Source organism: Nitrobacter sp. (genome assembly GCF_051535235.1).
In the GTDB taxonomy this organism is placed as follows: Bacteria; Pseudomonadota; Alphaproteobacteria; order Rhizobiales; family Xanthobacteraceae; genus Nitrobacter.
This window is the reverse complement of the sequence record NZ_JBPPLZ010000004.1, coordinates 111,558-167,538: the sequence shown is the minus strand read 5'-3', so window position 1 is coordinate 167,538 and position 55,981 is coordinate 111,558. Positions and strand designations below refer to the sequence as shown.

The following is a 55,981-nucleotide window of genomic DNA, read 5'->3' as shown; positions in this document are numbered from 1 at the left end:
AAAACGCGCGAACGATCTTGCCCGTTTTGGGGTCTGTTTCGATCGTCACCCGCTCGCGACGATAGTCCATGGTCACGCCCTGGCCGGGTGAGATCTGGCGCACGATGGTTGCGCCAGTCATTTTCTTGGCTTGCCTGTCGGTCAACCGAGCCATACCCGTCAACGCCTTGGCAGCGTCAGGCCGGCATATGCCTCGACTGGCGCTGCCCGCTCCACCCGCGCCAGCCTGCCATGCGACGGTCGAGACAGCGAGCACGAGTGTCGCCGTAGAAATCAGTTTCGTTTTCATGACCCATCGTTCCTTTTGTCTGTTGTCCCTACAGCATGGCCACGATTTTCCTGGCCGTGGCTTTGGCCGAGAACGGATTCTGCCCGGTCACGAGACGTCCATCCGCTATGGCATACGGCAGGAACGGCAGAAGCGCCTTTTCGTATCGCGCGCCGCGTCGTTTCATTTCGGCTTCGGCGTTGTAGGGCACCCTGCCGGCGACGCCTGCCAGAATCTCTTCCGACCACGCAAAGCCCGTGACGCGCTTGCCGGCCACCAGCATCGCTCCGTCGCTGAGAGCGACGTTGAGAAGGCCGCAATAGCCATGGCAGACCGATGACACGATGCCGCCCCGCTCCCAGATTCCGCGTGCCAGTTGCTGCAATCCGGCATTGTCCGGGAAATCCCACATCACCGCATGGCCGCCGGTGAAATAGATCACGTCGAACTGGTTCGCGTCGATTTCGTCCGGCCGCGCCGTCTCCGACAGAAGCGTCATGCGCGCAGGGCTGTTCAGCCACGCCATCGCCGACGCATCAAGCAGCGGCCATTTGAGCGCGCGCGGTTCGAGCGGCGACTTCCCTCCCCTGGGGCTGACAATGCGTTGCTCGTATCCCTCGTCCGCGAAAATATCGTAGGCGTGCGTCAGTTCAGACAACCACAGACCTGTCGGCTCACCCGGATCGGCATAATGGGACACGTTCGTGACCACATGGAGAATGCGTCTGGTCAAGTGAAGGTTCTCCTTTCGGCAGTCACGACAGGCGTTCCGACCGCCACAGGCCGTCCTTGTCTCGGGCGAGCCGCCAGATCCGCGCTGTCACGAGCGTGCCCTTTGCGGTGCGATAGTCGGGGACGGAAAGGCGGACGCCATCGCCATTGGCTTGCCATTCCGCGATGACGGTGACGCCATCGCCAAACTCGACCAGGCATTCCGGCCCTGCCTTGCCGTCGTCATCGACAGTGAGGCGACCTCTCCGGAAGGCATGACTGTGAGGGAACACAAAACGCATTTGTCGGCACCGCTTCTCTTATTGTTTCGACAATCGCGCCATCGCCTTGGTTACGTAGGTCCGGCTGCAGATTATGTAAGGTATTCCCACTTTCCGATCCCAGGCGAAGCGGCGCGTTACGCGCGAAGGAGGAGGGCTGGATGCAAACAATTCTCGGCGCCTCCGGACAGATCGGGCACGAATTGGCCATCTATCTCAAGCGCGACTTCGCCAACGACATCCGGCTGGTGAGCCGGAATCCGAAGCAGGTGAACGGCAGCAACCAGCTTCACAGGGCGGACCTGCCTGGCCTCCATCCGGGACGGGTATCTCGTCCCGGACAAGGTTTAGGCGGGCAAGTGAGGGCGGGACCGTCGGCGCACAGGCTCCCGCAGACAGTGCAGCCAGCGCGGCCGCGCGGGTGAACCACGGAGTCTCGGCAGTCGAGCCGTTAAGCGCCCGCAAGACCGGTTGCTCTTGCGCGTACTGGCCGACCGGCAAGCCCGGTCGGGAAGCGGAAGGCCCTGCTCTGCCGCTGGCTCATGCGGGTTTCGCCAAATTGTCCTGATGGTCAGGACTTCGGATCGACCGGTCCGGTCCGCGTGCTGTTTGCCACCTTCGCTGTCGCCAGCAGCCAGCAGGTGTTGCCCGGAATCATCAGCACGGAAGGGAGTCGGAGGCGTATTTAGAATCCTTTTGACTGTGCAACGCGATTTGATTTTGCTGGCAGTCGCTGGGTAACAGGATGAGTACGATGCTGGAAATGATTACCGCCGTCTTTGGAATAATGAGCGTCAGCATTTTCCTGGCCCACGCGATCGATGGATATTGGTCGCGACCCTAACCGACGTGCCCGCCACTGTTCGGACCCCGCCCTGCTCCGTTCGTCCGTTACGTCTCCGCCAGATCGAAATCCTGACGTAACCGCGCAGCCATGTCCCGGACGCGTCCACGCCACAGGGCTGGATCGGCGATCGGGCCGGCCTCCGGTTTGATGGTCAGCATCGCGTTCCACGGGTTTGCACCGTAGACGGTCACCACGAACCCGCTGGCCGGCGCGCCGTCGAGCGTTCGCAGCGCCTTCAGGATGATATCGGCCAGTTCGTCCGCGGTTTTACGGCGGTCGTGGCTCTCCGCTGGTTGATCCGACGGCATGGCGGCGTCGGCGGCCGGGTCACCCGCTTCCGCCGGCTCCGGAATTTCGGCCTCGGGCGATTCGGGCGTGGCGTGCGGATCGTCGTCGGGCTGAGGCGGCGCGTTGTGGCGGGCACCCAAAACGTTCTGGATCAGGGCCAGCAGTCCCTTGTCCAAGCCGCTGCTGTTACCCACGTCGGTCGCTCCGGTCGATCGAGGCGGCGGGACAACGGTCTTACGCCCCTGGATCAGAATGATCTGGATCGAATCGATCCAGATCATGACCGTGATTTATTCCATATTCTAGAACGGGATGCAGGCGGGAAGCCGCACCCCACATTATCCTCATCCGCTTTATCCGGCCCGTGAAATATCTTGAGGGGCGCTTCAGCTTAGCGCCACCCCGATCAGAACCGTGACGAGCACGCCCAAGCCGGCGAACGCGATATTGAGGAAATTCCGGGCCAATCCAGGTTCGGTGGTCAGCATGATGTTTCTCCCGGTACGCAAAACAAGTTTTCGTAGAATGAGCGCAGAAACTTAATCAAAACTTTCAGAATCACCCTGACGGCGAAGCTGAAGGAGAGATCGCACAGAATCAGAAATGGCTATGTGATCCGGATCACGCCGCGGCCGCGCGCGGGTCGTTACACCCGTTCGGGAGATTTGCGGGAAACCCTTCCCGCCGCACCGACGGGAGACCGACATGACCCAACCGATCACAGGCATCCGCAACCTGACGACCGACGAGATCAATCTCGTCAGCGGCGGACTCACCTGGGCCTATGAGATCCGCTCCCCCGACGGCAACGTTCTGGACGTCGGCGTGAAGCTCGACAGGACCACCGGCCGGGAAGTCCCCTACGCGATCTGGACCCACGCGCAGTAGCTCTGTCTTCGGCAAACTTGGAACGTTTCATTTGTTCTCGGCCGGATCAGACTGAACCTTCCGCACGGTGGAACGACTCATAGTGGGCTGGGGGATTGCACTGCCCAGTCTAGGCACAACGTCACCTGGCGATCATATTCCGCTCAGGTGGCGTTGTTGTTTCGGCGATATTCACGGAAACCCCGAAGCGCAAAAGCGCTCGATTCTAATTTCAACTGGGTTGATCGGATTCTGATCTATGCTTCTGATAGAGCATGATCTTATCCGAAAACTTCCATGTTTTGACGGATGACGCCGGAGCACGGATTGATTCAGCGTAATCAAGAAGTGCGTTAGTTCGCCGTACCGCCTGCAGCCCCTAACTTTGGCTTGGCCTTGTTTTTGGCGCTGGCTTTGGGCTGACCCTCGTTACGCACGCCGCCCCAGGGATCGTTGGACACTGCGGCATCGGGGATCTTCCGCAACGTATCCTTGTATGCTTTTTCGATAGCCTGTTGTTTCTCGATTTCTTCCTGTGTCTTGCCGGGCCCGTCGGTGAGCATATTGATATGCGGCGACTGGGCAAAAGCCGGTCCCGACAGCAGTGCCGTCATCAGCATGGATGCGCGTAGAACCCTCATCGAAACTCCTCCCTGCCGGTATCCGCGGAAACACCGCTACTTCGGCTTCTTTTCTGCGGATGAAACGCCGAGACTCCCCCAGGGGTCAAATTTCTCCTTGGAATCGGGGATCGTCTTGAGCGCCTCGTTGTAGGCCCTCTCGTCCACCTTAGGTTTCTTGGCCGGCGACTTCTGATCGCCGCTATCGCCGCGCCGATGATGGCCGCCGCCCATCTGGGCATCGGCCGGTGTCACAGACACCACGGCCGTGGTCATCGCAACCCCGACCGTGAACGCAAATGCGGCCAGCTTCATGGCCTTCCCCTCAATTGCCATTGTCGCGGTGCGATGGCCGTTGCTCAGTGTGGACACTCTGAAAAGACGCCGGGCTGGCTGCGATATTAAGGCAACTCCGGATCGCAAACCATTGAGCGAACCAAAAATAATTTGATCGTGGGACGCCTGCTTTGACGTGCTCCACCACGATTGGACCATGCCATCGCGTTGGCGGGAATGCTCCCGCTTTTCGGAGACAGCAGAGTGGGACGCGAGCCCCCCGCAAACGATCGTGCCGCCCCGTCGCCCGCCCGCCGGGTCCCGGCTACGGTAAATGCCCGGTAAATACGGAGGCGTATATTAGGCGTCGGCGCCAAGGTTATCTTCGAATGTTTCCCATAACGTCTGCCGGAAGCAAGGTCACGGCGCTGCCGCGCGTGACCTCGCAATCCGTCGTACGTTGGGATTGGGGACATATGGCCGATATCGTCAATTGGGCTCCTGTGCGCCGCTCGTCGACGCGAGGGTTCGCGGTGCGCCCGGCCCGAACCGCATCACGCTGCGATACCGCAGCACTCGCATCGATCAACATCGACCAATGGCGAAGCCTTGCCGACCGCGCGGTCGAGCCGAACGCCTACAATCTCGCCGACTGGGAGTTGCCTCTCGACGCAACGGCGCGTGACCGCACCAATGCATCCGCGCTGACGGCGCGCGCTGAGGTGTCCGCCGACCCCGACGCCGGCGCGCTCATCGGCCTGATTCCGGTCATCTCCGCCTGGAGAGCCTACCGGATTCCGCTCGCCGTTCTGGTCAGCGCCGATCCCTATGGAACGCTGAGCACTCCGCTGCTCGATCGTGACGTTGCAAATGAAGCCGCGGCCACGCTGCTGCACAAGGCTCGCGCCATGGGCCGGCACGCGCTGATCCTGCGCAACGTCGCGCTCGACGGCGCCGCCATGAAAGCGCTCACTGTGGCGCTGGACCACGACGGCATCAGGCCGCATATACTGGAGACCCATGTGCGAGCCTGCCTCGACGCGACGCAGGACGCCGACGACCTGCTGCGCGACGCGCTCGGCGTCAAGAAGCTGAAGGAGTTGCGCCGGCAGCGCAATCGCCTTGCGGAGCAAGGCGAGGTCTCGTTTCAGGTCGCGCGTGCGCCCGACGATGTCGTGCCGGCGCTCGAAACGTTCCTTGAACTGGAAGCCAGCGGCTGGAAAGGGAAACGGGGCACCGCGTTGCTCCAGCACGACGGGGACGCGGCCTTCATCCGCCGCGCAAGCCCGGCGCTGGCCGAGCGCGAACAGTGTGAGATCGTGACGCTGCGCGCGGGCACGACGCCGGTGGCCGCAGCCATCGTGTTGCGCCATCAGGATCGCGCGTTCTATTTCAAGCTGGGCGTCGACGAAAAATTCGCGAAGTTTTCACCCGGCGTGCAGTTGACGCTCGACCTCACCCGTCATCTCTGCGCCGACCCGGCGATCGCGCTGGCGGATTCCACGGCGCATCCGGGTCATCCGATGATCGATCCGATCTGGCGCGGCCGGCTTGCGATCGGCGATGTGCTGCTCCCGCTGCGCCGCCGCAGCTACGTCGTTCCGCTCGCAAAGGCGGCGATAGCGCTGCGCGGACAGATGCGCTCGTCCGCGCGCCGCGCCCTCCATGTCATCCGGAAGCGTCAGGAAAGAAACACATGAGCGTCTCCGAACCGGCGCCGGTCATCACTGCGGCCAACGATGCGCTGCAACGCGACTTCCCGCTCAAGCCGTTCGCGATCCGGCACGCTCTTGCGGGACATCGGCTGCTGACGCTGCCGCGCATCGCGCAACTGGCTGCCGAGCTGCCGCGCGACCTGATCGAGTACAATTCCGGCAAGGTGGCGATCAGCCAGGACCCCGATGCGATTCCCGCGATCGACCTCGATCCGATCGAGGTGGTGAAGCGGATCGAGACCGCCGGCGCCTGGATGGTGTTGAAGCGCGTGGAGAACTCGCCGGAGTATCGCCGCCTGATCGAGGATGCGCTGCTTTCGGTCGCACGCGCCCGCGGCTTCGACAGCCTGCGCGACGCCGGATTCGAGCAGATCGAGGGTTTCCTATTTGTCTCCTCGCCGAATTCGACCACGCCATTCCATCTCGACAGCGAAGACAATTTTTTCGTTCAGATCCACGGTGAAAAATTCTTCACGATCTACGACAACAGCGACCGCAGTCTCGTCTCGGAACGCGAGATCGAGCATTCGATGACGAAACATCGCAATCTGAAATTCGACGCGAGCTTCGCGCCGCGCGGCATCGAATTCCACATGTTCGGCGGCGACGGCTGCTTCGTGCCTTACCAGTGGCCGCATTGGGTGCGCACCGCCGGGTCGCACTCGATCTCGATGGCCATCACCTGGAAGACGCGCGAGGTGCGCCGCCTCAACGACTTGCATTTTTTCAATTCGATGCTGCGCGGTCTCGGCTGGCCACAGAAGTCTCCGGGCATGCAGCCCGCGTTCGATGCGGCCAAGCTGGCGTTCTATCGCGCGGGCACGGCGGCGGTCAGGCCGTTGCGCGGCTCGATGACGATGCGGCGAATCCTGCGCCGCATCGCGCTCGGCAAACGCGCCAACTACTATCTGAAAGATGCATAGTGGGTAAGCCAGACGGCATGCGATCATGTTTCCTTCCCGAAGTCGGGCTGACGAATGTGCGGGACAGGCTTTCGCGAGCCCGAAAGGACTGTTCCCGCAGGCCTCGCCGCGCGCTAACCCTCTGTCATCGCCGCGGCGACCTATGGTATGGGTCGTATCCGTCGAACCGCACGAGGCCGCCGATTGTCGGGCATTTCACTCTACACGCTGTCGGTCTGGGTGCTGCCGCTCGTCATCGCGATCACCTTTCACGAAGCCGCGCACGGATTTGTCGCGCACCGGCTGGGGGACAACACCGCCTGGCAGCTCGGCCGCGTCAGCTTCAATCCGCTGAAACATATCGATCCCTTCGGCACCGTAATGTTGCCGGGAATCCTGCTGCTGTCGCACGCGCCGTTCCTGTTCGGCTACGCAAAGCCGGTACCGGTGAATTTCCGCAACCTGAGCCATCCCCGCATCGACATGGTCTGGGTGGCGCTCGCCGGCCCCGCCACCAACATCCTGCTGGCGCTGGCCGCGGCATTGGCATTTCACGGGCTCGGCCTGGTCCCGGCCAACGGCGCCCAGTGGGTCGCCGACAACCTGCAGAACGCGCTTATCATCAATGTCATTCTCGCGGTGTTCAACATGCTGCCGATCCCGCCGCTGGATGGCGGACGGGTCGCGGTTGGTCTGTTGCCGAACGTCCTGGCAGCCCCCCTCGCCCGGCTGGAACCTTATGGGCTGCTGATCCTGATCGGGGTCCTCCTCCTGCTTCCGATGCTCGGCAGCCAGCTCGGACTCAATCTTGACGTGATCTCCACCATCGTGAGAACAGTCACCGGATATGTGATACAGTTTCTTCTGCTGGTCACGGGCAATACATAAAGCCGTTGCGAGGGGCGTAGTCAGTTGATCAAAGCACAGGACAAAATGATTGCGAGGCGCGCCGACACCAAGGCACGCGCCGACTTCGCGACCTGGAAAATGATGACGAAACTGAACGGCACGTCATCGCTGCCCGCCGAGGCCCTGGCATTCCTTTCCAGTTACAGGGATTTCCTCGAAACGATGCCGGAGACGGAGGCGAGCGAGGCCGCCATCGGTATGATCTACAAAGCCTACTATGCGGAGATGGGCGGCACCGGCACGCCGCCGGACATCAAGTCGGTGCCGAAAGACCCGATCGTGGAACTCGATAATGTCACCGCCTTCAAGCGTCCCGCACCGCAACAGACGCCGGGCAAAAATTCCGGAACGAGTCCACGCCAGCGCCTGCCGGTCGCACTGATCTTCGTCCTGCTCGCCGCAATCTACGTCGGCATCCGGTTCTATTTTTTCCGATAACGCGCAGCCTCACGGCGGCCGGGACAACGTCAGCGGCAAAGACGACGTCAGCCCTTGTTCTTGACCCGGAACACCACCGGCAGGGTGAAGCTCAATCCCTCGTCCGCGATCAGCGGCGGCGGCGGCGGCACCGGATCGGACCGGTGCAACATGGCCAGCGCGGCCTGATCGAAGACCGCATCGCCCGATCCCTTCACGATCGACGCCGAAACGATATGGCCGAGGCGATCGAGCACGAAGTTGACGAGAATTTCCGCGCTCTTCTGTGAGCGTTCAGACGGATAGCGCTTGTGCTTGTCAAGGTGCGCGACCAGTTCCTTCTGCCATGTGGCGCGGATGCGGCGGGCGCTCGCGCCGGTGCCTTGCTGCGGCGCGACCGAACGCTCCGACTCCGGCGCATGTTCGACGCTCGGCATCGCGGTCGCCTCTGCGGCTACCGATTCCTGCGAGGCCGACGTCTGCACCGCCGCCTTCTCCGGATCGTCATCCACCGGCTTCTTCGACTCGTTTTCGGTAACGATCCGATCCGGGTCCTCGGCCTCCGTCGGCGTGTCCTTGGGCAGATCGGTCTCCTTCACGACCGCCTTCTGCTCGGCAAGCGCGGGTGAAGCGACGGACGCGTCGGTGTCGGGTCCGGGCGGAAGGTCGGTCGCCTCGCGGTGCGGCGAAGCCAGATCGAGTCCGATCTCGATCGCCGGCGCGCCGAGATCGTCTTCGGCCTCGTCGGACTGCATGTGAGCCATCGCCAGCGCCACGCAACCGATGTGGATCGCAAGTGCTGCGACCGCGGAGAAAACCCAAAGACGGCGGGACGGCGGAGGCTCTGCGATGATCTCAGGCATGGTTCAAGGCTTTGCGGTGGCGGTGGCCGCGGCCGGAACGGACTGGGCGTCCGGAACGCCCTCGAGCGCCACCAGCTTGATTTTCGTAAAGCCGCCGGCGCGCAGTATCTCCAGCACGTCCATCAGGTCGCCATAAGGCACCGCGCGATCCGCGCGCAGGAAGATGAAACTGTCCTTGGTCATGTTCGGCGTGCTGTCGAGCGTCCGGACCAGATCGACCCGCTTGACCAGCGTTTCGCCGATCGCAACCGCAAGATCGGCCTTGATGCTCACATAGGTCGGCTTGTCCGGCTTCTTCTGCGGGGTCGCACTCGACGTCGGAAGGTTGACCGGAAGATCGACGGTCGACAGCGGCGCGGCCACCATGAAGATGATCAGCAAAACCAGGATGACGTCGATGAACGGCGTGACGTTGATCTCGTGCGCTTCGGCGTAGTCCTCGTCGTCGTCAAAGCCGCCTTCTGCAATCGATGCGCCCATCGTCTACTCCGCCGCACGCGAATGCGCTGCGCCGAGGGACCCGCCATGGGTCCGGTCCAGGTCGCGCGACAGCAATCGTCCGGAGGACCCGGACGCGCGGCTGACCAGTTCGATATAGCCCCGCGTCACGCGCGCGAAGTAGTTGTAGATGATGACCGCCGGGATCGCCGCGACGAGGCCGAGCGCGGTCGCGAGCAGCGCTTCGGCGATGCCGGGCGCGACCACGGCGAGGTTGGTGGTCTGCGACTTGGAAATTCCGATGAAGCTGTTCATGATGCCCCAGACGGTGCCGAACAGGCCGACGAACGGCGATGTCGCGCCGATGGTCGCAAGCAGGCCCATTCCGAGCCGGATACGTCGCGATTCCGCGCGGACGATTTCGGCGAAACTCGAAGCCGCCCGTTCCTTGATGCCGGCGTCGCTGGAGATACCGGCCGACAGCCGCGCCTCGCGCATCGCCGCCGCCAGCAAGGACGCCAGCACGCTGTTTTTGTCGCCGAGCGCCATCTGCGCTTCCGCCAGCGAGCGCGACTCGCTGATCTGTGTCAGCGCCGCACCGAGGTTGCGCCGCGCCAGCGACAACTCGATCATTTTCGCAATGAAGATCGTCCAGGTCACCAGCGAGGCAAACGCAAGACCGATCATCACGAACTTGACCAGGACGTCAGCCGACAGAAACATCGACCACGGCGACAGTTCGTGAGGCGTCGTCTCCGCCTTCAGCGGGTTGATGGCCGTCGCACTCGAAGCGGGTGCGGCATCGGCAACAGGCGGCGGCGATATGCTGGGCGTCGGGGGTGCGGTCGTCTGAACCGGCGACTGAATCTGGGCTGCTTGCGGTGGCGCGGCGATCTTGTTCTGCTGTGCGGCCACGGGTGACGCCAGCGACGCAAACGTCAATGCGACCGCCATCGGCAGAACTCTTAGAACCATTCTAAACATTGCGGCTACTCATACCTCCGCCCAATAGCGGATGAGATTGTGATAGATGCCCGTCAATTTGACCGTTTCAGGATCATCGCGTCCCAGCCGTTCAACAAGATTTTGAATCGCCGTGTCCAGGTCGAAGATCAGGCTGCGCGCGTGATCATCCCGTACCATGCTCTGCAGCCAGAAAAAAGACGCAACCCGCGCACCACGGGTCACCGGCGTCACCAAATGCAGGCTGGACGCGGGATAAAGAACCAGATCGCCGGCCGGCAGCTTGATTTCATGCGAACCGTAGTTGTCTTCGACCACCAGTTCGCCGCCGTCGTAATCCTCCGGTTCCGATAAAAACAACGTGACCGACAGGTCGGTGCGAATTCGCAAGCCGGTCAAACGGTCGCCGCGCACGGCGTTGTCGACGTGAACGCCGAAATGATGCCCGTCGGATGCGACGTAGCGGTTGAACAAAGGTGGAAAAATCTGCAGCGGAATCGCCGCCGAGATGAACCGCGGATTCCCCGTCAGCGCCGAAATGATCCGGTTGCCGAGCGTCCGGGCCACCTCGCTGTCCGGCGGCAACTGCTCGTTTTTCTTGACCAGCGCCGACTGCGCGCCCGCCGTGGAGCGGCCATCCTCCCATTCGGCGGCGTCCATGACGCGGCGGAAATCCGCCACGTCATCCTTGGTCAATACTTCGGGGACGCAGATCAGCATGTGTCCGCATCCCCGAAAGTGGATCGATCAGTAACGGGCCGACAGTGTCAGATAGGCGACACGGCCCGGCGCGACGAACACGAACGGCGTGGCGCTCTGATACAAGGCGTCATAGATGAGCTGATTGGTGATGTTGTTGACGGCGAGCTTCACCTTCCAGTTCGGATTGATCTTCACTTCGGTGAAGGCGTCGAAGCGCCAGTAGTCAGGCAGTGACGTCCCCTGGTTCGCAGCGAGCAACGTGCCGCCGTAGATCTTCGAGCGATAGGTCGCCTGCGCGCCAATCTCCCAGATGTCCGTCACCTGGTACTTGGTGAGGAGGTTGAAGGACTGATGCGCGATGTTGGCGAGTGGCAGGCCGACATTGCTCGCGTAAAGCAGCGGTTGCGCCGAGGGGGCGAGCGACTTCGTCACTTCCGACTGCATCAGCACGACGCCGCCGAACACGCTCCATTTGTCGGTGATCTTGCCGGCGGCTTCGATGTCGATACCGCGAATCCAATAGGCCGCGCCCGCGGTAATGCAGGACACTGAACCGGTGGTCGCGGTATAGGGACAGGTCGGCGTCGCTGCCGCCGCGGTCGTGATGTTCTGCGACTCGCGCGCGTTGTCCTTCCAAGTCTGGAATAGCGAAGCTTGGAGCAAAAGATGACGATCGAACAGTTCCCACTTGGTGCCGACTTCGGCGGCGCGGTTTTTCTCGGGTCCGAAGATCTGGTTCGAATTGCCGTTCAGAATGGGGGCAAGTCCACCATACGTCGCGCTGGTGCCGTCGAACTCGGCGCCGACCGGATTGGCGGACGTCGCATAGGCGGCATAAAGGCTGACATAGGGCAACGGCTTCACCACCGCGCCGAAATTGTAGTTGGTCAGCCCGGAGTCGAGCGATTGGGTGCCAAACGTGTTCGCAACGCCGTTCACCGTGCCGTAGCCGCTGGTGCCGATGTGATAGTCGTCGTAACGGATGCCGGCGTTCAGAATAATGAAGTCGTTATAGTTGGCTGTATCGAGCAGGTAGACGCTCTTGGTATCGATATTGATCTTGGTTGGCAGCCCCGCGAGCGTCGGCTCGGTGCCGAACGGCGTGTTCGTGTATTGCGGATTGAAGATGTTGACGCCTGCCACCGAGCCCGAGCCGCTCAAGCCGCCCGGTAGCGCCTCGGAACTCAAGCCCGCATACTTGTCGATGCTGGATCTCTCGGCCGAGATTTCCACGCCGGCGACCGCGGTATGGCGCCACGCGCCGGTGCCGAACTTGTAGGCCGCCTCGGTCTGGTTGGCGAAGACGTCGGTCGGCTGAAAGCGGCTCTGCGGATTGGCGCTGAGCGTCCAGAGCGCGGGGTTCGCAGCAGTCACCACCGGACGTTCAGGCAACGTGCCGATATAGTCCAGGATCGAGTGCTGCACGCGCGTCTTGTTGGTGACCATGAGGTCGGGCGTGATGTGCGCTTCCAGGTTCAGCGTGCCGATGTCCTGTCTGTAGGACTGGTAGTCGCGATTGAGGAAGCCGTACCAGGTGTTGCGGTTGACGCCATATTGCGGGAACGGTCCGCCGGCGGTCGAGGTATAGTACGTTCCTGTAAACGCGCTCGCCGGCCGGTAATACGGCACGCCGAAATCCGGCAAGCCATGCAGGTCGGTGTGGATGTAGTTGGCCTGCACCTTGATCGCATCGATCGGCGTCCATGTCACCGCCAGGAAACCACCGCCGCGATCGTCGGTGACGTATTTGCGGCCCGCGACATCGGCGTCCTGAAACAGCCCTCCCGCGCGGACGGCCAATGTCGGGTTGATGACCTGGTTGACGTCGAGCACCACCCGCTTGGTCTGGTCGGTGCCGAAGATCGTGTCCATGTTGTAGAAGTTGCCTTGGGTATTGGCCTGCTTGGTCACGATGTTGATCGCGCCGCCTGTGGTGCCGCGGCCCGCGAACGACGAGCCCGGCCCGCGCAGGATTTCCACCTGCTCGGTGAAGAAGTTCTCGCGAACGCTGACGCCCGGATCGCGAACGCCGTCGATGAACACGTCGTTGCGCGCATCGAAGCCGCGGATGAAAAAGCGGTCGCCGAAAGCGTTGCCGCCCTCGCCCGTCCCGAGCGTGACGCCCGCGGTGGTGCGCGCCACATCCTTGAGCAAGGTGGCGCTCTTGTCCGCGAGCACTTCCTTGCTGAGAACCGTGACCGTCTTCGGCGTATTCAGCAGCGGCTCGGGAAATTTGCCGGACGCCTGCAGGTGATCGACCTTATAGGGCGCGGCCGCATCGGCGTAGGGATTGCGGTCCGCAGCCAGGTTGCCCGCATTGGGGAACGGCACCGGCGCGACCTGCGCGGGTTGGGTGCGCCGCGCCGCGCGGCGTAACGCCGTGCGCGCCCGGACGTGGTCCGCCGTGGGCTTCGGCGCAGCATGATGCGGACGGGCGACCGGGGCATCGATCGTCACCGGCGGGAGGCTGGATTGCTGCGCTTCGGCGGGCGAGAAGGAGGCGGCCGCGATGAGACCCGCAACGGCGGATACCTTGCCGACGGAGTTGACATCCGGCGACTTGTCGGTCGGGTCGGTGGCTACGACCGTCCGCAACGACCTCGGCATCCTTGCATTGCTCATGAAACGTCCCCCAATTGGTAACAGGTCAATGCGCGTGATTGACGCTGCGCTCATTTACCGCATGAGGAGCACTATCGATCAGGATTTTGAGGGTCAACGCGTTTCGGCGAACGGCGCTGCTTTCATTCTTTGAATCTATCTAAATCATAGCGATTCTAAATTGCTTGACCAATCCGTCGCAGTCCTATGCGTTCAATTCCCTTGACTGCGCTGTATTTGAAACAATTCTAATTGCCGGAGCGCGGCAATCCTCAGCCGGCGCTCGGCGGCTTCATCAGCGACAGCATTTCATCGACGGTCTTTTGTGCGACGCTGCGTATGCGATCCGTGTCGTCCGTCCCAGCGATATTGACCTGCCGCACCACGGCTTTGATCTCGTCGCGGAAATCGGTCAGGAAACGGAGCGGGTCGGGAGAATTGTTGGCCACGCGTGCGATCAAACCGGTAATCATGATCTGGCAGGCCATCATCCGGCCGTTCAACTCGTCCATCCGTCGGCTCCTTCCTTTTCGTGCATTCCGGCTTCGCCCGGATTTGCAGTGGGCTGATATGGAAGAAGCGATGTCCGCTTGACAACCCGATCGTCAGGACCGTCGCGCAAGCCACAACATTTCGACGGACGGCCTACAGCTGTTATTTGCCCGCGGCGTCGCCGGGATTTTCAGGACTCTTGTCGTCGGAGACGCACTTGATACGGTGCTTGATCGCCCGGAGGGCTTCGAGACTGGTTTCGATCGTGTCCGCCGGAATTCCCTGCAAGACATCGGCGGCGATCGAGTCGCGCAGGCTGTCCAGATCGTCGACGAGCCGACGCCCTGCCCCGGTCAGAAACAAACGATTGGCCCGCCGATCCCGCGGATCCGGCCGGCGCTCCAGGAGGCCGTGATCGACCAGCCGGTCGAGCAGCCGCACCAGGGAAATCGGCTGCAGTTCCAGGACTTCGGCCAGATCGACTTGCGACAGACCTTCCTTCTGACGGAGTTGGAACAGCACGATCCACTGTGCCCGCGTAGTCCCGCAGCCCTTGGCGCGCAGGTCGATATAGTTGCGCACCAGGCGCGAGCTTTCGATCAATTGCGCGACGAACTGGCGTTTGCGATCGAGGGACATCGGCAGCGCGCTGGTCCTAAAGGTTTCCGATTGTTTAGAATTATCAAAGGATGGTGTGTTTACACATTATATGCATGCATCTATCTACGGCTAACCGGACAGTTTTTGAAGTCCGGATTTTTCAGCGCGAGCCCCCATGTCACGGTCGCGAATCCTCGGTTGGACCTCCCTCGTCGCGGTGATCGCCCTGGCGGGCGGCTACGCGCTGTGGCAGCACGGCGCGGGAAAGCATAACGGTGCCGATCATGCCGGCGCCGCGAAGGCCCGCGCGATTCCGGTCAAGATCGCAACGGTGCGGAAGGGCGACTTCCCGGTCTACCTGACCGGGCTCGGGACCGTTCAGGGTTTCAATACCGTCGTGGTCCGCACCCGGGTCGACGGTCAGATCGACCGGATCGCCTTCAAGGAGGGTCAACTGGTCCAGAAGGGCGATTTGCTCGCCCATATCGATCCGCGGCCATTCCAGGCGGCGCTCGATCAGGCCAGGGCCAAGAAGGCGCAGGATGAAGCCAACCGCGCCAATGCCAATCTCGACTTGCAGCGTTATACCAAGCTCGGCGAATTCGCGACCCGGCAGCAGACCGACACCCAGCGATCCACCGTGCAGCAGCTCACCGCGCAGATCGAGGCGGACGACGCCGCGATCGCCAACGCGCAAACCCAGCTCGACTACACCAACATCCGCGCCCCGATCGCAGGAGTCACCGGCTTCCGTCAGGTGGATCAGGGCAACATCGTCAACGCCTCGACGCAGACCGGCATCGTCACCATCGCCCAGATCGAGCCGATCGCCGTGATCTTCACCGCGCCGGAAGAGCAGCTCCCGCAGATCCAGGACGCCCTCGCCGCCGGATCGCCGAAGACGATCGCCTATTCCACTGACGGCAAGCGGGTTCTTTCCGAAGGTACGCTGATGCTGATCAACAATCAGGTCGACACCACCAGCGGAACTATTCGCCTCAAGGCGGTTTTCGAGAACAAGGATCACGTCCTGTGGCCCGGGCAGTCGGTCTCGACCCGCCTGTTGGTGTCCACGGTAAAAGACGCAGTCGTGGTTCCCGACGACGCCGTCAAGCACGGAACCGACGGGCTTTATGCCTACGCCGTCAACCAGGACAACAAGGCCGAGTTTCGCAAGATCAAGGTCGGCCAGTCGATCGACGGCAAAACCGTCATCGAGAGCGGCCTGACCCCCGGAGAACGTGTTATAGTTGCTGGACAATATCGGGTTGAGCCGGGATCGGCCGTGACCACGACAGTCGCGGAGTCCGAGCCGTCTGACGGCAAAGCCCATTAGTCCGGAAGCTCGCGTCGTGGTTGCTGCAAGACATGCGAACTCCGGGATCAGGACGCTAGAATGAACGGCAGCATTTCCGCACCGTTTATCAGATACCCCATCGCAACCTCGTTGCTGATGGCAGGCATTCTGTTTGTCGGACTGGTGGCGTTCCCGCTGCTGCCGGTCGCGCCGCTGCCGCAGGTCGATTTCCCCACCATCCAGGTCCAGGCGAACCTGCCCGGCGCAAGCCCCGAAACCATGGCGTCGTCGGTGGCGCAGCCGCTCGAGCGGCAAATGGCGCAGATTCCCGGCATCGCGCAGATGACCTCGACCAGTTCGATCGGATCGACCTCGATCACGATCCAGTTCGATCTCAACCGCAACATCGACGGCGCGGCCAACGACGTTCAGGGCGCCATCAATGCCGCCGGCGGCCAGTTGCCGAAAAACCTTCCGAGCCCACCGACCTACCGCAAGGTCAATCCGGCCGACTCGCCCATCATGCTGCTGTCGGCGACATCCGACACCCTGCCCCTGACCACGGTGAGCGACGACACCGACGCGCAGATGGCGCAGCAGATCAGCCAGATTTCCGGCGTCGCGCAGGTGTTCGTCGGCGGCCAGCAGAAACCCGCGATTCGTATCCAGATCGATCCGGCGAAGCTCGTGGCCAAGGGATTGTCGCTGGAGGACATCCGCAGCCAGATCACCATGACGACGGTCGACAGCCCGAAAGGCAGCATCGACGGCGGAACGCGCAGCTACACCATCTACGCCAACGACCAGTTGACCGCGTCGAAGGACTGGAATGACGTCATCATCGCCTACCGCAACGGCGGGCCGCTGCGCATCCGCGATATCGGCCGAGCGGTGTCCGGCCCCGAGGACAACAAGCGGGCGGCGTGGGCGAACGGCGAGCGCGGCGTGTTTCTCGTTATTTTCAAGCAGCCCGGCGCCAACGTCATCGACACGGTCGATCGGATCAAGGCGGAACTGCCGAAACTGATCGCGGCGATCCCGCCGGCGATCAAGATCAAGATCATCAGCGACCGCACCGAGACGATCCGCGCCGCCGTCGAAGACGTGCAGATCACGCTGCTCATCACCATCGTTCTCGTCGTGATGGTGATCTTCCTGTTCCTGAGAAGTTTCTGGGCGACCATCATTCCGAGCGTCACCGTTCCGCTGGCGCTGCTCGGCGCGTGCGCCCTGATGTGGCCGTTCGGCTATTCGCTCGATAATCTCTCGCTGATGGCGCTGACGATTTCGGTCGGCTTCGTCGTCGACGACGCCATCGTCATGCTGGAAAACATAAGTCGCTACATCGAGCAAGGCGAAACGCCGATGGCGGCCGCGCTCAAGGGCGCGGGCGAGATCGGCTTCACCATCATGTCGATCAGCATTTCGCTGGTCGCGGTGCTGATCCCGCTCTTGCTGATGGGCGGCATCATCGGACGTCTGTTCCGCGAATTCGCGGTGACGCTGGCGATGGCGATCTTCGTGTCGCTCGTGGTGTCGCTGACGCTGACGCCGATGATGGCGTCGCGCTTCCTGCGAAACCAGCATGACGTCCGCCATGGCAAGCTCTATCAGCTCAGCGAACGCGGCTTCGACGCCATGCTCGACGCCTATCGCCGCGGTCTGGACCTCGTGCTGCGCTGGAGGCGCGCCACGCTTCTGGTGTTCTTCGTGACGCTCGGCCTGTCGATCTACCTGTTCGTCACCATCCCGAAGGGATTCTTTCCGCAACAGGACAACGGCATGATCCTGGGCACGTCCGAGGCCGCGCAGGACATCTCCTTCGATGAGATGAAGCGGAAGCAGGAGGAACTTGGGCGGATCGTGATGTCCGATCCCGGCGTCGCCAGCATCGCCATGTTCATCGGCGGCGGCGGCAGCGCGCTCAACAACGGCCGCATGTACGTCACGCTGAAACCGCGCGGGGAGCGCGACGCCTCGGCGCAGCAGATCATCGCGCGGCTGCGGCCCAAGCTCGACAAGGTCGAAGGCGCGCGGCAGTTTCTTCAGGCGGCGCAGGACGTCCGGCTCGGCGGGCGCGCCACCCGCACGCAGTTCGAGTTTACGCTACAGGATGCCAATCTCGACGAATTGAACACCTGGGCGCCGAAGGTGCTGAGCAAGCTGCAGACGCTGCCGCAACTCCGCGACGTCGCCACCGACCAGCAGACCAACGGCACCACGCTGACGCTCACAGTGGATCGCGACGCTGCCTCGCGTTACGGCATCGCGCCGCAACTCATCGACGACACGCTCTATGACGCGTTCGGCCAGCGGCAGGTCGCGCAGTACTTCACGCAGCTCAACAGCTATCACGTGATCCTCGAGATCCTTCCCGAGTTGCAGGGCAAAGTCGACACCCTGAACAAGATCTACGTGAAATCACCGCTCACCGGCGAACAGGTCCCGCTCTCGGTCTTCGCCAAGTGGACGACCGTGCCGGTGCGCCCGCTGTCGATCAGCCATCAGGGCCAGTTTCCGGCGATCACCATCAGCTTCAACCTCGCGCAGGGCGTCGCGCTGGGACAAGCCACCGATGCCGTGCAGAACGCCATGCGGCAGCTTGGCACGCCGGCGACGCTCAACGGCAGTTTTCAGGGCACCGCGCAGGCCTTCCAGCAGTCGCTCGGCACCGTGCCGCTGTTGATCCTCGCCGCGCTCGTCGTGGTCTATCTGATCCTCGGCATTCTCTACGAAAGCTACATCCACCCGATCACCATCCTGTCGACGTTGCCTTCGGCGGGCGTCGGCGCGCTCGCGACGCTGATGCTGTTCGGTTACGACTTCAGCCTGATCGCGCTGATCGGCATCATTCTGTTGATCGGCATCGTCAAGAAGAACGGCATCATGATGGTCGACTTCGCGATCGCGGCGGAGCGCGAGGAGCACCTGTCGCCGGAGCAATCCATCCGCAAGGCCGCCCTGCTCCGCTTCCGCCCGATCATGATGACGACCATGGCCGCGATGCTCGGCGGCGTGCCGCTGATGCTCGGCACCGGCACCGGCGCGGAAATCCGCCAGCCGCTCGGCTACGCCATGGTCGGCGGATTGGCGGTCAGCCAGGCGTTGACGCTGTTCACCACGCCGGTGGTTTATCTCTACCTCGACCAGTTCTCCAACTGGCTGTCCCGCTGGGGCCGCGGAGACGCCGGGAGCGATCGAAACCTGCCCGGTTCGATCAAGGAAGCGGCCGAATAGCGCGGAGATCAGAAGCCAACACCAGCGGCTTCTAATTTGTAGGACGTGCGCCCGCGCGCGTGTCGTCTTCAACCTTCTCGGGCAGTCCCAGAATCGCTTCCCGCCTGATACGATTTCCTGGGATTGAGACGACTTCAGATCCGGAACGATGCGAGCAACGCTTTCTGTGCCTGACTGGCATAACGCTCTTTGTGTCGCAAAACAAAGAAGGAGCGTCGCGGGAGTTCGATCTTGACGCGATGAAGCGTTCCGGCTTTCAGCGATTGCGTCACGACGAGATCAGATATCGCGGTCGCGCAATCGCCCGACTCGACGGTCACGCGCACGGCCTCGTTCGATGGCAATTCGAGCCTGATTGCAAGGTCCGATATATTCAGCCCAAATTTTCGAAGCGCGGCCTCGAACATCGATCGGGTGCCGGAACCGGGCTCCCGCAAGATCCAGCCCGTGGCAGTCAGGCTTTTCGGCGCAATCCTGGTCTGACCGGCCCAGGGATGCTTCCTGCCAACGACGACGATCAACGAGTCTCCCTCGATTTTCCGAACGGCCAGCAGAGGGTCGCTCGTCTCGCCTTCGACAAATCCCAGGTCCGCGATGCCGTTATGGACGGCCTGAGTCACCTGTTCCGTGTTTGCGATCGTGATTCGAAGGTCGATGCCTGGATGGACCGTTTGAAATTGTTGGATGCGCGCAGGCAACCAGTAATTCGCCACCGTCTGGCTGGCTGCGATCGTCAATGATCCACGCTTCAGACCGGCCAGATCATTTAGTATCTGCTCTGCCGCCTTGGCGCGGGCCACGACGCCACGGGCTTCGTAAAGGAAATCGCGCCCCGCTTGCGTCAGCACGATGCCACGTCCGATACGATCGAACAGCTTTATGCCGTAACGCGTCTCCAGCGATGCGATAGCGGCGCTCGTTGCCGATTGCGTCAAATTCAACTCGCCCGCGGCCTGCGTGACGTGTTGTCTTTCCGCAACCGCAATGAAGATGCGCAACTGTTCCAGCGTCATGAAGCACACAATCCGGCAGACTTGATCCGTGTGAGGCTGAAGCCCGCGACAATGAGGAAAGCAAGGCGAAGGAATGCAAGACGCCCGGCACCCAGTATCGATTAGCTTTATCGATTACCACAATAAATTGCTATGGCTCAATCAATCGATTTTGTGACTTGATCGGCCGACCGCATCCCTGTGGACTCCTGTACCACGCCGCGTACCGCAAAAAACAGCATAGCCGTCGGACACGGTTCTCATCGAGAGCATCGATTTGAATGATACAAACAATGAGTTGGATCGCTTGATCAGCGGGCTTTATTGATTTGGTCACAGAGCTCCGGCAACCAATCCGATCATGGCAACTGGCTCCCGGCTAAATGCCATAGCCCAATGGTGCGCATCATGCAGGATACCGCCGCAGCGGCAGCGATTTGCAATGCCAAGCCGATCCGCGAAGGCTCGGCCAGTGGAGAGAAAGCGGCTTGGCTCGTCGCTGCGATGGTCGTCATTGCGATGGCGCTTCGTCCTGGCATCGCGTCAATCGGTCCGGTTCTACCGCTCATCAGTCGAGAGTTTGCGCTTTCGCATACGGTGGCATCGTTGCTGACGACCATCCCGACGCTCCTGATGGGGCTACTGGCGCTGCCGACTCCGTGGTTGGCGCGGCGATTGGGAAAAAACGAGTTGTTGCTCGGCTCTCTCGTGCTGCTGTTCATCTCGATGGCGGCACGCTCGCTCGTCTCGGACGTCACGCTGTTGCTGCTGACGACGGTCGGCGTGGGGGCCGGGATCGCGATATCGGGCACACTGTTTGCCGGGATCATCAAGGCCAGGTTTCCGACGAACGTCGCCATGATGATGAGCATCTATACGACCGCGCTCGCGGGCAGCACCACGATCTCCGCAGCCGCGACTGGCCCGATTGCGGCGTTTGCTGGCGCAAACGGATTGAGCGGATGGCGGATCGGAACAGGCATATGGAGCCCGGTTGCCTTGATAGCGATTTTCGCAGCGCTTGGAATCCTCCTGTGGGAAAAGCGAGAGTTGGCTGGAGTCCCGGCCAAGGTCGTCAAGGCTATACGATTACCGCTTGGGCACCCAAAAGCCTGGCTGGTGGCGCTTTTCTTCGCTTGCGACAATTTCCTGTTCTTCGCGTTCCTGGCATGGACTTCTCCGATGTACCGGGAGCATGGCCTGTCCGCGGCATCGGCAGGTCTCGTGCTTGCGACGTTCACTGTGGTTTTCACGGTTGCGATGCCGGTGCTCGGCTTATTGAGCCGGGCGCATGATCGTCGGGCGTGGCTCGCGGCCTGTGCGGTGCTCGCAGGTACAGGAACTCTCGGGATGGCGTTGGCGCCGCCATCGATGGCGCCGCACATCTGGATTGCCATCACCGCATTTGGCGTGGGCGGCGGCTTTACGCTCGCAATGACCTTGCCGCTCGATAACGCGCATGGCGCGGATGAAGCGAATGCCTGGAATGCATTCATGATGACCGTCGGTTACTTGCTCGCCGCCACCGGACCTTGGCTCGTCGGCTTCCTGCGAGATGTCACTGGCACTTTCCAGGCTCCCGTCTGGCTTTTGTTCCTGGTAGCGCTTGGGATGTTCGCCCTGACGCCCTTCCTCGCTCCGCGAAAGCACGAGGGGGCGTGAGAAATAGAGAGATAAAGAGAGGTCCCGCCTAGTTCTCGGGGTTTCTTTTTACACCCTGCTATCGGCGACCGTCGGCCTCTGCCGACTATCCTTTGAACGATAGCCGCCTCACCAAGACTAAGTGCAGCGTTCTGGCTGGGGAACTAGGATTCGAACCTAGACAAACAGAGTCAGAGTCTGTTGTGCTACCGTTACACCATTCCCCAAGTTTTCATCAACGCCCGCAGGGCGTTACTGATGACGGCCGAGGCCGAAGGCGCGCGCGGCCGAAACGTGGTCCTTCTACCCGCTCGTTCCCTCCCTTGGCAAGCGCCGACAGACCGGGACGCATTTCTTCTGGCTGGGACCGGGCAACCTCTCTTGCGGAGTGGGCCTTGGTCTCCGCGCATCCATTTTTTCACGACGCCGAACGACCTGAACCTCCGAAAACACTGGCAATTCCACTGCGGCCCCGCAGGCTGCCCCGGTGTGGTTAATGAATCGCCAACTTCCGCGGGCGAAGCCAGATGGGGCCGGTACCGCTCCAGTCGATTTCCAACTCGTCGCGCCTATCTTTTTGATCGAGCATGATCTTCCGAAAACCGTTCCCAACCCGGATCAGGTCCTGGGGCAGACTTTTTCGGGATCATGCTCTTGAAGCCCATTCCCCAATGAAATCAGCACGTCGCAACGAACCGCGCAACGTGCATGGCAGGTCTGTCGCGCTGCCCGGGACGGTCCGGCTTTAACCGTTTTGACAATAACTGCATGCGACAGTCGAGGTCGACAGCACAAGAATTGTGATCAGCAAAATGCTTCATACGACTTCCGGCAGTTCGTTCGGACGCGTGATCTCGGTACGCGGATCGCAGGCGCGCGTCGGTATTCTGAAGACCAGCCGGATGTCTCCTGCGGCAGCGCGAGCCACCGTCGGGCGGTCCGTCAGCCTGCGCAGCACGACTTCCACGATCGTCGCCATGATAACCGAGGTTTCCTGCGAGCATCTGCCGTCCTCGGACGAGTTCATGGCAAGCGCCTCCGTCGACCTGCTCGGCGAAATCCTCGACAGCTCCGGTTCCCGCCCCCGATTCCAGCGCGGCGTCACCAACTATCCGGCGATCGACGACCCGGCGGAGCTGATCACGAACCAGGAACTGCGCACCATCTACACACCCAACGGAGCGGATCAGATCGACATCGGCACGCTGCAGCAGGACCGGTCCGTCATAGCCTATGTCGACATCGAGGAAATGCTCAGCAAGCACTTCGCCGTGCTCGGCTCGACCGGCGTCGGCAAGTCGAGCGGCGTTTCGCTGCTCATCAACGAAATCCTGAAATCGCGGCCCAGCCTGCGCATCTTCCTGCTCGACGTTCACAACGAATACGGCAGATGTTTCGGCGAGCGCGCGATCGTGCTCAATCCGCGCAATCTGAAATTACCGTTCTGGCTGTTCAACTTCGAGGAGATCGTCGACGTCCTGTTCGCAGGCCGGCCCGGCGTGCCGGAGGAGCTCGACATCCTCGCCGAGGTGATCCCGATCGCGAAGGGAATCTATACGCAATATCAGCACGCCGACCGCGTCGGCCTCAAGCGCGTCGATCCCAAGAGCGTCGGCTTCACCGCCGATACGCCGGTGCCCTATCGCCTGGTCGACATGATCTCGCTGATCGACGAGCGCATGGGCAAACTCGAGAACCGCTCGTCGCGCATCGTCTACCACAAGCTGATCTCGCGCATCGAAACCGTGCGCAACGATCCCCGCTACGCCTTCATGTTCGACAATGCGAACGTCGGCGGCGATACCATGGCCGAGGTCGTCAGCCTGTTGTTCCGCCTGCCCGCCAACGGCAAGCCGATGACAATCATGCAGCTTGCGGGCTTCCCCGCTGAGGTCGTCGACTCCGTGGTGTCGGTCCTCTGCCGCATGGCATTCGACTTCGGCCTGTGGAGCGACGGCGTCTCGCCGCTGCTGTTCGTCTGCGAGGAAGCCCATCGCTATGCGTCGGCCGACCGCAGCATCGGCTTCGGCCCGACGCGCAAGGCGATTTCCCGCATCGCCAAGGAAGGCCGCAAGTATGGCGTCTATCTTGGCCTGGTGACGCAGCGCCCGGCCGAACTCGACGCCACCATCATTTCCCAATGCAACACGCTGTTCACGATGCGGCTCGCCAACGAGCGCGACCAGGCGCTGCTGCGTTCGGCGGTCTCGGATGCGGCGGCGAACCTGCTCTCGTTCGTGCCCTCGCTCGGAACCCGCGAGGTGCTGGCGTTCGGCGAGGGCGTCGCGCTCCCCACCCGGCTGCGCTTCAAGGAAGTTCCGACGCATCAGTTGCCGCGCAGCGAGGCGACGATTTCGACCGTACCATCGAGCGCCCCCGGCCATGACGCGCAGTTCGTCGACGCCGTTCTGGAACGCTGGCGGGGCGCGACCTCGCATCGCGACGCTCCCAACGACATCGTCTCCCCGGAAAAGCCGGTCCCACGCATGCTGGACGCGCCGATGCTGCAGCCGTCGCTCGGCCTCGATCCGGACCGCTTCACGTTGCTGAAAAGGCCGTTGCGGTAGAGTGCCATGAGATCAAGGGCAGGTCCGCGCTGCTCCGGATGAAAGGCAAAACCGCTTCGGCATCGCCAACGACAGGCCTCGCTTTCAGGCCGGGCTACCATCCTCTATGATCCGCATCTGGATCGAACAGGACGGACCTGATGACGTCGCCAGCCGCCGGACGTTTCCCGATACCCGATCTCGCCACGCTGCCTGACGACGTTCGCGCGCGCATTCTGGCAGTGCAGGAAAAGTCCGGCTTCGTTCCCAACGTCTTCCTGACGCTGGCCTATCGACCCGACGAATTCCGCGCCTTTTTCGCCTACCACGATGCGCTCATGGAAAAAGACGGCGGGCTGACCAAAGCCGAACGCGAAATGATCGTGGTCGCCACCAGCATCGCCAATCAATGTCAGTACTGCGTCGTGGCTCACGGCGCGATCCTTCGCATCCGCGCCAAGAATCCTCAGATCGCCGACCAGATCGCCGCGAATTATCGCAAGGCCGACATCACGCCGCGTCAGAAAGCGATGCTCGATTTTGCGCTGAAGGTCAGCGCCGAGGCGCACAAGGTCAGCGACGCGGACTTTGTGAATCTTGCCGATCGCGGCTTCACGAATGACGACGTCTGGGACATCGCCGCCATTGCCGCGTTTTTCGCACTGTCGAACCGGATGGCGAACCTCACCGACATGCGCCCCAACGACGAGTTTTATCTGATGGGACGGCTGCCAAAGCCACCCGAACCGGCCTGATTGCATCGGACCGCAGGGCTGCATGGGCGGGGTTGTCCACATCGATCCCCGTGACTTTCCAGGTGAGGATCGCGCGCAATGTGCTAAGATCACGCCGGATTCTGCGGAACTGTAACCGATGGGAAAACAGCGACCCAAAATCTCGGACGACGAGCACGTCGTGATCCCGTTCCGGCCGCGCCGCTCTGCAGGATTGCCCGACCGGCGGCCGCCGGCAAATTCCGCCGACGCCGGCTTCCCCGATCGCCCCTCCCGCCATCAACCTGCTTCCGAACAACCGGATGACTTCCGCCACCGGATGCTCGCAAATGCTGCTGCATTCGCCTTCACGGTCGCATTGACCGCAGTGGGACTGTGGCTGGCCGTGAGCATCGCCGCTTTGCGCGGAGTTGGCACCCTGCCCTGAGCGGGACTTCGGGATTGCGCCGCTGATGCAACGCCCGCAAGATGCAAACCAGAATCGGACCACTGGAGCACCCTGATTCGGCTGCGGAATACGGCGTTGCGAGAGGCGCGCGCCATTGAACTCGGGACAGCGCTCCGATATATGGGCACTCGACTCCGCACGATGGGCTGGCCGATGCGGAGCCGGCGCCGCCGTCGAACGCCGGTACGACATTTATCTCCAATCTATCAAAGGTTTAAAGATGTCTTCCACATTCGATCGGGTCGCCACCATCATCGCGGAAACCTGCGACATTCCACGCGATACGATCACGCCCGAGAGCCACGCCATCGACGACCTGGGGATCGACAGCCTGGATTTCCTCGACATCGCCTTTGCGATCGACAAGGCGTTCGGTATCAAGCTGCCGCTGGAGAAGTGGACTCAGGAGGTCAATGACGGCAAGGCGACGACCGAACAATACTTCGTCCTGAAAAATCTCAGCGCGCGCATCGACGAGTTGGTCGCCGCCAAGGGCGCCTAATCGCGCGGCCATGGATCTCGCCTACTTTCACCTGATCGACCGCATTGCCGACCTCGATATAGGCAGGAAAACGATCGCGGTTGAGGCCCAGGTGCCTCAGCAAAGCACGGTCTTCGAGGGTCACTTCCCCGGATATCCACTGATGCCGGGCGTTCTGCTGATCGAGTCGATGGCGCAGGCGTCGGGCTGGTTGCTGATCGCGCTGATGAAGTTCGAGCGCATGCCATTCCTCGCCGCGGTCAAGGAAGCAAAAATGCGAACGTTTGTGACTCCCGGCGAACTCCTGAACGTCGAGGCAAATGTCGTTCACGAAGGGTCCGGCTACGCCGTGACCCAGGCCAAAGTCAGCGTCGGCGGCAAACCGCGGTGCAACGCGACGATCACGTTCGGCATCGCCGCCTTCCCGAACGCGGATTTGCGCGGCCACATGGAGGCCATGGCTGGCCGCATCGGATTTCCGCAGCAGATGATCGCGCATGGCTGAGACATCATCGCGCTCCAAGCCGATCGAAGCCTGGATCACCGGCATCGGTCTTGCCACCTCGCTCGGCGAGGGTCTCGACGCGCATTGGGACGCGTTGAGCCAGCGTCGGATCAACGCCGACGAGAAGGGCTTCGCGCCTTACGTCGTTCATCCGCTGGCGCCCGTCAACTTCGACGCGCAGATTCCGAAAAAGGGCGACCAGCGCCAGATGGAGGCTTGGCAACGCATCGGCACATACGCGGCCGGACTGGCGCTGGATTCCGCCGGCGTCAAAGGCAACACGGATATCCTGTCGCGAATGGACATGATCGTCGCCGCCGGCGGCGGCGAACGCGACCTCGTCGTCGACGCCGGAATTCTGAACGCCGAGGCCAAGGGCAACGCCGCGCCCGGCTTTCTCAACGAACGGCTGATGAACGAGTTGAGGCCGACGCTCTTTCTGGCGCAACTGTCCAACCTTCTCGCCGGCAACATCGCCATCGTCCACGGCGTGACCGGCTCGTCGCGCACCTTCATGGGCGAGGAAGCCGCCGGCGTCGATGCGGTGCGCATCGCGCTGGCTCGGATCGCCGCCGGCCAGAGTGACATCGCGCTCGTCGGCGCCGCTCACAATGGCGAGCGCAAGGACCTGCTCCTGCTCTACGAATTCGGCGACTTCAACCTGAAGGAAAAATTCGCACCGGTCTGGATGCGTAAGCAGAGCAGCGGGTTCGCGCTCGGATCCGGCGGCGCTTTTCTGGTGATCGAATCCCGCGCCCATGCCGAAGCCCGCGGCGCGAAGCCGTTTGCGCGCCTGACCAGCATCGTCGCCGACCATGCACGGCGCAAACGCCCGGGCGAGGTCACCTCGACGCTGGAATCGTTGTGGTCCAAGCTCGGCAACCCCACGGAAGCGACCGCGATCATCACCGGCGCCACCGGCGCCGAGCCGGTTACCTCCGAAGAGCGCGCCTTCCTTCGCGCCCATCCGGACATTCCGGTCCGCGCCACCGGAACGATGTTCGGCCACACCCTGGAGGCGCAGTTTCCGCTCGGACTGGCGGTCGCCGCGTTGTCGCTGTCGCGCGGAACGTTGTTCGCGCCGGACGATTCATCGGATCAGGAGATTGATATGGCCGCGCCGCCGGCCCAGATTGTCGTGATCGGAGCCGGTCACTGGCGCGGCGAAGGCATGGCGCTGGTCGAAGCGATCCGCTGAACCGGGCTCATTCGACGGGGGAAAACATGACCGCAATGCGCGATAAATCCGGCAGACCCGTCGTCGTCGTCACCGGCATGGGCGTCGTGACGTCTCTCGGCGCGGGCAAAGCCGACAACTGGGCCAGGCTGTGCGCAGGCGAATCCGGCATCAGGACCATCACCCGCTTCCCGACCGAGGGCCTGAGAACCACGATGGCTGGCGCCGTCGATTTCGTTCCCGTCGAACCGTTCTCCTCGACCGACCTCTCGGAGCGTCTCGCGGACCTTGCGACCGAGGAGGCCGTCGCGCAGGCGGGCATCGGACGCGCCGGCGATTTTCCGGGCCCGCTGTTTCTTGCCGTCGCTCCGGTCGAACTCGAATGGCCGCAGCGTCACGAACTCGGCCGCGTCATCGGTACGGATACCGAGATCGACTACGACCAGATGCTGCGGGTCAGCGGCGGCGGCGCATTCAAGACGTATCACCGCCGTTTCCTGTTCGGCTCCGTCGCCGATCATCTCGCCGAAACCTTCGGCACCAAGGGCTCGCCCATATCACTCTCGACGGCTTGCGCATCTGGAGCGACCGCAATTCAACTCGGCGTCGAAGCGATCCGCCGCGGCGAAGCCGACGCTGCGCTATGCGTCGCAACCGACGGCTCGGTCAATCCCGAAGCGCTGATCCGGTTCTCGCTGCTGTCGGCACTGTCGACGCACAACGATCCTCCGCACGCCGCGGTCCGGCCGTTCGCCAAAAACCGCGACGGCTTCGTGATGGCCGAGGGCGCGGGCGCGCTGGTTCTCGAAAACTATGAAGCGGCGACCGCGCGCGGCGCGAAGATCCTCGGAATCATGGCGGGATGCGGCGAACTGGCGGACTCGTTCCACCGCACGCGCTCGAGTCCCGACGGCAAGCCGATCATCGGATGCGTCCGCAATGCGCTGGCGGATGCCGGCGTGACCATCGAGCAGATCGACTACATCAATGCGCACGGTACCGGCACGCCGGAAAACGACAAGATGGAATATCTCGGCATCTCGTCCGTGTTCGGCGAGCGCGCCAAGCAGATCCCGGTTTCATCGAACAAATCCATGGTCGGACACACCCTCTCGGCGGCGGGCGCCGTCGAAGCGGTGTTCTCGCTCCTGACGCTGGAGCATCAGCGCATTCCGCCGACCATCAACTATGATGTGCCGGACCCGGCGATCCCGTTCGATGTCGTTCCCAACGCGGCCCGCGATGCGCGCGTCACCACGGTGATGTCGAACTCGTTCGGTTTCGGCGGTCAGAACGCGTCGCTGATCCTGACGCGCGAACCGGTCTGACGGCGCGGTGCGGCGGATCCTTGCCTGGTGTGCTGACGTCCTGGCGCGTCCAAAGCGCCCGCCGAGCATCATCGCGATCGTTTCCTGATGCGCCGCCTCCTGCTTCGAACCCGCGCGCGGCTGCGCGACGCGATCAAACCCGTGGGCGCAGCCATGATCGGGACACTGACGATCGCCCTGTTGCGCACGACGCGTTATTTCGACCCGATCAAGACAGCGAACCTGTTCGGCCGCATCACGCAGAAGATCGGACCGATGCTGCGCGAGCAGAAGATCGGTCGCGCCAACCTGGCCGCTGCGTTCCCCGAAAAGTCGCCGGAGGAGATCGAGACCATACTCGCTGGGGTGTGGGACAATCTCGGACGCATCGGCGCGGAGTTCGCCCATCTCGATCACATCTGGGATCTTGATCCTGAGCGCCTTGGAAACGGCCGCATCGAAATCGAACCAAAGAGCCAGAAGCTGTTTGAGCGGCTGCGCGACGACGGCAAGCCCGCGCTGATCTTCGCAAGCCATCTCGGCAACTGGGAACTCCCGGCTGTCGCCGCCGTCGCACACGGACTCGACGCGGCGGTGCTGTATCGCAGGCCCAATATCGCATCGGCCGACCGCGTGATCGAGCAGATGCGCTCGGTCAACATGGGCACGCTGATCCCGGCCGGCCGCGACGCCCCGTTCAAGCTGGCGCACGCGCTGCAAAGCGGCCAGCACGTCGCCATGCTGGTCGACCAGTACCTGACAAACGGCGTCGACGTCACGTTCTTCGGACGCAAGACCAAGGCTAACCCGATGCTGGCGCGCCTGCTGCGGCAGATCGAATGTCCGATCCACGGCGTGCGCATCATCCGCCTGCCCGGCCATCGCTTCCGCGCCGAACTGTCTGAGGAGATCGCGCCGGTGCGCGATGCGAACGGCGACATCGATGTGCAGGGCACGATGCAGGCTGTCACCTCGGTGATCGAAGGCTGGATCCGCGAATATCCGGATCAATGGCTGTGGCTGCACCGCCGCTGGCGGTAGAGCACAAACCGATCTGGTTGAATCGTGCCGCGCATCGTCATGCCCGCACTTGTTGCGGGCATTCACGTCTTGGCATCGGTTCTACGAAAAAGACGGGGATGGCCGGGACGAGGCCGGGCCATGACGGATCAGAATCGCGGTCATCTCGTCGTCGTGGCGGCGCTCACCGCCCGGTCTTTACCCGTGTCCAGAGCCGGTTGATCATGCGCTGGGTGGCGGGGTTGCGCGCGGTGATGACGAACAGCCGCTTCATCGTGGCCTCGTCTGGATAGATCGTCTTGTCGTTGAAGATTTTCGGATCAATCAACTTCTGGCTCGCCAGATTGCCATTGGCATACGACAGGAAATCGGAATTCTTCGCCGCCACGTCGGGCCGATAGAGGTAGTTGATCAGCTCATAGGCCTCCGTGACGTTCTTCGCATCCGCCGGGATCGCGAGATTGTCGAAGAACATCTGCGCACCCTCTTTCGGAATCGCATAACCGATCTCGACGCCGTTTTTGGTTTCGGCCGCGCGGCTCTGCGCCTGCTTGATATCGCCGGACCAACCGACGACGAGGCAGATCTCGCCGGTGGCGAGGCTGTTCAGATATTCCGAGGAATGAAACTTCCTGACAAAGGGCGTCACCTTGCTGACAAGGGCAGCCGCGCGTTCAAGATCGGCGGATGCGATGGAATTCGGATCGAGGCCGAGATAGTTCAATGCCGCCGGCAGGATATCGTCGGCGGAATCGAGCATCTGGACGCCGCAATCCTTGAACCTCTCGAGCTTGTCCGGATCGAAGACGATATCCCAGCTATCGATCTTGCCCCCGGGTCCAAGGATGCGCTGCACGGCTTTGACGTTGTAGCCGATGCCGGTCGTTCCCCACATGTAGTTCGCGGCGTATCGGTTGCCGGGATCGTAGACCGCGAGTTTCGCCGTCACCGCCGGCCACGCATTGGCGAGATTCGGCAGCTTCGATTTGTCGAGCTTCTGAAAAATATTCGCGCCAATCTGTCGCTGCAGGAAATAGGCCGTGGGCACCACCACGTCGTAGCCCGACTTGCCGGCGAGGAGTCGCGTCTCCAGCGTCTCGTTGGCGTCGAACGTGTCGTAAACCACCTTGATGCCGGTCTCCCTGGTGAAGTCATCGAGCACGCCTGGCGCGATGTAGCTCGACCAGTTGTAGAAATTCACCACCCGATCGGCCGCGTGCGCGCGCGACGATACCGCGCCGAAACCGAGTGCGAACGCAGCGGCAATCCAAAGCGATGTGTATCGAGAAAGCCATATGTGTCGATTCGGAATCATCGCTGCACCGTCCTAAAGAGCGTGCACGGCGTCGGACAAACGCTCCAGCGCGCTGTCGAGCGTGGCGTCGGTCTTGGCGAAACAGAATCGCACGACCGAGGTGACCGCATCCTGTTCGTAGAACGCCGATACCGGGATCGCCGCGACCTTGTGGTCGGTCACGATGCGTCTGCAAAACGCTTCGTCGGTTTCATTGAGGCCGAGCGGCGCGAGATCGACCGTCAGGAAATAGGTTCCTTGCGAGGCCAGCACCGGAAATCCGATGTCCTCGAGCCCGCGTGTCAGACGATCGCGGCGGCGCGCCAGATCGCTGCGCATTGCGAGAAAGAAATCATCCGGCTTGGCAAGGCCATGGGCGACCGCGGCCTGAAGGTTGGGCGGCGTCGTGAAGGTCAGAAACTGATGCACCTTCGCGGTCACTTTCAGCAGTGGCGGCGCGGCGCAGACGAACCCGACCTTCCAGCCCGTCAGCGAAAATATCTTTCCGGCCGAGCCGATCTTGATGGTGCGCTCGCGCATTCCGGGAATCGTGATCAGCGGGATATGGTCGCGGCCGTCGAAGACGACGTGCTCCCAGACCTCGTCGCAGATCGCGACCGCGTCGAACTCCTGGCAAAATCGCGCCAGCAATTCCAGGTCCTCGCGCGGATAGACCACCGCGGCCGGATTGAGCGGATTGTTGAAGACAACCGCTTTCGTGTTGGGCGTGAAGGCGGCGCGAAGCGCGTCTTCCGTCAATCGCCAGTGCGGCGGCTCCAGCCGCACCAGCCGCGGAATTCCTCCGGCCTGCCTGATGATCGGAAGATAGGAGTCATACACCGGCTGAAAGACGATGACCTCGTCGCCGGGCTCGACCGTGGCGAGGATGGCGGCGGTCAGCGCCTCGGTGCCGCCCGAGGTGACCATGACCTCGCTCGCCGGATCGAGCGACAAGCGGTGCCAGTGCCCGTAATGCGTGGCGATCGCCTGCCGCAACTGCGGAATTCCCATCATCGACGGATACTGGTTGTAGCCGTCGAGAACGGCCTCGGCCGCCGCGCGCCGGATATCCTCCGGACCCGGATCGTCGGGAAAACCCTGCCCGAGGTTGATGGCATCGTTGTCGCGCGCGAGTTGCGACATCGTCTCGAAGATCGTGACTGGAAGGCCCGCGAAGACCTTGTTCATCGAAAGCGTCAAATCTCAACCGCCGCTTCGCGTCGGCAGCCCTACCGCTTTCCACCCCAGAATCCCGCCGGCGAGATGCTTGTCATAGGCAAGGCCGTCAGCCTGCGCCATCATCGACGCCGTTACCGAACGTTTGCCCGAGCGGCAGGCGAACACCACCTGCTTGCCTTGCGGATCGGGGATAGCCTTGGGATCGAAGGCCGACAGGGCAACGACGGCCGCGTCCGGAAAGGCCTCCGCCGCGACCTCGTTGGGCTCGCGGACGTCAACCAGCAGATAGCGTCCTTCGGCCACGCCCTTCGAGACCTCTTCCGGCGTCAGGTCGTGAACGACAAAATTCTGATCCGCCAACGCAACCTCCTCGCGCTTTTGCATTCAGACGCGCGCTCCAGTTCGAAACCGCCGGCCCCGCTCGTCCAGCCGTCAAGGTCGCCCCTTGGGCCGATAAAATCAAGCGCCACCCACCTAAATGCTGATTTGCGTACCCACCTCGACGACGCGCCCGGTCGGAATCTGGAAGTAATCGGTCGCATCGTTGGCTGAGCGGCTCAGCGCGAGGAACAGGCGGTCCTGCCAGAGCGGCATCGCGGAGCGTGCCGCCGGTTTGAGTGTGCGTCGCGACAGGAAGAACGAGGTCGCCATGATATCGAACTGCCAGCCGAGTTTCCGCGCGATGGCGAGCGCCTTCGGCACGTTGGGACTTTCCATGAAGCCGAAGCGTAGCGTCACGCGCGAAAACGTGGCGCTGATCTGCTCCAGCCGCACCCGGTCGCTTGGCTCGATACGCGGCGTCTGCGCTGTCTCGATGGTGAGAATGACGTTCTTCTCGTGAAGCACCTTGTAGTGCTTCAGACTATGCATCAGCGCGGCGGGAGCAAAACCCGGGTCGCTGGTCAGAAACACGGCGGTCCCGGGCACCCGGTGCGGCGGCCGCTTTTCCAGCATCTCCACCAGTTCGAGCAGCGGAAATTCGAGCTTGCGGGATTTCTCGAACAAGAGCCGGCTGCCGCGGCGCCAGGTATACATCAGCAGCATCACCGCCCCGCCAAGCGCGAGCGGCATCCAGCCGCCCTCGAAGACCTTCAGCAGATTTGCCGAGAGGAACGTGAGATCGAGCAGCAGGAACGGCGCGATCAGCGCGGCGGCCGCGAGCGCCGGCCAGTTCCAGACCTTCCAGATGACGACGAATCCCATCATCGCGGTAACGACCATCGTTCCCGTGACGGAAATGCCATAGGCGGAGGCCAGCGCGCTTGAGGACCGGAACAGCAGCACCAGCAGCACGACGCTGACGACGAGCATCATGTTGACGCGAGGCATGTAGATCTGTCCGGAGTGCTCTTCCGAGGTGTGACGGATTTCAAATCGCGGGAACAGCCCGAGCTGGGTCGCCTGACGCGTCAGCGAATAGGCGCCGGTGATGACGGCCTGGCTTGCGATCACCGTCGCGATCGTGGCCATGAACACGACCGGCACGAGCGACCACGCCGGAAACAGCAGAAAGAAAGGATTTTCGATCGTTTCAGGATGGGCGATCACCAGCGCCCCTTGTCCGAGATAGTTCAGCACGAGCGAGGGCAGCACGATCGCGAGCCAGGCGGTCTGAATCGGCCGTTTGCCGAAATGACCGAGATCGGCATAAAGCGCCTCTGCCCCGGTGACCGCCAGAAACACGGCGCCCAGCGTGACGAACCCGATGATGCCATGATGAAGCATGAAGCCGATGGCATAAAGCGGATTGAAGGCCAGCAGAACCTCGGGATGTTGTGCGACCTGTGGAATGGCGACTGCCGCGATCATCACGAACCAGACGCACATCACGGGCCCGAAGAAGGCAGCGACGCGCGCCGTTCCCCGCGACTGAACCGCAAACAGCGCCAGCAGGATCACCACGGTGATCGGGACGACATAGTGGTCCAGCGCCGAGGTGGTCAGCTTGATGCCTTCGATGGCCGACAGCACCGAAAGCGCCGGCGTAATCACGGCATCCCCGTAGAACAGCGCGCCGCCGATGATGCCGAGCAGCACGATGACAGCCCCGCTCCGGCTCGCGGCGCGTTGCGCCAGCGCCATCAGCGCCAGGATTCCACCCTCGCCGTGGTTGTCCGCTCGCAACAGGATCAGGACGTATTTCAGCGTCACCACCACGATGAGCGCCCAGAGGATCAGCGAGAGCACGCCCAGCACGGCGCCGGGGTCGGCTCCCTTTCGTGCCGCACCGGCGGCAACGACCGCCTCCCGCAGCGCGTAAAGCGGGCTGGTGCCGATGTCGCCGTAGACTACCCCGATGCTGCCCAGCATCAGCGCCTGGAACCCGGCCGTGGAATGGGCGTCACCGGATCCATTCGCCGCCGGCATCGCCGAGGCTGAACTTGCACCGTCGCTTGTCATGGATGAGACCTCGAGGTCCTTGCGCTGCAGCATGCGAAGCGCCGGGCTTATAAGTCCGCGCCATCACGCATGACATATCCTGATTTCAGACCTCTGCTATGCGAGAAACGCATGAAGCAGCATGGAGATCAAATTATGACCTGCGTACCCACCTCGACGACCCGCCCGGTCGGAATCTGGAAGTAATCCGTCGCATCGTTGGCCGACCGGCTCAGCGCGATGAACAGGCGATCCTGCCAGAGCGGCATACCCGAATGCGCGGATGGCTTCAGCGACCGCCGCGAGACGAAAAACGACGTCGCCATGATGTCGAACTGCCAGCCGAGCTTGCGCGCGATCGCCAGCCCCTTCGGAACATTGGGCGATTCCATGAAACCGAAGCGGAGGCTGACGGTCGAGAACTTCTCGCTGATCGTTTCCATGCGAACCCGATCGCCGGGATCGACGCGCGGCGTCTGCGCGGTTTCGATGGTGAGGATGACATTGTGCTCGTGAAGAACCTTGTTGTGCTTGAGATTGTGCAGCAACGCGGTCGGCACAAAATTCGGATCGCTGGTCAGAAACACCGCCGTACCCTTGACGATATGCGGCGGCCGCTTTTCCAGACTCTTGATGAGATCGAGCAGCGGCACTTCGGTGCGCCGGGTCTTCTTGACAAGGATGGCCGTACCGCGGCGCCACGTCCATATCAGCACCACCATGGTGAAGCCGAACAGAAGCGGCACCCAGGCGCCGTCCAGCAGCTTGAGAAGATTGGCGCTGAAAAACATCATGTCGACGGCGACAAGCGGAACGACCAGGGCGGCGGCCGTCGCCGCCCGCCAGTTCCACAGCTTCCAGATGACGACAAAACCCATGATGCCATCGGCGACCATCGTCGTTGACACCGCAATCCCGTAGGCCGATGCGAGCCCGCTCGAGGTGCGGAACAGCAGCACCAGCAACAGCACGCCGATCAGCAGCAGCAAGTTGACACGCGGCAGATAGATCTGGCCGGCATGGGTCTCGGAGGTGTAGCGGACCTCGAAACGCGGCAACAGACCGAGTTGCACGGCCTGACGAATGAGCGAATAGGCGCCGGTGATGACGGCCTGGCTGGCGATCACTGTGGCCGCGGTCGCCAGCACGATCAGCGGCAGAAGCAGCGGCGCAGGCGCCAGGCGGTAGAAGGTGTTCTCGATCGCGTCGGGATGGGCGAGAATCAGCGCGCCCTGCCCGAAATAGTTCAGCAGCAATGCCGGCAGCACCAGACAGAACCACGCGGCTTGAATGGGTTTGCGGCCGAAATGGCCAAGGTCGGCATACAGCGCCTCGCCGCCCGTGACCGACAGAAAAACCAGCCCCATGATAACGAGGCCGATCAGGCCATGGTTGAGCAGGAAGTGAATGGCGTGCCAGGGATTGACCGCCAACAGCACGCTCGGGTCTTCGTGGATGTGCAGGACGCCAAGGACCGCGATGGTCACGAACCACAGCGCCATCACCGGAGCAAATGCCGAGGCGACACGCGCGGTGCCGCGACTCTGCAGCGCGAACAGCATGACCAGGATCAGCATCGTCAGCGGGACGACGTAATGGTCGAGCCCGGGCGTCGCGAGCTTCAATCCTTCGACCGCGGAGAGCACCGAGATCGCCGGCGTGATCATGGAGTCGCCGATGAACATCGAAGCGCCGACCACGCCCAGCGCCAGCAGGAGCACGCTTCGCCGCCCCAGCGCCCGCTGCCCGAGCGCCATCAGCGAGAGCGTCCCGCCCTCTCCGTTGTTGTCGGCGCGCAGCAGCAGGAGAACGTACTTGGCGGTGACGACGATGAACAGCGACCACAGGATCAATGACAGCACGCCGAGCACGATCACCGGCGTCACCGTTCCCTGCTGCGCGGCATGATTGACGGCCTCGCGAAACGCATACAAGGGCGAGGTCCCGATATCGCCAAAGACCACACCGATGCTTCCGAGCGTCAGCGGCCAGAAACCGGTCGTCTTGGCCGAAGCCTCGCCAGTGGCTTCGGCGGGTGGATCGCTGACGGCCATGGTCTCTTGCAACGCTCTGGTGATGGTTTCGATCCGGGGCTATCGCCCACAAGCACCGGCCCGTCAATCCGAGGAATAGCATTGACAGATCGGCCATATCGGTCTGGCAGCGGTCCCGCTTACGGTAAAATAATACTTCAGAAAATCAAGGCTTCAGATTCGGAGGCAACGGAGGCGCCTCGCGCATCAGGGTGATGGTCACGCGCCGGTTCGCCGCCAGCGAAGGATCGTCCGGAAACAGAGGCATGCTGTCCGATTTGCCCGACACCGCGAAGATGTGGCTCGGCGGCAAGCCCTCCCGCTCCAGGATCTGGCGAACGGCATTGGCGCGGTCGGCAGAGAGGTCGAAGCCGTCATAATCGCTGTGCGAGGGCACGAAGCTCGATGAGGTGTGGCCGGTGATCGAAATCCGCAAAGGCGTCGCCTTGAGCGGAGCCGCGAGTTTCCTGATCAGCATGCGCGTGCGTTCGTAAGGCTCCTTGGACCCGTCCGCGAACATCGAACGGCCGTCCTGGTCGACGATCTCCAGGTTGAGGCCTTCCTTGGTCTCCTCGAACATGATGTGCTTGGAAAGCTCGGTCAGCTCGGGCATGTCCTGCAGCGCCTGCCGCAGCGACGCGGATGCGAGCGCGAACTCGCGATCCGTCTCGAGGCGCGCGCCGGCGGTCTTGGACCGCTCCTGCTCGTTGGGGGTCGGAGTGGTGGAAGTTTCCTCCGGCGGGACGTGCGCAGCGTTCTTCAATTTCGGCCGCGTCGGCAGGCCGTCCGATTCGACGATTCCGGAATATCGCACCTCGGTCTGGGAGCCGAAGGCGTCGCGCATCGAGCCGGCGACGATCTTGAGTTTTTGATTGTCCATCGTGGAGAACGCGACGAGCATCACGAAGAAGCTCATCATCAAGCCCATCAGATCGGCGAACGTGACGAACCAGCCGTGCCCTCCGCCATGCGCATCGCCGCGTTTTTTCTTGGCCATCGCTCAATCCCCGACTCACGCGTATTCCGCAAAAGCGGCTACCGGTTTGCGATCAGAGCCGTCAGATCACGCAGGAACCGGTTCGCCCTCTTCCTGACGATGCTTCTCCGGCAGATAGGCCAGCAGCATTTCGCGCACCAGCGCGGGACTCTTGGAATCCCGGATCATCAGGATGCCGTCGATGATCAAGGTGCGATTGGTTTCCTCGTCGAGCAGCTTGCCGTGCAGCTTGTCCGCGATCGGAAGACAGAACAGGTTGGCGACCAGCGCGCCGTAGAGCGTTGCGAGCAGCGCGGTCGCCATGAACGGACCGAGCTTGGAGGGATCGGTCATGTTGGCGAACATCTGCACCATGCCGATCAGCGTGCCGATCATGCCGAACGCCGGAGCGCAGTCGCCGATGGCGCGGTAGATCTTGCTTCCCTCGTCGAGGTGCATGAGGAAATTGTCGCGGTCGCGCTCAAGATTGTCGCGGATGAATTCGAGATCGTAGCCGTCCGCGACGAAACGAATTCCCTTGGCCAGAAACGGTTCGTTGGTCTCGACTTTTTCGAGACCCACCGGTCCCTGCTTGCGGGCGATTTCGGCGATCCGCGCCAGTTCGTCGACAAGGTCGCGCGCCGATAGCCGGCTCATGGTGAAGGCGAACTTGGCGCCGAGCGGGAGGCCGTGGAGAATCGCGCCGAGCGGAAAGCGGATCATGGTGGCGGCGGTCGCACCACCGAAGATGATGATCATGGCGTGTTCGCTGACGAACATATGGAGATCGCCGCCCATAAAGACCATCACGGCGACTACGAGCATGCCGAAAGCAAGTCCGGCACCCGTCATGATATCCATGGGAAACTCCAACGCACGCGAACCGCCGGCCATCCTGGACGGCGACGCGGCCCGTTCTGAGCCACGCGGCACAATCCTAGCTTTGGCGCGATTAAGGACGCGTAAAGCCGGGCACACCTGGCGCAAGCGACCGAGCAATCGAGCGGGAGGGGTTGAACCGAGACAGCAACCGCCATCCCCCGCTCGCGTCCGGCTTCAACGTCTTGAAACATGAACCGGATCAAGGAGGTGGGCGGCCCGGATAAAGGCCGGCGGCAACGACGCCGCCCCCATGAAGGCGTCCCCGCAGAACAGCCCTGCCCGTCGCGACCGGTCAGGCTCAGCAGCCGTCGCGCGACCTTCAGGATGATCTTGCAGGACGATCTTGCAGCATGCTCGCGCCGGAATCCTCCCACACCCCGGACGCGGATCCGGCCTTCGTCCGCCACTCGATGGCAAGCCCACCTCCGAACGAGCGGTGGCGTCTTTTCTAAAATTGATAGACGTCAACATCGCCGAGAGATACTATGTAAACTACTTAACGTACGACTCCGAGAGCTGCTCAACCCTGCGTAGGTCGAAGCGGAGCTCGGAATTTGGTGCAAGGGCGATCTCTTTGGTCAGGAGCCACCGTGAAAGATTCAGCTTTAGGGGCTAACGTGCCGGCGGCGGAGCCGTCGGGCAACCCGAAGGTTTTATGTATTTCGACCGTAGCGTTCGCGCTCGGTTTTGCGATCTGGGGAATGTTTTCCGCACTCGCTCCCTTTCTGATCAAATGGTACAGTTTCACGAGTACCCAGGTGTTGATCCTGGCTGCGATGGAGCCGCTGTTTGCGGCCGCGATCAGCATCCCGCTCGGGATCTGGACCGACAAGTTCGGCGGCCGGACGGTTTTCACGATCCTGCTTGTTTGCCTCTCCGTGGTCCTGATTTTGGGGACTTTCGCCGAGAGCTATATCGCCTTCCTGTTTCTGGGAATGATGCTGGGCCTCGGCGGCGCGAGCTTCGTGGTCGGCAACGCCCACGTATCGTCCTGGTACCCCAAATCGAAACAGGGAACCGCCCTCGGCCTGTTTGCTCTGGGTAACGTCGGAATCACGATCGGCATGATGGCCGTCTCGTTCCTCATTACCAGCGTGCTGGATACCAGCGATCCGGATGGCTGGCGGATGATTTTCCCGATCTTCGCCATTCCGACGCTGCTGATGGCCGCGATCTACATGTTCTTCACGTCGGACCCGCCGAACCGAAAGCTGAAGAACACATCGGTCAAGGAAATCTTCGCCGTCTACCGCTCCGGTGTCGTGGTTTGGCTCGTTCCTGCCCTTTACTGGGTGGCGTTCGGCACGCTGGTGTTCTTCGCTTCGACCATGCCCACCTATCTCGTCGATAACTGGCATGTCGATGCGACGACAGCGGTCGCGGTCTATACGCCGATACTGGTGGTCTGCGTGGCGGCCACGCGGCCGCTGGGCGGCTGGCTCGCTGACCGTTATGACGTTTTCACGCTGCTGACCTGGATGTTCGGCGCGATGTCGATCCTCGCCGTGCTGATGGCCATGCAGATTTCGCTGACTATTCAGCTATTCACCATTTTCAGCCTTGCCCTGGTGTCGGGCTCCGCCGCGGCGGCGGTCATCAAGCTGATCCCGATCTACTTCGTCCACGTGGGTGCGGTCAGCGGATTGGCCAAGGCCGCCGGCGCGGCCTGCGGCTTCACAATGACTTCCATTCTGGCCGGCAGCCACTTCCTGTTCGGCGGATACACCCTGGGCTTTGTCATCTGGGCACTGATGAACATCGCCGCGTTCTACGTCTCGTTCTCGCGAGTGGGTTTCCGGAATGTCAAACCGGTTTCTGCCGCGATCGCGGAGACCGTGCCCGCGCACTGAAGGGCCGTTCACGGAGGTTCGCAAAAAGAACCAACGTAACGGAAGCGATTTGCGTTTGATGGAAACATTGTCATGGCCGGGCTTGCCCCGGCCATGATTTTTTTCGCTGAATTTCCGGGACGTGGGTGCCACCATGGAGTTGGCGTGAGCGTTGCTGATCTCGTCGGAACCAAAACGGCCTGAGCCGCGACGGCAGGGGCCGGGCCCGCTATGGACCGGGCACGATCTCGCACCAACAACCTCTCCGCGTCGCCGGCGGCGATCGCAGCAAGGGCCGTTTCTCAGTGCGGCCGCGAAGGCCGGTTGTCCTGCTTGCGCTGCCGGATCGGAGGGGTTGGCGGCTTCGCCTCGGCGGACGGCCCAACCGGCGATGTGGTGTCGGTGGCTGACGGCGCATCCGGAAAGGTCTCCTTAACGGCCGCCTTGACCTCCTGGTCGCGGTAGGATTTCCAGCCGACCGGAAGACTCACCAGGAAAATGATCGAGCCGAACGAAAGGACAACCCAGGGGTAGCTGATCAGGAGCGCGATGACGAACACCACCGTCACGAAGACCGGCAGCACCAGTTCCGGCGGCACCCGCATGCCGATCATCTTGCCGGAGAACACCGGCAGCCGCGAAACCATGAGGATCGCGATCAGCAGCGTATAAAGCGTCGTCAGCACCGCGGGCGGCTGCGGGACGCCCAGGAACGCCAGATAGACCGGCAGCAGCACCGCGATCGCGCCTGCCGGGGCTGGCACGCCGGTAAAGAAATTCGCGGCGAAGGCCGGCTTGTTCGGATCGTTCATCGTTGCGTTGAAACGCGCAAGCCGCAGGCCGCCGCTGATCGCGAATATCATCGCCGCGATCCACCCCACATTGTTGAGGTCGCGCAACTGCCAGAAATACAGGATGAGGCCGGGCGCGACACCGAAATTGACGAAGTCGGCGAGGCTGTCGAGTTCAGCGCCGAACTTCGACTGCCCCTTGATCATCCGGGCCACCCGGCCGTCGAGCCCGTCGAGCACGGCCGCGAACACGATCGCGGCCACAGCAAGCTCCATCCGTCCCTCGGTCGAAAGCCGGATCGCCGTCAGGCCTGCGCAAATCGCAAGCAGCGTGATGAAATTCGGCACCAGCATTCGCACCGGAATCGGACGAAACCGGCGGCGGCGCATCTCGGACTTCTGATCGTATGGCGTGGGCACGCCTCCTATATAGCAAGGCCCGAGGTTCGCATCAAAGGTGACATGCGAACTTTGGAAACCAGGACACTATAGCGTTTCAGCGAAGCATGTCCTCGGGCTTGACCGGAGGATAGATACCGGTTCGCGTCAAGAAAACGCGCCAAATCAAAATCATAGAGGCTCCGCTTCTGATTCCATCAGAAGCGGAAAGGCTCTGGCAGTCCGATCCGTTAGTTGCTGCGGAAGACCCGTCCACTCTCTCCGAGCTGGAAGTCGGCCAGCACCGTCTCGCCCGCGATCGCAGTCTGGCCTTCGGAAACCAGCAGCGGCGTTCCCTCCGGCAAGTAGACATCACACCGCGAGCCGAATCGGATCAGCCCGAAGCGTTCGCCGGTTTCGACCGTCTGGCCCTCATGCACGAACGTCACGATACGACGCGCCACCAGTCCGGCGATCTGGACAACTCCGACCTGGCCGTTGTTCAGCGTCGATATGACCAGCGCGTTACGCTCGTTGTCCTCGCTCGCCTTGTCGAGTTCGGCATTGATGAATTTGCCGGGACGATAGACGATCCGTTCGATCTTTCCCGCGACCGGGCAGCGATTGACGTGGCAATTGAACACGCTCATGAAGACCGAAATACGCACCATCGGCAGTTCGCCGAGTTCGAGTTCGGCAGGCGGCACCACCGGCGCGATCATCGAGATGCGGCCGTCCGCCGGCGACACGACGAGACCCTCGCGGATCGGCGTCACACGGGCCGGATTGCGGAAAAACAGTGCGCACCATATTGTCAGGAGCGTTCCGATCCACCCCAGCGGAGTCCAGATCCAAAAGAAGATAAGGCTGGCGAGCGCGAAGCCGCCGACGAAGGGATAACCCTTCGGATGAATAGGTGAAATCTGGGCGCGGATGGATTTCGCGCTGGAGCGAATGGATTTCGCGATGGATAGGAGTGTCTGTCGATCCATGGATATGAGAACCTGATGATCTACGATGAACCTGAAGGCGGGCTTTGCGGAAACGCGCGTCTTGCACAGAAAACCCCGATCCGCAAGCCAGCGCCGCGGCGAAAACCCGAAGCCTGATTCGGGAAAACGATCTTGGAGGTATTCTACTCTGCCGCAGCCGCCGGCGCTACCAGCGGATCGTCCACCGGCGGAGGAGCCCGATTCGGCGCATCGTCGTCATCGCCGATCAGCGCCAGTTTCTCCCGCGCCGCCTCGGCCTCCCGCTGTCTATTCCACATGCTGGCGTAAAGCCCGTTCGCCGCCAAAAGCTCGCTATGGGTGCCGCGCTCGGCAATTCGGCCTTGATCGAGCACGATAATCTCGTCCGCGGCCACGATGGTCGACAACCGATGCGCGATCACCAGCGAGGTCCGGTTGCGTGAGACCCGGTCCAGCGCCTCCTGGATTTCATGCTCGGTGTGGCTGTCGAGCGCCGAGGTCGCCTCGTCCAGAACCAGGATCGGGGGCGCCTTCAGGATGGTGCGTGCAATCGCCACACGCTGTTTCTCCCCGCCGGACAGCTTCAATCCGCGCTCGCCCACTTCCGTCTCGTAGCCTTTGGGCGACATCCTGATGAAATGGTCGATCTGCGCGGTGCGGGCGGCGGTCTCGACCTCTTCGTCGGTCGCGTTCCAGCGGCCGTAACGGATGTTGTAGCGGATGGTGTCGTTGAACAGCACGGTGTCCTGCGGCACCATCCCGATCGCGGCCCGCAGCGACACCTGCGTGACGTCGCGGATGTCCTGCCCGTCGATCAGGATGCGGCCCTCGGTCACGTCGTAGAGACGGAACAGCAGCCGCGACAATGTCGATTTGCCTGCCCCCGACGGTCCGACGATCGCCACCGTCTTTCCCGCGGGCACCTCGAACGTCACGCCCTTGAGGATCGGACGCTCCGGATCATAGGAAAACCGCACATTCTCGAACCGCACCGAGCCGTGCCCGACACGCAGCGGCTGCGCGCCGGCGCGATCCTTCACTTCCGGATTGCGGGTCAGCACGGCGAACATCTTTTCGATATCGATGATCGCCTGCTTGATCTGGCGATAGACCATGCCCATCAGGTTGAGCGGCTGGTAGAGCTGGATCATCATGGCGTTGACCATCACGAAATCGCCGACCGTGTGCGTGCCGTTGCGCACGCCGATCGCGCACATGATCATCACACTCGTCAGCCCGGCCGTGTAGATGATCGCCTGTCCGCCGTTCAAAACAGCCAGCGACGTATAGGTGGAGACGCTCGCGGCCTCGAAGCGCTCCATCGAGCGATCGTAGCGTTTCGCCTCCCGCAACTCGGCGCCGAAATATTTCACCGTTTCGTAGTTCAGCAGCGAGTCGATTGCCTTCGCATTGGCGTCGGAATCGGATTCATTCATCCGGCGACGGATTTCGATGCGCCACTGCGTCGCCCTGTAGGTGAAGGCCATGTAGACCACCACGGTCAGGAGCGTCACCAGCACGTAGCGCCAGTCGAATTGCCAGAGCAGCACGGCAGTGAGCAGCCCGACTTCGACCGCGGTCGGAATGAGTTGAAGGATGACGAGCCGCACCATTTCCTCGATGCCGTTGCGGCCGCGTTCGAGCACGCGCGTCAGGCCGCCGGTCTTGCGCTCGAGGTGAAACCGCAGCGACAGTTCGTGCATGTGGACGAACGTCTGGTAGGCGAGCCTGCGCACCGCATGCATCGCGACCTTGGCGAAGATGCCGTCGCGCCACTGGGTGAGCAGCGCCATCAGCACGCGGACGAAGCCGTAGGCCAGCGTCATCGCGAGCGGCGACAGGATCAGCCACATCGCCCAGTTGTCGGGCTGCACCGGGGCGCTTCCGGCGCCGTTCAGCGCGTCGATCGCCCACTTGAAGGTGAACGGAACGATCAGGGTGGCGACCTTTGCCGCAAGCAACAGCAGCATCGCCCAGACCACGCGCATCTTCAGGTCGGCGCGGTCGCCGGGCCACATATAGGGCCACAAGTGCAGCAGCGCCCTGCCGAGCGTCGCGCTTCGGGCCGGGTCGTCGGAGGGTTTTGCCGGCGCATCCGCCGGATGCGAAACGGCGCTACGCATCGGTAGCGCCCGAACCGCAAAACGGCTTCCGCAGCCGGAAATATCGTCTGATCGAGGTCATATATCGACGTCATATAGAGCGTTTGGATGCCGCGTACACCCTTGATCGGCGATTCTTTTCGTTGCGGAGGGCTGCCCGCAGGCTTGACCCGGCGCCGGCAATAGCCGAGCCTTGACGCAGTAATTGTGCGGGGCCACATCGATTCCCATGAGCATCATCAAAACGGTCTGCGTCTATTGCGGCTCAGGCCCCGGTACAAATCCCAACTTCGTCAAAGCTGCCGTCGCCCTTGGTAAAGCGTTCGCCCGGAATAATGTCGGGCTGGTCTACGGCGGCGGCTCGGTCGGCCTGATGGGCGCGATCGCGACATCTGTCCTCGACAACGGCGGCACCGTCACCGGCATCATTCCGGACTTCCTGACCTCGCGCGAACATGCGCTGGCGCGCGTGCAGGAAATGATCGTCACGCGCGACATGCACGAGCGCAAGAGACTGATGTTCGAGCGGTCGGACGCGTTCATCGCGCTGCCCGGCGGGGTCGGCACGCTGGAGGAATTGGTCGAGCAACTCACATGGCAGCAACTCGGGCGGCATGCCAAGCCGATCCTGCTGGCGAATGTCGACGGCTTCTGGGAGCCGCTGCTGGCGCTGCTCGCTCACATGCGCTCCACCGCCTTCATCCGGCCGACGCTGGCGGTCAACGTTCTGCAAGCCGAGCGCGTGGAGGACATCCTGCCGAAGCTCCGCGCCGCCGCGACCCTCGCGCGCGATGCCTCGAGGGAGATGCCGGCCGACGTCGCCGACCGGCTCTAGCGTGGGAAGACCCAGGCGGGAAGCGGCTCGTTCTTGAGGAGTGTCACTGCACTGCTCAGGCCGGCGCGTCGGCCTTCACGAGCTTGTAGAAAATTGAGTCCATCAGGGCCTGGAACGACGCGTCGATGATATTGGGCGACACGCCGATCGTGGTCCAGCGTTCGCCCTCCTCGTCCTCGCTCTCGATCAGCACGCGCGTCACGGCGCCGGTGCCTCCGTTGAGAATGCGCACGCGATAATCGATCAGTTTCAGCCCGTCGATGTACTTCTGGTATTTGCCGAGGTCCTTGCGCAACGCGACGTCGAGCGCATTGACCGGACCGTTGCCTTCACCGGCAGAGATCAGCGTCCGGCCATCGACCCTCACCTTCACCACCGCCATGGCGACGGTGACGCGCTTGCCGTGGGAATTGTAGCGCTGCTCGACATTGACGTCGAACTGCTCGACATCGAAATACTCCGGCACGCGGCCGAGCGTGCGCCGCGCCAAGAGATCAAACGACGCGTTGGCGGATTCGTAGGCGTAGCCAGCCGCCTCGCGCTCCTTCATCTCGTCGATCAGCCGAGCGAGTATCGGATCGTTCCTGTCGAACGCGATGTGCGCCCGCTCCAGTTCGGCCAGCACGTTGGAGCGGCCGGCCTGATCCGACACCAGCACCTTGCGGCGATTGCCGACCGATTCCGGCGCGACGTGTTCGTAAGTCGCGGGGTCCTTGAGAATCGCGGATGCATGAATGCCGGTCTTGGTAACGAACGCGCTTTCGCCGACATAAGGAGCGTGACGATTCGGCGCGCGGTTCAGCATGATGTCCAGCGTGCGCGAAGCCTGCGTCAGCGTCGTGAGCTTGTCGTCCGTCACGCCGATCTCGAAGGCGTCGGAGAATTCCTTCTTCAGCTTCAGCGTCGGGATCAGCGAGCAGAGATTGGCGTTGCCGCAGCGTTCGCCGAGGCCGTTCAAAGCGCCCTGGATCTGGCGCGCGCCCGCGCGCACCGCCGCGAGCGAATTGGCGACGGCCTGCTCGGTGTCGTTATGGGCGTGGATGCCGAGATGGTCGCCGGGAATGTGTGTCGCGACCTCGCGCACGATCGTCTCGATCTCGTTCGGCATGGCGCCGCCATTGGTGTCGCATAGCACCACCCACCGCGCACCGGAGTCGTAGGCCGCCCGGGCGCAGGCGAGCGCGAAGGCCGGATCCTGCTTGTAGCCGTCGAAGAAATGCTCGCAGTCCACCAAGACCTCGCGGCCGGCTGCCGCGGCGGCCTTCACGCTGTCACGGATCGACGCCAGGTTTTCATCGTTCGTGGTCTCCAGCGCGACCCTGACCTGATAGGCGGAGGATTTTGCCACAAAACAGATCGCATCCGCCTTGGCCGCGATCAACGCGGCGAGCCCCGGATCGTTGGATGCCGAGCGGCCGGGCCGCCGCGTCATGCCGAAGGCGGTGAACCTGGCGTGGCCGAGCGCCGGCTTTTGCGAGAACAGTTCGGTATCGGTCGGGTTGGCGCCGGGATAGCCGCCCTCGACATAGTCGATGCCGAGATCGTCGAGCATCTTCGCGATGATCTGCTTGTCCTGCAACGTGAAGTCGACGCCGTTGGTCTGGGCGCCGTCGCGCAGCGTGGTGTCGAACAGATAGAGACGCTCGCGGCTCATGGCGCGTCCCTCACGGCCAGCGTCTTCTTCATCGTGGTGTTGGCCAGCCACTCGTCGCCGATCGTCACCGAATTGCGTTGCATCGCGACGTAGCCGCGGCTTGCGAAAAACCGTTCCGCGGTATCGCTGGCCTCCACGGTCAGCGCGGTGGCGCCGCGCGCGCCGGCAAGTTTCTCCAGCGCATCGCACAACGCGGTCGCGACGCCCTGCCTCGCCGCAGCCGGATGCACATAGAGCATGTCGATGCAATCCGCGCCCTTCAGCGATGCGAAACCGACCGGTGAGCTCTGCAGCGTCGCCACCAGCGTCAACTGCTTCGTAAGGCGCGCGCCGAACCTGGCTTCGTCGTCCGCGACGCTCGCCCATGCGATCTGCTGCGCCTCGCTGTAATCGTCGCCGGTCAGTTCCTCGACGCTGGCGACAAAGATCGCGGCCAGCACGGCAACGTCGGCGGGCAGCATCGGCCGCAGCGCGGGTTTGGGAAGCGCCTGCCCCATCGCGTCAAAACACTCCGAACAGGCGGAGGGCCAGCACGACTGCCGCGACGATCACCGCCCACTTGATGAAAATGTAATAGCGCCAGTGTTTCGGAAATGGCGTGTCGGGCTTCGTCATCGCGCGATCTCCCATGTCGTCACCGGCTTGCCGTCGGCGTCCTTGCCGTCCTTCAGCACGACGCCCATGGCGGCAAGCTCGTCGCGGATGCGATCGGATTCCTTGAAGTCCTTTCGCGCACGAGCTTCGGCGCGGGCACGAATGAACGACTCGACCGCATCTCTGTCGACGCCGGACTCAATACCGGGCCGAGCTAGCCATTCAGAGCGCGTACTTTTTAGGAGGCCCAATATATTTGCCGATGCTTTGAGCATGCGGGGTTTGGGTTTTTGACCTGCCCGTGTGAGCCCCGCCTTGGCAAGTCCAGCGGCCGCCGGATGAGCCAGCCGGTGGAGTTCAACAATGGCCTTCGGCGTATTCATATCGTCGCCAAGTGCGTCGAGGACCTCAGCGGACATCTCGCCTGCCTCGACATCGCCGATCGCATCATACCAGCGATCGAGCATCTTTTCGGCTTCCTGTAGTCCCTGAACGGTCCAGTCAATCGGTTGCCGATAATGGGTCTTCAGCATCGCGAGCCGCAGCACCTCGCCGGGCCACTTCCGCCCGCCGAATTTCTCGGTGTTGAGCAATTCGTTGATGGTGAAGAAGTTGTCCAAACTTTTCGACATCTTCTCGCCTTCGACCTGCAGGAAGCCGTTGTGCATCCAATAATTCGCCATCGTGGGCGTGCCGTGGGCACAGCGCGACTGCGCGATCTCGTTTTCATGATGCGGGAAGATCAGGTCGAGACCGCCGCCATGGATGTCGAAGACGTCTTTGCCATCAGGTCCGCCGAGATAGGCCGCGCTCATCGCCGAGCACTCGATATGCCAGCCGGGCCGTCCCCTGCCCCACGGACTGTCCCAGCCGGGCTCGTTCTCCGACGACAGTTTCCACAGCACGAAATCGGCCGGATTTCGCTTGTGCGCGTCCACCGCGACCCGTGCGCCGGCCTTCTGCTCCTCCAGCCTGCGGCCCGACAGCGCGCCGTAGTCCGGCATCGACTGCACGTCGAACAGCACCTCGCCCCCGGCCTCGTAGGCGTGGCCGCGCGCGATCAGCTGTTTGATCAGCGTCACCATGTCGGAGCGGCCGTCGGCGCGCGGAGTTACGAATTCGGTGGCGCGCGGCTGATGCGTCGGCGGCAGGCAGCCCAGCGCGGCCACATCAGCCTGAAACTGATCCGCGGTCTTTTCCGTGACCTTGCGAATCGCCTCGTTCAACGGCAGGCCGGGAAAGTCCCGCGCCGCACGGTCGTTGATCTTGTCGTCGACGTCGGTGATGTTGCGGACATAGGTAACGTGGTCGACGCCGTAGAGATGCCGCAGCAGGCGGAACAGGACGTCGAACACGATGACCGGCCGCGCGTTGCCGATATGCGCGAAGTCGTAGACCGTCGGACCGCAGACATACATCCGCACATTGGACGGATCGATCGGCGTGAAAACACGCTTCTCCTTGGTCAGGGTATCGTAAAGGCGCAGTTCCATGGAATCCCGTTCCGAAATCGCCATCGGCTGAATAGCGAATGTCAAATCCGCTCCGCTCGCTGGCCGGGCGTCTGGATCACGTTGTGAGATAAAGACGGCGGCAGCCAGCGAATCGCTAGCGCATAATCTCGCGGCAAAGGCCACAAAAGGCGAGCAAACCGTTCATTCCGGCACCATGGAACAGCCGGGGTGCAGCGTCAAGACCGCGCCCCACAAACGCCTCATTTCGCCGCGAAATCGCGGCGGCTCGTCTTGGACTGCAAGGTCCGGCGGCTTCCTGTTTTTCCGGCACATCATGCGCATTATCCCCATATTTCCGGCCGCCATGTTTCTGGCGGGCATGGCTCTCCTCGCAAGCGCCCCCGCCCAGGCGGACAGCCATATTTTTATTGTCGCCAATCACGCCGACGGCTATGGCATCGACCAGTGCCTCGCTTTGGGGGAGAGATGCGGCGCCCACGCCGCGCACTCCTACTGCCGGTCACGCGATTTTGTGCAGGCCACCGCTTACAGGCGCGTCAAGCCCGACGAGATGACGGATTCGATTTTGAAGCCCACAGGCTCGTGCCGGCACAGCGGCTGCAACGAATACGTCGCGATTACCTGTCAACGCTGACTTGCAGAGAAGACGACGTCGCGCCGAGCCCGCCACACTCGCGCCCCGGAAACGACGTGACGCCGCCGCGAGAAGCGGATAAGAAATGACCACGCTGGCGAACGGCCTCATCGGCCTCCCGTCAGCGTCTCGCAACGCAATCAGGCTCGGCCCGGATTGTAAAAATCACCGCGATGGGCGCCTGCGTTCGGAAAACATTACTTCATCGTAGCGTTTGCAGAATCGCCCCGGGATCGCTCTGATGGCGGATCATGCCTGACCTTTTGTTTGCCCGCCGCACGATGCGAATTCTGGCTTGCGCTGCCGCCCTCGGCCTCGGCGTCGCTATCCCTGCCGGCAATGCAGTGGCGCAAGGCGCACCCGGCGCCAATCCGATTTGCCCGCGGCTCGAGGCGCAACTTGCAAGCATCGAGCGCGGCGGCGCCGATCCTGCGCGAGCGAGCCAGATCCGGCGCTACGAGGATGCCGCAGGGCGGCAACAGGCCGAACTTGAACGCGTCACTGCGCAGGCAAGACGCATGGGCTGCGACAGTTCGGGTTTCTTCTCGCTGTTCAACGGCCAGTCGCAGCAGTGCGGGCCGGTCACTCAGCAGATCCAGCGGATGCGGACCAATCTCGAGCAGATCACCACCAGCCTGGAGCGGCTGAGAGCCGGCAACAGCGGCCCGGACTACGACAACCAGCGCCGTTCCGTGCTGATGGCGCTGGCGCAGAACAATTGCGGCCCGCAATACTCCGCGGCGGTGCGGAACCAGGGCAATTTCTTCGATAACCTGTTCGGCAATTCGCCCGAGCATATCGACAATGCGGAGCTTCCGCCGGCCGATACGGGCGTGCAGTCCGGAACCTATCGAACCGTCTGCGCGCGCTCATGCGACGGCTTTTATTTTCCGATCTCGTTCGCCACCGTGCCGAGCCGTTTTGCCGACGACGAGCGCACCTGCAAGAACCTGTGTCCGGCAGCGGACGCCACGCTCTATGCCTATCGAAATCCGGGCGAGGACATCAATCAGGCCGTCTCGATCAACGGACAGCCCTATTCGTCGTCGCCGAACGCGTTCCGGTACCGTCAGGAATTCAATCCATCGTGCTCATGCAAGGCTGCGGGCCAGACCTGGTCGGAGGCGCTGAAAGGACTCGACGATAAAGCCACGGCAGCGCAGCAGGGTGACATCATCGTCACCGAAGACGGCGCGAAAAAGACGTCACAGACCGGCGGCAACAAAGGCCCGCAAAAGAAGGACGCCGCCGCAGCGCCAGCCAATGCGCCCGCGACGACAAGCGCGGTGCCCACCGGCTCCGCGCCGGCGAACAACAAGCCGATCCGATCGGTCGGACCGACGTTCATACCCGCGCAGTAGAGCATTTTCCCGTGGAGTGGATTTGCTGTAACGGGATGTTGGAGTCTTGACGGATGTCATTCCGGGGCGCGCCGACGGCGCGAACCCGGAATCCAGCATTCTTGGGCTATCGTCGAATATCCGGATTCCGGATCGCCGCTGACGCGGCGTCCGGAATGACTGGAAGAGTTTTTTGAACAGCCCGTTATAGCGTTTTCGAGCGACACCGATTCGCGTGACGAGAACGCGAATTCATCCTGATTTATTTTCCGCCGTCAGCCCTCGAAGGCTTCCGCAGAGCTTCGGCTCGCGCGGGAAACGAGTTCATCATCCGGCTTCGGCAACGGCTTTCCGGAATCGCGAAACCGGTTGGTGATGGGATAACGGCGGTCGCGGCCGAAATTCCTGCGCGTGACCTTGACGCCGGGCGCCGCCTGCCGGCGCTTGTATTCGGCGATATTCAGCAGACGGTCGACCCGCGCGACCGTTTCGCGGTCGAACCCTTCCGCGACGATCGACGCCAGCGGCTCCTCACGCTCGACCAACCGCTCGAGGATGGCGTCGAGCAGATCGTAGGGCGGCAGCGAATCCTGATCGAGCTGGTTTTCGCGCAGTTCGGCGGTCGGCGGTCGGGCGATCGTGCCGGACGGGATCACCTCGCCCGAAGGTCCTAGCGCGCCGTCCGGCTTCCACGCGTTGCGCAGGCCGGCCAGCCGGAACACCTCGGTCTTGTAGATGTCCTTGATCGGATTGAAGCCGCCGTTCATGTCGCCGTATAGCGTCGCGTAGCCCACCGACATTTCAGACTTGTTGCCGGTGGTCACCACCATCGCGCCGGTTTTGTTGGAGATCGCCATCAGAAGCGTGCCACGCGCGCGCGACTGCAGGTTCTCTTCGGTGATATCGCGCGGAAGCCCGGCGAACGTGCCTGAGAGAATCTCCTCAAAACCGTTCACGGCGGGCGCGATCGGCAGCACGTCGTAGCGAATGCCGAGCGCTTTTGCGAGTTTCGCGGCGTCGTCGAGCGAGACCTGTTCGGTAAAGCGGAACGGCAGCATGACGCCGCGAACGCTCTCCGCCCCGAGCGCATCGACGGCGATGGCCGCGCACAGGGCGGAGTCGATGCCGCCGGACACGCCGAGCAGCACGCCGGGGAAGCCGTTTTTCCGGACATAGTCGCGCAAGCCCAGCACGCACGCGGCATAGTCGGCCTTATCTCCCTCAAGCTGGGACGCCACCGGTCCGGTGCAATGCCAACCCGCCGCGGACCTGGTCCATTGCAGCGTGACGACGCTTTCCTCAAAGGAGGGAAGCTGCGCGGCCAGCGAGCGATCGGCGTTCAGCACGAACGACGCGCCGTCGAACACCAGTTCGTCCTGACCGCCGACCTGATTGAGATAGACCAGCGGCAGATCACTTTCGGTCACGCGCGCGACCGAGATCGACAGCCTGATGTCGCTTTTGCCCTTCGCATAGGGCGAGCCGTTGGGGACGACGAGAATTTCCGCGCCGGTTTCCGCAAGGCACTCGACCACGTTCTCGTATTCGGCGGATTCCTCGACCCAGGTGTCCTCGCAGATCGGAACGCCGATCCGCACGCCTCGAATTTTCAAGGGTCCCCCGACCGGTCCCCGCGCGAACACCCGTTTCTCGTCGAACACGCCGTAATTCGGAAGATTGACCTTGAAGCGGATGGCCGCGACCCGTCCCTCATCCAGCAGCGCATAAGCATTATAAAGCTTGCCGTCGTCCACCCATGGCGTGCCGATCAGCATGGCCGGTCCGTCGTCGGCGGTCTCGCGCGCGAGATCCTCGACCGCCTCGCGGCACGCCGCCTGGAACGAAGGCTTCAACACCAGATCCTCGGGCGGATAGCCCGCGATGAACAGTTCCGGAAGCGCCACCAGCGCGGCGCCCTCGGCCCTGGCCTGCGCGCGCGCGGCGCGAGCCTTGGCCGCATTGCCGGCAATGTCTCCGACGGTCGGATTCAACTGGCCGAGCGTGATCTTGAAGCTGGTTACGGTCATGGATGCTCGTTGCCCGCGGGCCTCGCCTTTCTGCAATGGTCACGCTTATAGCGGTTTCGAGTGACCTGGACAGCGGTCCGGGTCAAGAAAACTCGCCCGATAAAAACCTAGAGTCTGTTTCAACTGCGTTGAATCAGACTCGTCGCTTATCTTTTTGTTTGAACATGATCTTTTCCGAAAACCGGTTTCCACTTTTCGGGATCATGCTCTAAAGGAAGCCCATGCGTTCAACGATCGCGCTGCCCCAGGTCAGCCCGATGATGAGCAACGCCACGCCGACCGCGGCCGAGCCGACGTCCTTGACGTGCCCGATTTGCGGGTCGTGATCGGTCGTCAATCGATCCGCCAGTTTTTCGATCGCGGTATTCAGAAGCTCAATCGCCAGAAGCAGCAGGACCACCGCCACGAGTTCGACGCGCCGGGCCGCCGTCGCTCCGACAAGCCACGCCAGCGGCAGCGCCAGCAGGAGCGCGAACAATTCCTGCCGGATGGCCTGCTCGGAGCGGATGGCAAAATTCAATCCGTTCCAGCTATTGATGGTGGCGCGCCATAAGCGCGACACCTCAGAAACCCGCGACCGCGGGGATCGGCTTGACCTTGCCCTCGCGATCCTGCCTGAGCAATTCGGCGATCAGGAACGCCATGTCGATCGACTGCTCGGCATTCAGGCGCGGATCGCAGACGGTGTGATAGCGGTCGTTGAGGTCCTCGTCCGTGATCGCACGCGCGCCGCCGATACACTCGGTGACGTTCTGTCCGGTCATTTCCAGATGAACGCCGCCGGCATGCGTACCTTCCGCGGCATGAATGCTGAAGAACGACTTGACCTCCGACAGGATGCGATCGAACGGACGGGTCTTGTAGCCGCTGGTCGAGGTGATGGTGTTGCCGTGCATCGGGTCGCACGACCACACGACAACGCGGCCCTCGCGCTGCACCGCGCGGATCAGTTGCGGCAGGTAATCGCCGACCTTGTCCGAGCCGAAGCGGCCGATCAGCGTCAGCCGCCCCGGCTCGTTGTCCGGATTGAGCACGTCGATCAGCTTCAACAGTTCGTCCGGCTTGAGCGAGGGGCCACACTTCAGCCCGATCGGATTCCTGATGCCGCGGAAATATTCGACGTGGCCATGATCGAGTTGGCGGGTGCGGTCGCCAACCCAGATGAAATGGCCCGAGGTCGCGTACCAGTCGCCGGTCGTGGAATCGATCCGCGTCAGGGCCTGCTCGTAGCCGAGCAGCAATGCCTCGTGACTCGTGTAGATATCGGTCGCCCGCAGTTCCGGATGACTCTCCAGATTGAGCCCGCAGGCGCGCATGAAATTGAGCGCGTCGGAAATCCGGTCGGCCAATTCCTTGTAGCGTCGCGACTGCTGGGAATCCTTGATGAAACCCAGCATCCACTCGTGCACGCTCCCGAGATTGGCGAACCCTCCGGTCGCGAAGGCGCGCAGCAGGTTCAGCGTCGCCGCCGATTGCCGATAGGCCATGATCTGACGATGCGGATCGGGCACGCGCGACTGCGCGGTGAAGGCGATGTCGTTGACGATGTCGCCGCGATAGCTCGGCAATTCGACGCCGTCGATGTTCTCCATCGGCGAGGAGCGCGGCTTGGCGAACTGGCCGGCAATGCGGCCGACCTTCACGACCGGCAACGCGCCGGCATAGGTCAGAACCACCGCCATCTGCAGCAACACGCGGAAGAAGTCGCGGATGTTGTTGGCGCCGTGCTCGGCGAAGCTCTCGGCGCAGTCGCCGCCCTGCAGCAGGAATGCCTCGCCGTTTGCGACTCGGGCCAGGGCCTTCTTCAGATTGCGCGCCTCACCCGCAAAAACCAGCGGCGGAAACGTGGCAAGCTGCGCCTCGACTTCGCCCAATGATTTCGCATCCGGATAATCCGGCATCTGCTGCACGGGCCTGGCCCGCCAGCTATCGGGTGTCCACCGCTCGGACATGAGGTCAACTCCTGAGGAAAAACCGCCACTTAACGGGGAAGCAGCGACGGGCCGTATATACACAGGCTGGCTGCGCCGCGCCAGTTGGCATTAAGTTTCTCAACGCAAGCCATTGAAAAAATGGCAATTTCCATCAACTGATTTTGTCAAGGCCGCCGGTTGAGTCGGTATTGAGGCCGCAGACGTTCGATCACCGGCATAGCATCGGCAGGCACCGCGCAACGACTTGAAACCGGCCACCTGAAAGTCTTCACTCCGCCGCTTCTCGCACATGACGGGCAGCCGGCGTCCGCATGGTCACGAGTTCTTCCGCCGCAGTGGGATGCAATGCCATCGTCGCATCGAAATCCGCTTTCCTCGCCTTCATCCTGATCGCGATGCCGAGAACCTGCACCATCTCGGCAGCGCCATCGCCGACGATATGGCAGCCCAGCACGCGATCCGTCGTCGCATCCACCACGAGCTTCATCAGAATACGGGTATCGCGGCCGGACAGTGTTGCCTTCATCGG

General features: G+C 62.4%; 54 protein-coding genes and 1 tRNA gene (2 of these 55 only partly in view). 21 read left to right on the top strand and 34 right to left on the bottom strand.

Annotated features, from left to right (window positions below):
- The 3 genes in view from ACS3WA_RS07160 to ACS3WA_RS07150 are tightly spaced (at most 28 nt apart) and all read right to left on the bottom strand, a layout consistent with a single transcriptional unit that may run on beyond the window.
- Positions 1 to 289, bottom strand: the 5' portion of a protein-coding gene (locus ACS3WA_RS07160; protein ID WP_438277842.1) for an I78 family peptidase inhibitor. The gene continues 8 nt to the left of window position 1, outside the view; only the first 289 of its 297 coding nucleotides appear in the window; the start codon lies at positions 287 to 289; its stop codon lies beyond the left edge, outside the window.
- A 28-nt stretch (positions 290 to 317) separates the two neighbouring features.
- Positions 318 to 1,001: a type 1 glutamine amidotransferase domain-containing protein gene (locus ACS3WA_RS07155; RefSeq protein WP_438277841.1), complete on the bottom strand. Its 684-nt coding sequence runs from the start codon at positions 999 to 1,001 to the stop codon at positions 318 to 320.
- Positions 1,002 to 1,023: 22 nt separating this feature from the next.
- Positions 1,024 to 1,281 carry a hypothetical protein gene (locus ACS3WA_RS07150; protein WP_438277840.1) on the bottom strand — a complete coding sequence of 86 codons (258 nt, stop codon included), beginning with the start codon at positions 1,279 to 1,281 and terminating at the stop codon, positions 1,024 to 1,026.
- Between the two features lie 140 nt (positions 1,282 to 1,421).
- Here ACS3WA_RS07150 and ACS3WA_RS07145 point away from each other — a divergent pair, with 140 nt between their 5' ends.
- Entirely contained in the window at positions 1,422 to 1,685 is a 264-nt protein-coding gene (locus ACS3WA_RS07145; protein WP_438277839.1) for a hypothetical protein, read from the top strand.
- Between the two features lie 466 nt (positions 1,686 to 2,151).
- On the opposite strand, the gene ACS3WA_RS07140 is transcribed toward ACS3WA_RS07145, so the two are convergent.
- Entirely contained in the window at positions 2,152 to 2,589 is a 438-nt protein-coding gene (locus ACS3WA_RS07140) for a hypothetical protein (protein WP_438277838.1), read from the bottom strand.
- Between the two features lie 511 nt (positions 2,590 to 3,100).
- Here ACS3WA_RS07140 and ACS3WA_RS07135 point away from each other — a divergent pair.
- Positions 3,101 to 3,283 (top strand): hypothetical protein, encoded by a 183-nt coding sequence (locus tag ACS3WA_RS07135; protein ID WP_438277837.1) that lies wholly within the window; start codon positions 3,101 to 3,103, stop codon positions 3,281 to 3,283.
- A 332-nt stretch (positions 3,284 to 3,615) separates the two neighbouring features.
- Here the strand turns inward: ACS3WA_RS07135 and ACS3WA_RS07130 are convergent, their stop codons facing one another.
- Positions 3,616 to 3,903: a hypothetical protein gene (locus ACS3WA_RS07130; protein WP_438277836.1), complete on the bottom strand. Its 288-nt coding sequence runs from the start codon at positions 3,901 to 3,903 to the stop codon at positions 3,616 to 3,618.
- A gap of 36 nt (positions 3,904 to 3,939) precedes the next feature.
- Entirely contained in the window at positions 3,940 to 4,197 is a 258-nt protein-coding gene (locus tag ACS3WA_RS07125; protein ID WP_438277835.1) for a hypothetical protein, read from the bottom strand.
- Between the two features lie 437 nt (positions 4,198 to 4,634).
- Here ACS3WA_RS07125 and ACS3WA_RS07120 point away from each other — a divergent pair, with 437 nt between their 5' ends.
- The 4 genes from ACS3WA_RS07120 (at position 4,635) to ACS3WA_RS07105 (ending at position 8,122) form a co-directional block, all read left to right on the top strand.
- Positions 4,635 to 5,858: a GNAT family N-acetyltransferase gene (locus tag ACS3WA_RS07120; RefSeq protein WP_438278030.1), complete on the top strand. Its 1,224-nt coding sequence runs from the start codon at positions 4,635 to 4,637 to the stop codon at positions 5,856 to 5,858.
- Positions 5,855 to 6,796 (top strand): cupin-like domain-containing protein, encoded by a 942-nt coding sequence (locus ACS3WA_RS07115; RefSeq protein WP_438277834.1) that lies wholly within the window; start codon positions 5,855 to 5,857, stop codon positions 6,794 to 6,796. The genes ACS3WA_RS07120 and ACS3WA_RS07115 overlap by 4 nt, the downstream gene beginning before the upstream one ends.
- A 147-nt stretch (positions 6,797 to 6,943) precedes the next feature.
- The gene (locus ACS3WA_RS07110; protein WP_438277833.1) at positions 6,944 to 7,663 is read left to right on the top strand and encodes a site-2 protease family protein; all 720 of its coding nucleotides are present in this window, start codon (positions 6,944 to 6,946) and stop codon (positions 7,661 to 7,663) included.
- 45 nt (positions 7,664 to 7,708) lie between these two features.
- Positions 7,709 to 8,122, top strand: a complete 414-nt coding sequence (locus ACS3WA_RS07105; RefSeq protein WP_438277832.1) for a hypothetical protein — start codon at positions 7,709 to 7,711, stop codon at positions 8,120 to 8,122.
- Between the two features lie 47 nt (positions 8,123 to 8,169).
- On the opposite strand, the gene ACS3WA_RS07100 is transcribed toward ACS3WA_RS07105, so the two are convergent.
- From ACS3WA_RS07100 to ACS3WA_RS07070, 7 genes are all read right to left on the bottom strand, one after another.
- Entirely contained in the window at positions 8,170 to 8,964 is a 795-nt protein-coding gene (locus tag ACS3WA_RS07100) for a TonB family protein (RefSeq protein ID WP_438277831.1), read from the bottom strand.
- Between the two features lie 3 nt (positions 8,965 to 8,967).
- A complete protein-coding gene (gene exbD, locus ACS3WA_RS07095) occupies positions 8,968 to 9,444 on the bottom strand; it encodes a TonB system transport protein ExbD (RefSeq protein WP_438277830.1) in 477 nt (158 codons plus the stop codon).
- A gap of 3 nt (positions 9,445 to 9,447) precedes the next feature.
- Positions 9,448 to 10,386 (bottom strand): tonB-system energizer ExbB, encoded by a 939-nt coding sequence (gene exbB / locus ACS3WA_RS07090; RefSeq protein ID WP_438277829.1) that lies wholly within the window; start codon positions 10,384 to 10,386, stop codon positions 9,448 to 9,450.
- A gap of 9 nt (positions 10,387 to 10,395) precedes the next feature.
- On the bottom strand, positions 10,396 to 11,085 hold the full coding sequence (locus ACS3WA_RS07085; RefSeq protein ID WP_438277828.1) for a Fe2+-dependent dioxygenase: 690 nt from the start codon (positions 11,083 to 11,085) through the stop codon (positions 10,396 to 10,398).
- A gap of 27 nt (positions 11,086 to 11,112) precedes the next feature.
- Complete coding sequence (locus tag ACS3WA_RS07080) at positions 11,113 to 13,689, bottom strand: TonB-dependent receptor (RefSeq protein WP_438277827.1); 2,577 nt, start codon at positions 13,687 to 13,689, stop codon at positions 11,113 to 11,115.
- Positions 13,690 to 13,940: 251 nt separating this feature from the next.
- Complete coding sequence (locus tag ACS3WA_RS07075) at positions 13,941 to 14,180, bottom strand: hypothetical protein (RefSeq protein ID WP_292616982.1); 240 nt, start codon at positions 14,178 to 14,180, stop codon at positions 13,941 to 13,943.
- A 142-nt stretch (positions 14,181 to 14,322) separates the two neighbouring features.
- A complete protein-coding gene (locus ACS3WA_RS07070; protein WP_438277826.1) occupies positions 14,323 to 14,799 on the bottom strand; it encodes a MarR family winged helix-turn-helix transcriptional regulator in 477 nt (158 codons plus the stop codon).
- 136 nt (positions 14,800 to 14,935) lie between these two features.
- Here ACS3WA_RS07070 and ACS3WA_RS07065 point away from each other — a divergent pair, with 136 nt between their 5' ends.
- Together ACS3WA_RS07065 and ACS3WA_RS07060 are read left to right on the top strand one after the other, a co-directional pair.
- Positions 14,936 to 16,096, top strand: a complete 1,161-nt coding sequence (locus tag ACS3WA_RS07065) for an efflux RND transporter periplasmic adaptor subunit (protein ID WP_438277825.1) — start codon at positions 14,936 to 14,938, stop codon at positions 16,094 to 16,096.
- Between the two features lie 60 nt (positions 16,097 to 16,156).
- Entirely contained in the window at positions 16,157 to 19,294 is a 3,138-nt protein-coding gene (locus tag ACS3WA_RS07060; RefSeq protein WP_438277824.1) for a multidrug efflux RND transporter permease subunit, read from the top strand.
- A gap of 134 nt (positions 19,295 to 19,428) precedes the next feature.
- Here ACS3WA_RS07060 and ACS3WA_RS07055 read toward each other — a convergent pair whose 3' ends face one another.
- Positions 19,429 to 20,307, bottom strand: a complete 879-nt coding sequence (locus tag ACS3WA_RS07055) for a LysR substrate-binding domain-containing protein (RefSeq protein ID WP_438277823.1) — start codon at positions 20,305 to 20,307, stop codon at positions 19,429 to 19,431.
- Between the two features lie 387 nt (positions 20,308 to 20,694).
- On the opposite strand from ACS3WA_RS07055, the gene ACS3WA_RS07050 reads away from it, so the two are divergent.
- A complete protein-coding gene (locus ACS3WA_RS07050; protein WP_438277822.1) occupies positions 20,695 to 21,948 on the top strand; it encodes an MFS transporter in 1,254 nt (417 codons plus the stop codon).
- A gap of 132 nt (positions 21,949 to 22,080) precedes the next feature.
- Here ACS3WA_RS07050 and ACS3WA_RS07045 read toward each other — a convergent pair.
- Both ACS3WA_RS07045 and ACS3WA_RS07040 read right to left on the bottom strand, forming a co-directional pair.
- Positions 22,081 to 22,154, bottom strand: a tRNA-Gln gene (locus tag ACS3WA_RS07045).
- A 590-nt stretch (positions 22,155 to 22,744) separates the two neighbouring features.
- Positions 22,745 to 22,954 carry a hypothetical protein gene (locus tag ACS3WA_RS07040; RefSeq protein WP_438277821.1) on the bottom strand — a complete coding sequence of 70 codons (210 nt, stop codon included), beginning with the start codon at positions 22,952 to 22,954 and terminating at the stop codon, positions 22,745 to 22,747.
- Between ACS3WA_RS07040 and ACS3WA_RS07035 the strand changes: the two genes are divergently transcribed.
- From ACS3WA_RS07035 to ACS3WA_RS07000, 8 genes are all read left to right on the top strand, one after another.
- The gene (locus ACS3WA_RS07035) at positions 22,953 to 24,494 is read left to right on the top strand and encodes an ATP-binding protein (RefSeq protein WP_438277820.1); all 1,542 of its coding nucleotides are present in this window, start codon (positions 22,953 to 22,955) and stop codon (positions 24,492 to 24,494) included. The two genes, ACS3WA_RS07040 and ACS3WA_RS07035, sit on opposite strands and share 2 nt — an antisense overlap.
- Positions 24,495 to 24,634: 140 nt before the next feature.
- On the top strand, positions 24,635 to 25,228 hold the full coding sequence (locus tag ACS3WA_RS07030; protein ID WP_438277819.1) for a peroxidase-related enzyme: 594 nt from the start codon (positions 24,635 to 24,637) through the stop codon (positions 25,226 to 25,228).
- A 118-nt stretch (positions 25,229 to 25,346) separates the two neighbouring features.
- A complete protein-coding gene (locus ACS3WA_RS07025; RefSeq protein ID WP_438277818.1) occupies positions 25,347 to 25,634 on the top strand; it encodes a hypothetical protein in 288 nt (95 codons plus the stop codon).
- 241 nt (positions 25,635 to 25,875) lie between these two features.
- A complete protein-coding gene (locus ACS3WA_RS07020) occupies positions 25,876 to 26,157 on the top strand; it encodes an acyl carrier protein (RefSeq protein ID WP_011510017.1) in 282 nt (93 codons plus the stop codon).
- Between the two features lie 10 nt (positions 26,158 to 26,167).
- Positions 26,168 to 26,641: a 3-hydroxyacyl-ACP dehydratase FabZ family protein gene (locus tag ACS3WA_RS07015; protein ID WP_438277817.1), complete on the top strand. Its 474-nt coding sequence runs from the start codon at positions 26,168 to 26,170 to the stop codon at positions 26,639 to 26,641.
- On the top strand, positions 26,634 to 27,839 hold the full coding sequence (locus ACS3WA_RS07010) for a beta-ketoacyl-ACP synthase (protein WP_438277816.1): 1,206 nt from the start codon (positions 26,634 to 26,636) through the stop codon (positions 27,837 to 27,839). Before ACS3WA_RS07015 ends, ACS3WA_RS07010 begins: the two co-directional genes overlap by 8 nt.
- Before the next feature lie 26 nt (positions 27,840 to 27,865).
- Complete coding sequence (locus tag ACS3WA_RS07005; protein ID WP_438277815.1) at positions 27,866 to 29,146, top strand: beta-ketoacyl-ACP synthase; 1,281 nt, start codon at positions 27,866 to 27,868, stop codon at positions 29,144 to 29,146.
- 87 nt (positions 29,147 to 29,233) lie between these two features.
- Positions 29,234 to 30,166, top strand: a complete 933-nt coding sequence (locus ACS3WA_RS07000) for a lipid A biosynthesis lauroyl acyltransferase (RefSeq protein WP_438277814.1) — start codon at positions 29,234 to 29,236, stop codon at positions 30,164 to 30,166.
- 163 nt (positions 30,167 to 30,329) lie between these two features.
- Here ACS3WA_RS07000 and ACS3WA_RS06995 read toward each other — a convergent pair whose 3' ends face one another.
- The 7 genes from ACS3WA_RS06995 to ACS3WA_RS06965 form a co-directional block, all read right to left on the bottom strand.
- A complete protein-coding gene (locus ACS3WA_RS06995; RefSeq protein ID WP_438277813.1) occupies positions 30,330 to 31,460 on the bottom strand; it encodes a polyamine ABC transporter substrate-binding protein in 1,131 nt (376 codons plus the stop codon).
- Positions 31,461 to 31,472: 12 nt separating this feature from the next.
- Entirely contained in the window at positions 31,473 to 32,627 is a 1,155-nt protein-coding gene (locus ACS3WA_RS06990; protein WP_438277812.1) for an aminotransferase, read from the bottom strand.
- Positions 32,628 to 32,642: 15 nt separating this feature from the next.
- Positions 32,643 to 33,002, bottom strand: coding sequence for a rhodanese-like domain-containing protein (locus ACS3WA_RS06985; protein ID WP_438277811.1), 360 nt, complete (start codon positions 33,000 to 33,002; stop codon positions 32,643 to 32,645).
- Positions 33,003 to 33,092: 90 nt separating this feature from the next.
- Positions 33,093 to 35,018, bottom strand: a complete 1,926-nt coding sequence (locus ACS3WA_RS06980; RefSeq protein ID WP_438277810.1) for a potassium transporter Kup — start codon at positions 35,016 to 35,018, stop codon at positions 33,093 to 33,095.
- Between the two features lie 128 nt (positions 35,019 to 35,146).
- Positions 35,147 to 37,051 (bottom strand): potassium transporter Kup, encoded by a 1,905-nt coding sequence (locus tag ACS3WA_RS06975; RefSeq protein WP_438277809.1) that lies wholly within the window; start codon positions 37,049 to 37,051, stop codon positions 35,147 to 35,149.
- A 145-nt stretch (positions 37,052 to 37,196) separates the two neighbouring features.
- A complete protein-coding gene (locus ACS3WA_RS06970) occupies positions 37,197 to 38,027 on the bottom strand; it encodes a flagellar motor protein MotB (protein WP_438277808.1) in 831 nt (276 codons plus the stop codon).
- A 66-nt stretch (positions 38,028 to 38,093) separates the two neighbouring features.
- Positions 38,094 to 38,867, bottom strand: coding sequence for a motility protein A (locus ACS3WA_RS06965; protein WP_292610162.1), 774 nt, complete (start codon positions 38,865 to 38,867; stop codon positions 38,094 to 38,096).
- A gap of 611 nt (positions 38,868 to 39,478) precedes the next feature.
- Between ACS3WA_RS06965 and ACS3WA_RS06960 the strand changes: the two genes are divergently transcribed.
- Complete coding sequence (locus tag ACS3WA_RS06960) at positions 39,479 to 40,738, top strand: MFS transporter (protein ID WP_438277807.1); 1,260 nt, start codon at positions 39,479 to 39,481, stop codon at positions 40,736 to 40,738.
- Positions 40,739 to 41,019: 281 nt separating this feature from the next.
- Here ACS3WA_RS06960 and pssA read toward each other — a convergent pair whose 3' ends face one another.
- The 3 genes from pssA to ACS3WA_RS06945 all read right to left on the bottom strand — a co-directional run bounded on the left by pssA (position 41,020) and on the right by ACS3WA_RS06945 (position 44,980).
- On the bottom strand, positions 41,020 to 41,898 hold the full coding sequence (pssA, locus tag ACS3WA_RS06955; protein WP_438278029.1) for a CDP-diacylglycerol--serine O-phosphatidyltransferase: 879 nt from the start codon (positions 41,896 to 41,898) through the stop codon (positions 41,020 to 41,022).
- A gap of 239 nt (positions 41,899 to 42,137) precedes the next feature.
- Positions 42,138 to 42,878 (bottom strand): phosphatidylserine decarboxylase, encoded by a 741-nt coding sequence (locus ACS3WA_RS06950; protein WP_438277806.1) that lies wholly within the window; start codon positions 42,876 to 42,878, stop codon positions 42,138 to 42,140.
- 143 nt (positions 42,879 to 43,021) lie between these two features.
- Entirely contained in the window at positions 43,022 to 44,980 is a 1,959-nt protein-coding gene (locus tag ACS3WA_RS06945; RefSeq protein WP_438277805.1) for an ABCB family ABC transporter ATP-binding protein/permease, read from the bottom strand.
- A 208-nt stretch (positions 44,981 to 45,188) separates the two neighbouring features.
- Between ACS3WA_RS06945 and ACS3WA_RS06940 the strand changes: the two genes are divergently transcribed.
- The gene (locus ACS3WA_RS06940) at positions 45,189 to 45,794 is read left to right on the top strand and encodes a TIGR00730 family Rossman fold protein (protein ID WP_292617791.1); all 606 of its coding nucleotides are present in this window, start codon (positions 45,189 to 45,191) and stop codon (positions 45,792 to 45,794) included.
- A 55-nt stretch (positions 45,795 to 45,849) separates the two neighbouring features.
- On the opposite strand, the gene cimA is transcribed toward ACS3WA_RS06940, so the two are convergent.
- The 4 genes from cimA to ACS3WA_RS06920 form a co-directional block, all read right to left on the bottom strand.
- Entirely contained in the window at positions 45,850 to 47,448 is a 1,599-nt protein-coding gene (gene cimA, locus ACS3WA_RS06935; RefSeq protein ID WP_438277804.1) for a citramalate synthase, read from the bottom strand.
- Positions 47,445 to 47,945 carry a GNAT family N-acetyltransferase gene (locus tag ACS3WA_RS06930; RefSeq protein ID WP_438277803.1) on the bottom strand — a complete coding sequence of 167 codons (501 nt, stop codon included), beginning with the start codon at positions 47,943 to 47,945 and terminating at the stop codon, positions 47,445 to 47,447. Before ACS3WA_RS06930 ends, cimA begins: the two co-directional genes overlap by 4 nt.
- Before the next feature lie 114 nt (positions 47,946 to 48,059).
- Positions 48,060 to 49,535: a cysteine--tRNA ligase gene (gene cysS, locus ACS3WA_RS06925; RefSeq protein WP_438277802.1), complete on the bottom strand. Its 1,476-nt coding sequence runs from the start codon at positions 49,533 to 49,535 to the stop codon at positions 48,060 to 48,062.
- Between the two features lie 115 nt (positions 49,536 to 49,650).
- On the bottom strand, positions 49,651 to 49,995 hold the full coding sequence (locus tag ACS3WA_RS06920; RefSeq protein WP_438278041.1) for a hypothetical protein: 345 nt from the start codon (positions 49,993 to 49,995) through the stop codon (positions 49,651 to 49,653).
- On the opposite strand from ACS3WA_RS06920, the gene ACS3WA_RS06915 reads away from it, so the two are divergent.
- Positions 49,876 to 50,151 carry a hypothetical protein gene (locus ACS3WA_RS06915; protein ID WP_438278028.1) on the top strand — a complete coding sequence of 92 codons (276 nt, stop codon included), beginning with the start codon at positions 49,876 to 49,878 and terminating at the stop codon, positions 50,149 to 50,151. The genes ACS3WA_RS06920 and ACS3WA_RS06915 overlap by 120 nt on opposite strands.
- Positions 50,152 to 50,402: 251 nt before the next feature.
- On the top strand, positions 50,403 to 51,512 hold the full coding sequence (locus tag ACS3WA_RS06910; RefSeq protein WP_438277801.1) for a DUF2865 domain-containing protein: 1,110 nt from the start codon (positions 50,403 to 50,405) through the stop codon (positions 51,510 to 51,512).
- A 254-nt stretch (positions 51,513 to 51,766) separates the two neighbouring features.
- On the opposite strand, the gene ACS3WA_RS06905 is transcribed toward ACS3WA_RS06910, so the two are convergent.
- From ACS3WA_RS06905 to gor, 4 genes are all read right to left on the bottom strand, one after another.
- A complete protein-coding gene (locus ACS3WA_RS06905) occupies positions 51,767 to 53,518 on the bottom strand; it encodes an NAD+ synthase (RefSeq protein ID WP_438277800.1) in 1,752 nt (583 codons plus the stop codon).
- Between the two features lie 208 nt (positions 53,519 to 53,726).
- Positions 53,727 to 54,080: a diacylglycerol kinase gene (locus ACS3WA_RS06900; RefSeq protein ID WP_438277799.1), complete on the bottom strand. Its 354-nt coding sequence runs from the start codon at positions 54,078 to 54,080 to the stop codon at positions 53,727 to 53,729.
- Between the two features lies 1 nt (position 54,081).
- A complete protein-coding gene (locus ACS3WA_RS06895; RefSeq protein WP_412773100.1) occupies positions 54,082 to 55,470 on the bottom strand; it encodes a class II 3-deoxy-7-phosphoheptulonate synthase in 1,389 nt (462 codons plus the stop codon).
- Positions 55,471 to 55,720: 250 nt separating this feature from the next.
- Positions 55,721 to 55,981: the end of a glutathione-disulfide reductase gene (gor, locus tag ACS3WA_RS06890; RefSeq protein WP_438277798.1), read on the bottom strand. It continues 1,125 nt past the right edge of the window; only the last 261 of its 1,386 coding nucleotides appear in the window; the start codon falls outside the window, past its right edge; the stop codon is at positions 55,721 to 55,723.

What these genes read in the sequence shown, in the direction of transcription:
- ACS3WA_RS07150 (WP_438277840.1), bottom strand. Translation starts at nt 1,281, where the DNA reads ATGCGTTTTGTGTTCCCTCACAGTCATGCCTTCCGGAGAGGTCGCCTC.
- ACS3WA_RS07145 (WP_438277839.1), top strand. Translation starts at nt 1,422, where the DNA reads ATGCAAACAATTCTCGGCGCCTCCGGACAGATCGGGCACGAATTGGCC.
- ACS3WA_RS07135 (WP_438277837.1), top strand. Translation starts at nt 3,101, where the DNA reads ATGACCCAACCGATCACAGGCATCCGCAACCTGACGACCGACGAGATC.
- ACS3WA_RS07130 (WP_438277836.1), bottom strand. Translation starts at nt 3,903, where the DNA reads ATGAGGGTTCTACGCGCATCCATGCTGATGACGGCACTGCTGTCGGGA.
- ACS3WA_RS07125 (WP_438277835.1), bottom strand. Translation starts at nt 4,197, where the DNA reads ATGAAGCTGGCCGCATTTGCGTTCACGGTCGGGGTTGCGATGACCACG.
- ACS3WA_RS07120 (WP_438278030.1), top strand. Translation starts at nt 4,635, where the DNA reads ATGGCCGATATCGTCAATTGGGCTCCTGTGCGCCGCTCGTCGACGCGA.
- ACS3WA_RS07115 (WP_438277834.1), top strand. Translation starts at nt 5,855, where the DNA reads ATGAGCGTCTCCGAACCGGCGCCGGTCATCACTGCGGCCAACGATGCG.
- ACS3WA_RS07110 (WP_438277833.1), top strand. Translation starts at nt 6,944, where the DNA reads ATGGGTCGTATCCGTCGAACCGCACGAGGCCGCCGATTGTCGGGCATT.
- ACS3WA_RS07105 (WP_438277832.1), top strand. Translation starts at nt 7,709, where the DNA reads ATGATTGCGAGGCGCGCCGACACCAAGGCACGCGCCGACTTCGCGACC.
- ACS3WA_RS07100 (WP_438277831.1), bottom strand. Translation starts at nt 8,964, where the DNA reads ATGCCTGAGATCATCGCAGAGCCTCCGCCGTCCCGCCGTCTTTGGGTT.
- exbD (WP_438277830.1), bottom strand. Translation starts at nt 9,444, where the DNA reads ATGGGCGCATCGATTGCAGAAGGCGGCTTTGACGACGACGAGGACTAC.
- exbB (WP_438277829.1), bottom strand. Translation starts at nt 10,386, where the DNA reads ATGTTTAGAATGGTTCTAAGAGTTCTGCCGATGGCGGTCGCATTGACG.
- ACS3WA_RS07085 (WP_438277828.1), bottom strand. Translation starts at nt 11,085, where the DNA reads ATGCTGATCTGCGTCCCCGAAGTATTGACCAAGGATGACGTGGCGGAT.
- ACS3WA_RS07080 (WP_438277827.1), bottom strand. Translation starts at nt 13,689, where the DNA reads ATGAGCAATGCAAGGATGCCGAGGTCGTTGCGGACGGTCGTAGCCACC.
- ACS3WA_RS07075 (WP_292616982.1), bottom strand. Translation starts at nt 14,180, where the DNA reads ATGGACGAGTTGAACGGCCGGATGATGGCCTGCCAGATCATGATTACC.
- ACS3WA_RS07070 (WP_438277826.1), bottom strand. Translation starts at nt 14,799, where the DNA reads ATGTCCCTCGATCGCAAACGCCAGTTCGTCGCGCAATTGATCGAAAGC.
- ACS3WA_RS07065 (WP_438277825.1), top strand. Translation starts at nt 14,936, where the DNA reads ATGTCACGGTCGCGAATCCTCGGTTGGACCTCCCTCGTCGCGGTGATC.
- ACS3WA_RS07060 (WP_438277824.1), top strand. Translation starts at nt 16,157, where the DNA reads ATGAACGGCAGCATTTCCGCACCGTTTATCAGATACCCCATCGCAACC.
- ACS3WA_RS07055 (WP_438277823.1), bottom strand. Translation starts at nt 20,307, where the DNA reads ATGACGCTGGAACAGTTGCGCATCTTCATTGCGGTTGCGGAAAGACAA.
- ACS3WA_RS07050 (WP_438277822.1), top strand. Translation starts at nt 20,695, where the DNA reads ATGCAGGATACCGCCGCAGCGGCAGCGATTTGCAATGCCAAGCCGATC.
- ACS3WA_RS07035 (WP_438277820.1), top strand. Translation starts at nt 22,953, where the DNA reads ATGGCAAGCGCCTCCGTCGACCTGCTCGGCGAAATCCTCGACAGCTCC.
- ACS3WA_RS07040 (WP_438277821.1), bottom strand. Translation starts at nt 22,954, where the DNA reads ATGAACTCGTCCGAGGACGGCAGATGCTCGCAGGAAACCTCGGTTATC.
- ACS3WA_RS07030 (WP_438277819.1), top strand. Translation starts at nt 24,635, where the DNA reads ATGACGTCGCCAGCCGCCGGACGTTTCCCGATACCCGATCTCGCCACG.
- ACS3WA_RS07025 (WP_438277818.1), top strand. Translation starts at nt 25,347, where the DNA reads ATGGGAAAACAGCGACCCAAAATCTCGGACGACGAGCACGTCGTGATC.
- ACS3WA_RS07020 (WP_011510017.1), top strand. Translation starts at nt 25,876, where the DNA reads ATGTCTTCCACATTCGATCGGGTCGCCACCATCATCGCGGAAACCTGC.
- ACS3WA_RS07015 (WP_438277817.1), top strand. Translation starts at nt 26,168, where the DNA reads ATGGATCTCGCCTACTTTCACCTGATCGACCGCATTGCCGACCTCGAT.
- ACS3WA_RS07010 (WP_438277816.1), top strand. Translation starts at nt 26,634, where the DNA reads ATGGCTGAGACATCATCGCGCTCCAAGCCGATCGAAGCCTGGATCACC.
- ACS3WA_RS07005 (WP_438277815.1), top strand. Translation starts at nt 27,866, where the DNA reads ATGACCGCAATGCGCGATAAATCCGGCAGACCCGTCGTCGTCGTCACC.
- ACS3WA_RS07000 (WP_438277814.1), top strand. Translation starts at nt 29,234, where the DNA reads ATGCGCCGCCTCCTGCTTCGAACCCGCGCGCGGCTGCGCGACGCGATC.
- ACS3WA_RS06995 (WP_438277813.1), bottom strand. Translation starts at nt 31,460, where the DNA reads ATGATTCCGAATCGACACATATGGCTTTCTCGATACACATCGCTTTGG.
- ACS3WA_RS06990 (WP_438277812.1), bottom strand. Translation starts at nt 32,627, where the DNA reads ATGAACAAGGTCTTCGCGGGCCTTCCAGTCACGATCTTCGAGACGATG.
- ACS3WA_RS06985 (WP_438277811.1), bottom strand. Translation starts at nt 33,002, where the DNA reads ATGCAAAAGCGCGAGGAGGTTGCGTTGGCGGATCAGAATTTTGTCGTT.
- ACS3WA_RS06980 (WP_438277810.1), bottom strand. Translation starts at nt 35,018, where the DNA reads ATGACAAGCGACGGTGCAAGTTCAGCCTCGGCGATGCCGGCGGCGAAT.
- ACS3WA_RS06975 (WP_438277809.1), bottom strand. Translation starts at nt 37,051, where the DNA reads ATGGCCGTCAGCGATCCACCCGCCGAAGCCACTGGCGAGGCTTCGGCC.
- ACS3WA_RS06970 (WP_438277808.1), bottom strand. Translation starts at nt 38,027, where the DNA reads ATGGCCAAGAAAAAACGCGGCGATGCGCATGGCGGAGGGCACGGCTGG.
- ACS3WA_RS06965 (WP_292610162.1), bottom strand. Translation starts at nt 38,867, where the DNA reads ATGGATATCATGACGGGTGCCGGACTTGCTTTCGGCATGCTCGTAGTC.
- pssA (WP_438278029.1), bottom strand. Translation starts at nt 41,898, where the DNA reads ATGCGCCGCCGCCGGTTTCGTCCGATTCCGGTGCGAATGCTGGTGCCG.
- ACS3WA_RS06950 (WP_438277806.1), bottom strand. Translation starts at nt 42,878, where the DNA reads ATGGATCGACAGACACTCCTATCCATCGCGAAATCCATTCGCTCCAGC.
- ACS3WA_RS06945 (WP_438277805.1), bottom strand. Translation starts at nt 44,980, where the DNA reads ATGCGTAGCGCCGTTTCGCATCCGGCGGATGCGCCGGCAAAACCCTCC.
- ACS3WA_RS06940 (WP_292617791.1), top strand. Translation starts at nt 45,189, where the DNA reads ATGAGCATCATCAAAACGGTCTGCGTCTATTGCGGCTCAGGCCCCGGT.
- cimA (WP_438277804.1), bottom strand. Translation starts at nt 47,448, where the DNA reads ATGAGCCGCGAGCGTCTCTATCTGTTCGACACCACGCTGCGCGACGGC.
- ACS3WA_RS06930 (WP_438277803.1), bottom strand. Translation starts at nt 47,945, where the DNA reads ATGGGGCAGGCGCTTCCCAAACCCGCGCTGCGGCCGATGCTGCCCGCC.
- cysS (WP_438277802.1), bottom strand. Translation starts at nt 49,535, where the DNA reads ATGGAACTGCGCCTTTACGATACCCTGACCAAGGAGAAGCGTGTTTTC.
- ACS3WA_RS06915 (WP_438278028.1), top strand. Translation starts at nt 49,876, where the DNA reads ATGGCTCTCCTCGCAAGCGCCCCCGCCCAGGCGGACAGCCATATTTTT.
- ACS3WA_RS06910 (WP_438277801.1), top strand. Translation starts at nt 50,403, where the DNA reads ATGCCTGACCTTTTGTTTGCCCGCCGCACGATGCGAATTCTGGCTTGC.
- ACS3WA_RS06905 (WP_438277800.1), bottom strand. Translation starts at nt 53,518, where the DNA reads ATGACCGTAACCAGCTTCAAGATCACGCTCGGCCAGTTGAATCCGACC.
- ACS3WA_RS06895 (WP_412773100.1), bottom strand. Translation starts at nt 55,470, where the DNA reads ATGTCCGAGCGGTGGACACCCGATAGCTGGCGGGCCAGGCCCGTGCAG.